Origin of the sequence: Isoptericola jiangsuensis (genome assembly GCF_002563715.1) — a bacterium.
In the GTDB taxonomy this organism is placed as follows: Bacteria; Actinomycetota; Actinomycetes; order Actinomycetales; family Cellulomonadaceae; genus Isoptericola; species Isoptericola jiangsuensis.
The window spans coordinates 1,819,218-1,876,636 of the sequence record NZ_PDJJ01000001.1; the positions used below are offsets into that span (position 1 = coordinate 1,819,218).

Annotated in this window: 47 protein-coding genes, 1 tRNA gene and 3 pseudogenes (2 of these 51 cut by a window edge); 25 read left to right on the forward strand and 26 right to left on the reverse strand. The window is 71.8% G+C overall.

Going from position 1 to position 57,419, the window contains the following annotated elements; genetic code table 11:
* On the forward strand, positions 1-657 hold the 3' portion of the coding sequence (locus tag ATJ88_RS08295; protein ID WP_098463424.1) for an ABC transporter substrate-binding protein. It extends 621 nt beyond the left edge of the window; only the last 657 of its 1,278 coding nucleotides appear in the window; its start codon lies beyond the left edge, outside the window; it ends in the stop codon at positions 655-657.
* A gap of 94 nt (positions 658-751) precedes the next feature.
* On the opposite strand, the gene ATJ88_RS08300 is transcribed toward ATJ88_RS08295, so the two are convergent.
* Both ATJ88_RS08300 and ATJ88_RS08305 read right to left on the reverse strand, forming a co-directional pair.
* Positions 752-1,954 carry an acyl-CoA dehydrogenase family protein gene (locus tag ATJ88_RS08300; protein ID WP_098463425.1) on the reverse strand — a complete coding sequence of 401 codons (1,203 nt, stop codon included), beginning with the start codon at positions 1,952-1,954 and terminating at the stop codon, positions 752-754.
* Position 1,955: 1 nt separating this feature from the next.
* The gene (locus tag ATJ88_RS08305; RefSeq protein WP_098463426.1) at positions 1,956-3,017 is read right to left on the reverse strand and encodes a phosphotransferase family protein; all 1,062 of its coding nucleotides are present in this window, start codon (positions 3,015-3,017) and stop codon (positions 1,956-1,958) included.
* A gap of 127 nt (positions 3,018-3,144) precedes the next feature.
* Between ATJ88_RS08305 and ATJ88_RS08310 the strand changes: the two genes are divergently transcribed.
* Positions 3,145-4,107 carry a squalene cyclase gene (locus tag ATJ88_RS08310; protein ID WP_245852246.1) on the forward strand — a complete coding sequence of 321 codons (963 nt, stop codon included), beginning with the start codon at positions 3,145-3,147 and terminating at the stop codon, positions 4,105-4,107.
* Between the two features lie 7 nt (positions 4,108-4,114).
* Here the strand turns inward: ATJ88_RS08310 and ATJ88_RS08315 are convergent, their stop codons facing one another.
* Positions 4,115-4,531, reverse strand: a complete 417-nt coding sequence (locus ATJ88_RS08315) for an acyl-CoA thioesterase (protein WP_098463427.1) — start codon at positions 4,529-4,531, stop codon at positions 4,115-4,117.
* A 47-nt stretch (positions 4,532-4,578) separates the two neighbouring features.
* On the reverse strand, positions 4,579-5,217 hold the full coding sequence (locus tag ATJ88_RS08320) for a QsdR family transcriptional regulator (protein ID WP_098463428.1): 639 nt from the start codon (positions 5,215-5,217) through the stop codon (positions 4,579-4,581).
* Positions 5,218-5,313: 96 nt separating this feature from the next.
* Between ATJ88_RS08320 and ATJ88_RS08325 the strand changes: the two genes are divergently transcribed.
* Together ATJ88_RS08325 and ATJ88_RS08330 are read left to right on the forward strand one after the other, a co-directional pair.
* A complete protein-coding gene (locus ATJ88_RS08325; RefSeq protein ID WP_098463429.1) occupies positions 5,314-6,537 on the forward strand; it encodes an acyl-CoA dehydrogenase family protein in 1,224 nt (407 codons plus the stop codon).
* Positions 6,538-6,560: 23 nt separating this feature from the next.
* A complete protein-coding gene (locus ATJ88_RS08330; RefSeq protein ID WP_098463430.1) occupies positions 6,561-7,784 on the forward strand; it encodes an acetyl-CoA C-acetyltransferase in 1,224 nt (407 codons plus the stop codon).
* A gap of 90 nt (positions 7,785-7,874) precedes the next feature.
* On the opposite strand, the gene ATJ88_RS08335 is transcribed toward ATJ88_RS08330, so the two are convergent.
* Genes ATJ88_RS08335 through ATJ88_RS08345 form a run of 3 tightly spaced genes read right to left on the reverse strand, consistent with a single transcriptional unit; the run spans position 7,875 to position 10,200 of the window.
* Entirely contained in the window at positions 7,875-8,330 is a 456-nt protein-coding gene (locus ATJ88_RS08335) for a MaoC family dehydratase (RefSeq protein WP_098463431.1), read from the reverse strand.
* Positions 8,327-9,088: a 3-oxoacyl-ACP reductase FabG gene (fabG, locus tag ATJ88_RS08340; RefSeq protein ID WP_098463432.1), complete on the reverse strand. Its 762-nt coding sequence runs from the start codon at positions 9,086-9,088 to the stop codon at positions 8,327-8,329. The genes ATJ88_RS08335 and fabG overlap by 4 nt, the downstream gene beginning before the upstream one ends.
* Positions 9,085-10,200: a zinc-binding dehydrogenase gene (locus ATJ88_RS08345; protein ID WP_098465214.1), complete on the reverse strand. Its 1,116-nt coding sequence runs from the start codon at positions 10,198-10,200 to the stop codon at positions 9,085-9,087. Before ATJ88_RS08345 ends, fabG begins: the two co-directional genes overlap by 4 nt.
* Before the next feature lie 246 nt (positions 10,201-10,446).
* Here ATJ88_RS08345 and ATJ88_RS08350 point away from each other — a divergent pair, with 246 nt between their 5' ends.
* The 3 genes from ATJ88_RS08350 (at position 10,447) to ATJ88_RS08365 (ending at position 16,703) form a co-directional block, all read left to right on the forward strand.
* Positions 10,447-11,199: a hypothetical protein gene (locus ATJ88_RS08350; RefSeq protein WP_245852247.1), complete on the forward strand. Its 753-nt coding sequence runs from the start codon at positions 10,447-10,449 to the stop codon at positions 11,197-11,199.
* A gap of 175 nt (positions 11,200-11,374) precedes the next feature.
* Positions 11,375-12,991: a Y-family DNA polymerase gene (locus ATJ88_RS08360; protein WP_098463434.1), complete on the forward strand. Its 1,617-nt coding sequence runs from the start codon at positions 11,375-11,377 to the stop codon at positions 12,989-12,991.
* Positions 12,984-16,703 (forward strand): PHP domain-containing protein, encoded by a 3,720-nt coding sequence (locus ATJ88_RS08365; protein WP_098463435.1) that lies wholly within the window; start codon positions 12,984-12,986, stop codon positions 16,701-16,703. The genes ATJ88_RS08360 and ATJ88_RS08365 overlap by 8 nt, the downstream gene beginning before the upstream one ends.
* Here the strand turns inward: ATJ88_RS08365 and ATJ88_RS08370 are convergent.
* Both ATJ88_RS08370 and ATJ88_RS08375 read right to left on the reverse strand, forming a co-directional pair.
* Complete coding sequence (locus tag ATJ88_RS08370) at positions 16,633-17,079, reverse strand: ArsR/SmtB family transcription factor (RefSeq protein WP_098463436.1); 447 nt, start codon at positions 17,077-17,079, stop codon at positions 16,633-16,635. The genes ATJ88_RS08365 and ATJ88_RS08370 overlap by 71 nt on opposite strands.
* A gap of 1 nt (position 17,080) precedes the next feature.
* A complete protein-coding gene (locus ATJ88_RS08375; RefSeq protein ID WP_098463437.1) occupies positions 17,081-17,725 on the reverse strand; it encodes an SRPBCC family protein in 645 nt (214 codons plus the stop codon).
* A 90-nt stretch (positions 17,726-17,815) separates the two neighbouring features.
* On the opposite strand from ATJ88_RS08375, the gene ATJ88_RS08380 reads away from it, so the two are divergent.
* A complete protein-coding gene (locus ATJ88_RS08380) occupies positions 17,816-18,262 on the forward strand; it encodes a GNAT family N-acetyltransferase (RefSeq protein ID WP_098465215.1) in 447 nt (148 codons plus the stop codon).
* A 53-nt stretch (positions 18,263-18,315) separates the two neighbouring features.
* On the forward strand, positions 18,316-18,969 hold the full coding sequence (locus ATJ88_RS08385) for a DUF998 domain-containing protein (protein ID WP_098463438.1): 654 nt from the start codon (positions 18,316-18,318) through the stop codon (positions 18,967-18,969).
* Positions 18,970-18,976: 7 nt separating this feature from the next.
* Here ATJ88_RS08385 and ATJ88_RS08390 read toward each other — a convergent pair whose 3' ends face one another.
* Positions 18,977-19,843 (reverse strand): serine protein kinase RIO, encoded by an 867-nt coding sequence (locus tag ATJ88_RS08390; protein ID WP_170023570.1) that lies wholly within the window; start codon positions 19,841-19,843, stop codon positions 18,977-18,979.
* A gap of 265 nt (positions 19,844-20,108) precedes the next feature.
* Here ATJ88_RS08390 and ATJ88_RS08395 point away from each other — a divergent pair, with 265 nt between their 5' ends.
* Positions 20,109-20,930 (forward strand): MBL fold metallo-hydrolase, encoded by an 822-nt coding sequence (locus ATJ88_RS08395; RefSeq protein ID WP_098465216.1) that lies wholly within the window; start codon positions 20,109-20,111, stop codon positions 20,928-20,930.
* 4 nt (positions 20,931-20,934) lie between these two features.
* On the opposite strand, the gene ATJ88_RS08400 is transcribed toward ATJ88_RS08395, so the two are convergent.
* From ATJ88_RS08400 to ATJ88_RS08410, 3 genes are all read right to left on the reverse strand, one after another.
* Positions 20,935-21,759 carry a metal-dependent hydrolase gene (locus tag ATJ88_RS08400; RefSeq protein ID WP_098463439.1) on the reverse strand — a complete coding sequence of 275 codons (825 nt, stop codon included), beginning with the start codon at positions 21,757-21,759 and terminating at the stop codon, positions 20,935-20,937.
* 63 nt (positions 21,760-21,822) lie between these two features.
* A complete protein-coding gene (locus ATJ88_RS08405; protein WP_098463440.1) occupies positions 21,823-22,299 on the reverse strand; it encodes a pyrophosphohydrolase domain-containing protein in 477 nt (158 codons plus the stop codon).
* Between the two features lie 16 nt (positions 22,300-22,315).
* Complete coding sequence (locus ATJ88_RS08410) at positions 22,316-24,163, reverse strand: glycoside hydrolase family 15 protein (protein WP_098463441.1); 1,848 nt, start codon at positions 24,161-24,163, stop codon at positions 22,316-22,318.
* Between the two features lie 125 nt (positions 24,164-24,288).
* On the opposite strand from ATJ88_RS08410, the gene ATJ88_RS08415 reads away from it, so the two are divergent.
* Positions 24,289-24,372, forward strand: a tRNA-Leu gene (locus ATJ88_RS08415).
* Between the two features lie 302 nt (positions 24,373-24,674).
* A pseudogene (locus ATJ88_RS08420) lies at positions 24,675-25,217 on the forward strand (transposase); the annotation flags it as partial.
* 406 nt (positions 25,218-25,623) lie between these two features.
* On the opposite strand, the gene ATJ88_RS08425 reads toward ATJ88_RS08420, so the two are convergent.
* Positions 25,624-27,276 (reverse strand): FAD-binding protein, encoded by a 1,653-nt coding sequence (locus ATJ88_RS08425; protein ID WP_098463442.1) that lies wholly within the window; start codon positions 27,274-27,276, stop codon positions 25,624-25,626.
* A gap of 110 nt (positions 27,277-27,386) precedes the next feature.
* Positions 27,387-28,034 carry a TetR/AcrR family transcriptional regulator gene (locus ATJ88_RS08430; protein WP_098463443.1) on the reverse strand — a complete coding sequence of 216 codons (648 nt, stop codon included), beginning with the start codon at positions 28,032-28,034 and terminating at the stop codon, positions 27,387-27,389.
* A gap of 253 nt (positions 28,035-28,287) precedes the next feature.
* On the opposite strand from ATJ88_RS08430, the gene ATJ88_RS08435 reads away from it, so the two are divergent.
* The 7 genes from ATJ88_RS08435 (at position 28,288) to ATJ88_RS08465 (ending at position 37,667) form a co-directional block, all read left to right on the forward strand.
* Entirely contained in the window at positions 28,288-29,523 is a 1,236-nt protein-coding gene (locus tag ATJ88_RS08435) for an MFS transporter (protein ID WP_245852250.1), read from the forward strand.
* A 25-nt stretch (positions 29,524-29,548) separates the two neighbouring features.
* Positions 29,549-32,206, forward strand: coding sequence for an alpha-L-rhamnosidase (locus tag ATJ88_RS08440; RefSeq protein ID WP_211287486.1), 2,658 nt, complete (start codon positions 29,549-29,551; stop codon positions 32,204-32,206).
* A gap of 34 nt (positions 32,207-32,240) precedes the next feature.
* On the forward strand, positions 32,241-33,488 hold the full coding sequence (locus ATJ88_RS08445) for a glycoside hydrolase family 1 protein (RefSeq protein WP_098463444.1): 1,248 nt from the start codon (positions 32,241-32,243) through the stop codon (positions 33,486-33,488).
* Complete coding sequence (locus ATJ88_RS08450; RefSeq protein ID WP_098463445.1) at positions 33,485-34,318, forward strand: SDR family NAD(P)-dependent oxidoreductase; 834 nt, start codon at positions 33,485-33,487, stop codon at positions 34,316-34,318. The genes ATJ88_RS08445 and ATJ88_RS08450 overlap by 4 nt, the downstream gene beginning before the upstream one ends.
* Before the next feature lie 4 nt (positions 34,319-34,322).
* Positions 34,323-35,195, forward strand: a complete 873-nt coding sequence (locus ATJ88_RS08455; protein WP_098463446.1) for a sugar phosphate isomerase/epimerase family protein — start codon at positions 34,323-34,325, stop codon at positions 35,193-35,195.
* A 12-nt stretch (positions 35,196-35,207) separates the two neighbouring features.
* Positions 35,208-36,008: an SDR family NAD(P)-dependent oxidoreductase gene (locus ATJ88_RS08460; RefSeq protein WP_098463447.1), complete on the forward strand. Its 801-nt coding sequence runs from the start codon at positions 35,208-35,210 to the stop codon at positions 36,006-36,008.
* Positions 36,009-36,212: 204 nt separating this feature from the next.
* Positions 36,213-37,667 (forward strand): MFS transporter, encoded by a 1,455-nt coding sequence (locus tag ATJ88_RS08465; protein ID WP_170023572.1) that lies wholly within the window; start codon positions 36,213-36,215, stop codon positions 37,665-37,667.
* Between the two features lie 82 nt (positions 37,668-37,749).
* Here the strand turns inward: ATJ88_RS08465 and ATJ88_RS08470 are convergent, their stop codons facing one another.
* Positions 37,750-38,979: a helix-turn-helix domain-containing protein gene (locus ATJ88_RS08470; protein ID WP_141538632.1), complete on the reverse strand. Its 1,230-nt coding sequence runs from the start codon at positions 38,977-38,979 to the stop codon at positions 37,750-37,752.
* A 215-nt stretch (positions 38,980-39,194) separates the two neighbouring features.
* Between ATJ88_RS08470 and ATJ88_RS08475 the strand changes: the two genes are divergently transcribed.
* From ATJ88_RS08475 to ATJ88_RS08485, 3 genes are all read left to right on the forward strand, one after another.
* On the forward strand, positions 39,195-41,432 hold the full coding sequence (locus ATJ88_RS08475; protein ID WP_098463450.1) for a glycoside hydrolase family 2 protein: 2,238 nt from the start codon (positions 39,195-39,197) through the stop codon (positions 41,430-41,432).
* Positions 41,433-41,466: 34 nt separating this feature from the next.
* Complete coding sequence (locus ATJ88_RS08480; RefSeq protein ID WP_245852630.1) at positions 41,467-42,585, forward strand: mannonate dehydratase; 1,119 nt, start codon at positions 41,467-41,469, stop codon at positions 42,583-42,585.
* 76 nt (positions 42,586-42,661) lie between these two features.
* Positions 42,662-44,017, forward strand: a complete 1,356-nt coding sequence (locus tag ATJ88_RS08485) for a mannitol dehydrogenase family protein (protein ID WP_245852252.1) — start codon at positions 42,662-42,664, stop codon at positions 44,015-44,017.
* Between the two features lie 495 nt (positions 44,018-44,512).
* Here ATJ88_RS08485 and ATJ88_RS08490 read toward each other — a convergent pair whose 3' ends face one another.
* Positions 44,513-44,920 (reverse strand): hypothetical protein, encoded by a 408-nt coding sequence (locus ATJ88_RS08490; protein ID WP_098463453.1) that lies wholly within the window; start codon positions 44,918-44,920, stop codon positions 44,513-44,515.
* 424 nt (positions 44,921-45,344) lie between these two features.
* Between ATJ88_RS08490 and ATJ88_RS18750 the strand changes: the two genes are divergently transcribed.
* The gene (locus ATJ88_RS18750) at positions 45,345-46,346 is read left to right on the forward strand and encodes a DUF2599 domain-containing protein (RefSeq protein WP_245852255.1); all 1,002 of its coding nucleotides are present in this window, start codon (positions 45,345-45,347) and stop codon (positions 46,344-46,346) included.
* A gap of 553 nt (positions 46,347-46,899) precedes the next feature.
* Here the strand turns inward: ATJ88_RS18750 and ATJ88_RS08500 are convergent.
* Positions 46,900-47,583, reverse strand: coding sequence for a transposase family protein (locus ATJ88_RS08500; protein WP_098463454.1), 684 nt, complete (start codon positions 47,581-47,583; stop codon positions 46,900-46,902).
* Between the two features lie 783 nt (positions 47,584-48,366).
* On the opposite strand from ATJ88_RS08500, the gene ATJ88_RS18055 reads away from it, so the two are divergent.
* Positions 48,367-48,738, forward strand: a complete 372-nt coding sequence (locus ATJ88_RS18055; protein ID WP_141538633.1) for a hypothetical protein — start codon at positions 48,367-48,369, stop codon at positions 48,736-48,738.
* Positions 48,739-48,933: 195 nt separating this feature from the next.
* On the opposite strand, the pseudogene ATJ88_RS08505 reads toward ATJ88_RS18055, so the two are convergent.
* Positions 48,934-49,202: pseudogene (locus ATJ88_RS08505) on the reverse strand (transposase); the annotation flags it as partial.
* A gap of 470 nt (positions 49,203-49,672) precedes the next feature.
* On the opposite strand from ATJ88_RS08505, the gene ATJ88_RS08510 reads away from it, so the two are divergent.
* Positions 49,673-50,851, forward strand: a complete 1,179-nt coding sequence (locus ATJ88_RS08510; protein ID WP_141538634.1) for an IS30 family transposase — start codon at positions 49,673-49,675, stop codon at positions 50,849-50,851.
* A 368-nt stretch (positions 50,852-51,219) separates the two neighbouring features.
* On the opposite strand, the gene ATJ88_RS08515 is transcribed toward ATJ88_RS08510, so the two are convergent.
* The 7 genes and pseudogenes from ATJ88_RS08515 to ATJ88_RS08540 form a co-directional block, all read right to left on the reverse strand.
* Positions 51,220-52,836: an FAD-dependent oxidoreductase gene (locus ATJ88_RS08515; protein WP_098463456.1), complete on the reverse strand. Its 1,617-nt coding sequence runs from the start codon at positions 52,834-52,836 to the stop codon at positions 51,220-51,222.
* The gene (locus tag ATJ88_RS08520; RefSeq protein WP_098463457.1) at positions 52,829-53,617 is read right to left on the reverse strand and encodes an MBL fold metallo-hydrolase; all 789 of its coding nucleotides are present in this window, start codon (positions 53,615-53,617) and stop codon (positions 52,829-52,831) included. Before ATJ88_RS08520 ends, ATJ88_RS08515 begins: the two co-directional genes overlap by 8 nt.
* 62 nt (positions 53,618-53,679) lie before the next feature.
* Positions 53,680-53,994 carry a hypothetical protein gene (locus ATJ88_RS18755; RefSeq protein WP_245852632.1) on the reverse strand — a complete coding sequence of 105 codons (315 nt, stop codon included), beginning with the start codon at positions 53,992-53,994 and terminating at the stop codon, positions 53,680-53,682.
* Positions 53,995-54,190: 196 nt separating this feature from the next.
* Positions 54,191-55,087: pseudogene (locus ATJ88_RS18760) on the reverse strand (FAD-dependent oxidoreductase); the annotation flags it as partial.
* 99 nt (positions 55,088-55,186) lie between these two features.
* Complete coding sequence (locus ATJ88_RS08530) at positions 55,187-56,017, reverse strand: alpha/beta hydrolase (protein WP_098463458.1); 831 nt, start codon at positions 56,015-56,017, stop codon at positions 55,187-55,189.
* Between the two features lie 30 nt (positions 56,018-56,047).
* The gene (locus ATJ88_RS08535; RefSeq protein ID WP_098463459.1) at positions 56,048-56,875 is read right to left on the reverse strand and encodes an alpha/beta fold hydrolase; all 828 of its coding nucleotides are present in this window, start codon (positions 56,873-56,875) and stop codon (positions 56,048-56,050) included.
* 65 nt (positions 56,876-56,940) lie between these two features.
* Positions 56,941-57,419: the 3' portion of a helix-turn-helix transcriptional regulator gene (locus ATJ88_RS08540; protein WP_170023574.1), read on the reverse strand. 223 nt of this gene lie beyond the right edge of the window; only the last 479 of its 702 coding nucleotides appear in the window; its start codon lies off the right edge, out of view; the stop codon is at positions 56,941-56,943.

The following is a 57,419-nucleotide window of genomic DNA, read 5'->3' on the forward strand; positions in this document are numbered from 1 at the left end:
GAGGACGGCGTCGCGGCCCACGAGACCTACGAGACCGCCAACCAGGACGTCACGGCGCAGATCGGCGCGCTCCAGGGCGCCGGGTGCGAGGTCGTGGTGCTGGGCACCGTCAACGGCTTCACCGCGCTCGCCGTGGGCACCGCCGCCCAGATGGGCTTCACCCCCACCTGGATGGCGGCCTCCGCCGGCGGCGACTACCCCACCCTCGTGGGATTCCTCGGCGAGGACCTCGCCCCGGTCCTGCTCCAGGGGTTCGTGTCCGTCAACTACCTGCCCTTCGGTCCCGGCGGCGACTGGGTCGAGCTGTTCTCGGCCGTCAACGACGAGTACAACGCCGGCGCGCCGTTCGACGGCAACACCGTGTTCGGCATGAGCGTCGGCTACACGTTCGTCGAGGCCCTGGCCCGGGCGGGGGAGGACCCGACCCGCGAGTCCCTCGTGGCGGCGCTGGAGTCCGGCGACGTGGTCGGCAACGGCCTCGCGCCCCTCGCCTACTCGGCCGACGACCACGCCGGGTTCACGACCGCGGGGATCACCGTGGTCGACGACGGCGTCCAGGACTTCGTCGGCACCACCTACCGGCTCGACGGCGAGACCGTCACGACGACCGAGCCGCAGGTGCCCGCCGTCGAGGGCGAGGGCGTCCCCACCGAGTGACGGACCTCCGGGCGGGGGCGGCGCCCCCCGCCCGGAGGCGAGATCGACAGGACCCGGCGCGCCCCCCGCGCCGGGTCCCGTCGTCGTGCCGTGCTCAGCGCCCCAGCTGCGCCCGTCCCAGGGAGGCGAGGTGGACCTCGTCGGGGCCGTCGGCGATGCGCAGCGACCGGATGCCGGCGAACATCTCGGCCAGCGGCTGGTCGCCCGAGACGCCCGCGGCGCCGAAGAGCTGCACCACGCGGTCCAGGATGCGCTGCACGGCGCGCGGCACGGCGATCTTGATCGCCTGGATCTCCGTCATCGCCCGCCGGTTGCCGACGGTGTCCATCAACCAGGCGGCCTTGAGCACCAGCAGGCGCAGCGCCTCGATCTCGACGCGCGCCTCGGCGACCCACTCGCGGACCACGCCCTGGTGGGCCAGGGGCACGCCGAACGTCGACCGTTCCTGCGCCCGTCCGACGGCCAGGGCGAGCGCCCGCTCCGCGGTGCCGAGGGCGCGCATGCAGTGGTGGATGCGGCCCGGCCCGAGCCGGGCCTGGGCGATCGCGAACCCGCCGCCCTCGACGCCGAGCAGGTTCGCGGCCGGCACGCGGACGTCGTCGAACACGATCTCGGCGTGCCCGCCGTGGTCGCGGTCGTCGTAGCCGAACACCGTCAGGGGCCGCACGACCCGCACGCCGGGGGTGTCGCGCGGGACGAGGATCATCGACTGCCGGCGGTGCCGCTCGGCGTCGGGGTCGGTCTTGCCCATGACGACCAGGAGCGTGCAGTCGGGGCTCATCGCGCCCGTCGACCACCACTTGCGCCCGGTGACGACGTACTCGTCACCGTCGCGGCGGATGCGGGTGCCGATCTGGGAGGCGTCCGAGGACGCGACGTCCGGCTCGGTCATGCAGAACGCGGAGCGGGCGCGGGCGTCGAGCAGCGGGTCGAGCCAGCGCTCCTGCTGCTCGGGCGTGCCGAACTCGGCGAGCAGCTCCATGTTGCCGGTGTCCGGGGCCGCGCAGTTCATCGCGACGGGGGCCAGGCGCGGGCTCCAGCCCGACAGCTCGGCGAGCGGTGCGTACTGGAGGTTGGTCAGGCCGGCGCCGCGCGCGGACGGCAGGAACAGGTTCCACAGCCCGTCGGCGCGCGCCGTGGCACGCAGGTCGTCGACGACGGGCCGGAACGTCCACACGTCGGGGGTGGCGGCGAGCTGGGCGTCCAGGACGGGCTCGGCCGGCAGGACGTGGTCGTGCACGAAGGCGCGCACCCGCTCGGTGAGGTCGGCGGTGCGCGGGTCGGGGGCGAAGTCCATCTCAGGCGCTCCTGGGTCGGGCGGACGCCCGGGCGAGACCGTCGTCCGCGAGGGGGGCGACGAGGTCGCCGATGGTGTCGAACCCGTCGCCGACGGTCTCCCCGGCGCGGTGGCGGAAGTGGATCCCCTCGAGGATCACGGCGAGCTTGTAGGCCGCGAAGGCGCGGTACCACCACAGGTCGGGCACGGCGGTGCCGGCGCGGGCGGCGTAGGTGTCGACGACCTCGTCGAACGTGGGGTAGCCCGCGTCGGCGACGACGGCGGACACGACGGTCTCGTGCGGCGTGAGGTCGCGGATCTCCCAGTAGAGGCCGAGCAGGCCGAGGTCCACCAGGGGGTCGCCGAGCGTCGCCATCTCCCAGTCGAGGACGGCGGCCACGGTGGGGTGGTCGGGGGTCCCGGCGACCAGCGCGTTGTCGAGGCGGTAGTCGCCGTGCACGATCCCGTGGCGCGACGTCCGCGGGACGTGGGCGCCGAGCCGGTCCTGGAGCGCGTCGAGCGCGGGCAGGTCCCGCGAGCGGGATGCGTCGTACTGGCGTCGCCAGGTGGTGAGCTGTCGGTCGAGGTAGCCGCGGGGGCGGCCGAAGTCATCGAGCCCGACGTCCTCGGGCGCGACGGTGTGGAGGTCGGCGAGCGTCGTCGCCAGGGTGGTGCCGAGCCGGTGCAGCCCGGCAGGGGTGTAGGCGGCGTTCTGCTCGGGGCGGGACAGCACCTCGCCCTCGACGCGCTCCATGACGAGGAACGTCGTGCCGGTGACCTCGCCCGTGGCGGTGTCGTCGACGACGTCGACGGTGGCGGGCACGGGCACCGGGCTCGGTCCGAGCGCGGAGATGACGCGGTGCTCGCGGCGCATGTCGTGGGCGCTGGACAGGACGTGCCCGAGGGGCGGGCGGCGGAGGACCAGGGGGCGGGCGGCGCCGTCGACGCGGTAGGTGAGGTTGCTGCGTCCGCCGGCGATCACCCGGGCGGTGAGACCCACCCCGAGCGCGGGGGCGAGCGACGGGTGCTCGCGGGCGAGCCAGCGGGTCAGGCCGTCGCGGTCCAGTCCGGGCACATCGGTCATCGGCGACCTCGCTCCTTCGCTCAGGGTCGGCGTCGGTGCCGACGCCGTGAGCATACCGCGCGGTCGGTATGTCGTGCGAGACGGCCGACCGCCCCCCGCGGCCCCGACGCGGTCCTACGATGCTGGTGTGACCCGGATCACCGAGTGGCTGCTCGCGACCGACCCCGCCCTGCGCTGGCAGGTCGAGCGCGACCTGCTCGGCCTGGACGACGACGTCTGGCGGGCCACCCGGGCGCGGGTGGCCACCGAGGGGTTCGGCGCCCGCCTCCTCGCCCACCAGGACGCCGACGGCCGCTGGGCGCAGGGCGCGTTCTTCCCCGGGGGCCAGGCCTGGTTCGACGTCCAGGACGAGCGCCCCCAGCCCTGGACGGCGACGACCTGGTCGCTGTCGTCGCTGCGGGAGTGGGGCCTCGACCCGGCCGTCCTGCAGGCCCGCGACACCGCGGGCCTGCTGGCCCGCCACTGCCGCTGGGAGTACGACGACCTGCCCTACTGGGGCGGCGAGGTCGACTGCTGCATCAACGCCTTCACCCTCGCCAACGGCACCTGGCTCGGGGTGGACGTCTCGACCGTGCGCGACCGCCTGGTCGACGGGCGGATGGCGGACGGCGGCTGGAACTGCTGGTGGGTCGACGGCGCCACCGTGTCCTCCTTCCGGTCCACGCTCAACGTGGTCCGGGGCCTGCTCGCGCACGAGCAGCTCGTCGGCGGGGACGAGCGGGTGCGCGCGGCCCGGCACACCGGCGAGGAGTACCTGCTGGCGCGCCGGCTCATGTACCGGCTGTCGACGGGCGAGCTCGTCGGCGAGTGGGTGCACCGGTCCGAGTACCCGTTCCGCGGCGACTACAGCCTGCTGCGGGCCGCCGACCACTTCCGCCGGGCCGCCCTGCACGACGGCGTCGCCCCGGACGAGCGCCTGCGGGACGCGGTCGAGGCGGTCCGGTCCGCACGCCGCGAGGACGGCACCTGGGCGCGCACCCACCGGCACGCCGGTGACGTCTGGTTCGAGGTCGACGTCCCGGTGGGGGAGGCCTCGCCGTGGCTCACGCTCACCGGGACGCTGCTGCTGCGCTGGTGGGACCGGGCCTGAGGCGGCGTCAGGCCTCGGGCGTGCCGAGCTGCTCGACGACGGCGGCCCGGATCGCTGCGGGCACCGGCACCGGGCGCTGCGTGACCGCGTCGACGAAGACGTGCGTGAACCGGCCCACGGCGACCGGGTCGTGCCCGCCCGCGCGCGTGATGGGCAGGTCCCACGTGATGCTCGTCGTGCCGACGCGGGCGACCCCGACCAGGACCTCCAGGTCGTCCGCCGGGTAGGACACCGGGGCCCGGAACTCGCACGACGAGGCGACGCAGTACCCGCGGACGTCGCCGGCCGGGTCGAGCCCGGCCTCGCGGATCATCCAGGTGTTCACAGCGGTGTCCATGGCCTGGTAGTAGACGGTGTTGTTGACGTGCCCGTACTGGTCGTTGTCGTTCCAGCGCAGGGCGAAGGGGTGGCGGGCGCGGGGCATGGGGTCCTCTCGGGCGGGGCGGGGTGCGGCCGGGCGCGCGTCCGCGGTCAGACGCGCAGCAGGTGCCGGAACGCGGACGCGGCGGTGTCCGGGCTCGGCGGCTCGCCGGCGATGAGGTCGGCGTAGGTGAAGGACTCCGACACGCGCACGAGGAGGTAGGCCAGGGCGTGCGCGTCGATGGCGCCGCCGAACGGGGCGCGACCGAGATGGGTGCGCACGAGGTGCTCGACCGTGGCGACGTAGCGGTGCTGGATGGGGCTGGCCGTCGTGGTGAGCAGGCGCAGGGCGCGCGCCGGTTCGCGGGCGAGGAAGTCGCGGAAGTAGTCGGCCCGGATGAGGTCGGTCGCGAAGTGCGTCAGCAGCGTGGCGACGTGCTCGGCGCCGTGGTGCCGGGCGTCGTCGGCGGCGCGGGCAGCCTGGACGAGCGTGGGCACGGCCAGCGACCACAGCACCTCGGCGAGGAGGGCGTCGCGGTTGCCGACCCAGCGGAAGACGGAGGTCCGGTCGACGCCGAGCTCGACGGCCAGCGCGCCCATGTCGATCCGGCGGCCCGAGACGAAGGTCGCCCGGGCGGCCTCGAACGCGCCGAGCGCGTCGGGGTGGACCCCGGGCACCAGGCGGGCGGACAGCCGGGTCGGGGCGGCCCGGAGGCCGACGTCGGCGATCTCGCCGGTCGCGGTGAGCATGGGGGCAGCCTAGCCGGGTCCGGGGTCGGTGGTGCAACATTTCCCAGAATGATGCAACACTGGGTGCACGAGATCGACGACGATCGGAGACGACAGATGACCATCACCGCACCGGCAGGGTCGGCCGCCGACCCCGGGACGCACCCCCTGGAACGCCTGGAGGCCGACTTCTACGGCTTCCAGGACCTCCTCACCCCCGTCGAGCAGGACGCCGTCGCGCGGGTCCGCGACTTCATGGAGCGCGAGGTGCGCCCCGTCGCCGACGACTACTGGGAACGCGCCGAGTGCCCGGTTCACCTGTTCAAGCCCTTCGCGGAGCTCGGCTCGGTCGGCGCCGCCTGGCCCGAGACCGCGCAGTTCGAGAGCTCGGCCGTGTTCCGCGGCTGGGTCGGCATGGAGCTGGCCCGGGTCGACTCGTCGTTCTGCACCTTCATCGGCGTCTCCAGTGGCCTCGCGATGAGCTCCATCGGCCTCGGGGGCTCCCCCGAGCAGCGGGACCGCTGGCTGCCGCCGATGGCCCGCGGCGACCTCATCGGCGCGTTCGGGCTCACCGAACCGCTGTCCGGCTCGGACACGGCTCGCGGCCTGCGCACCACCGCCACCCGTCACGGCGACACCTGGGTGCTCAACGGTGCCAAGCGGTGGATCGGGAACGCGACGTTCGCCGACGTCGTCGTGGTGTGGGCCAAGGACACCGCCGACGACCAGGTCAAGGGCTTCCTCGTGCGCCGGGGCGCGCCGGGCTTCACCGCCACCAAGATCGAGCGCAAGCAGTCGCTGCGGATCGTGCAGAACGCCGACATCACGCTGGTCGACGTCGAGGTCGCCGAGGCCGACCGGCTGCAGCGCATCGACAGCTTCCGCGACCTGGCGAACGTCCTGCGGGTTACCCGCGACGGCGTCTCCTGGCAGGCGCTGGGCACGATGATCGGCGCCTACGAGGCCGCGGTCCGGTACACCAAGGAGCGCGAGCAGTTCGGCCACCCGATCGCCTCCTACCAGCTGGTCCAGGACAAGCTCGCCACCGCGCTCGGCAACATCACCGCCAGCCTGGGCATGTGCGTGCGCGTCGCGCAGATGCAGGACGCCGGCACCCAGCGCGACGAGCACGCCGCGCTCGCCAAGGCCTTCGTCACCACGCGGATGCGCGAGACCGTCGCGCTGGCCCGCGAGGTCTGCGGGGGCAACGGCATCACGCTGGACACCGGCGTGGCCCGCTACTTCGCCGACGCCGAGGCCGTCTACACCTTCGAGGGCACCCGCGACATGAACCACCTCATCGTCGGCCGTTCCGTCACGGGCCACGCGGCCTTCGTCTGAGACCACACCACAGGAGGACTTCCATGACCGAGGCCTACATCGTGGCCATGGCGCGCTCGCCGATCGGGCGCGCGCACAAGGGGTCGCTGCGCGAGGTGCGCGCCGACGACCTCGCCGCGCGGATGGTCCGCGCGGCGCTGGACCAGGTGCCCTCCCTCGACCCGTCGCGCGTCGAGGACCTCGTCCTCGGCTGCGGGCTGCCGGGCGGGGAGCAGGGCATGAACATGGGGCGGGTCGTCGCCGTCGCGCTCGGCCTGGACGGCGTGCCCGGCACCACCGTGACCCGGTACTGCGCGTCCAGCGTGCAGTCGACCCGCATGGCGTTCCACGCGATCAAGGCGGGCGAGGGGGACGTGTTCGTCTCCGCCGGCGCCGAGTCCGTCAGCGGGATGCGCGCGGGGTCGTCGGACCACATCGTCGGTCAGCAGCTGGAGAACCCCCGGTTCGCGGAGGCCGTCGAGCGGACCGCGAAGCGGGCGGTCGGCGGCGCCGCGCCGTGGACGGACCCCCGTGCGGACGGGGCCCTGCCGGACCCGTACATCGCCATGGGGCAGACCGCGGAGAACCTCGCGTCGCTGTGCGGGATCACGCGGCAGGAGCAGGACGAGTTCGCCGCCCGTTCCCAGCAGCGTGCCGAGAAGGCCCTCGCGGACGGGTTCTGGGCGCGGGACATCACGCCGGTCACGCTCGACGACGGCACGGTCGTGGCCGCCGACGACGGACCGCGCGCCGGGACCACCGCGGCGCGGCTCGCGACGCTCGAGCCGGTGTTCCGGCCCGACGGCACCGTGACCGCGGGCAACGCCTGCCCGCTCAACGACGGCGCCGCGGCGCTGGTGATCGTCTCCGGGCGCGTCGTCGACGAGCTCGGGCTGCAGCCGGTCGCCCGGATCGTGTCGACGGGCGTCACCGGGCTGTCGCCGGAGATCATGGGCCTCGGCCCCGTCGAGGCGAGCCGGCAGGCGCTGCGGCGGGCGGGGCTGACGATCGAGGATATCGACCTGGTGGAGATCAACGAGGCGTTCGCCGCCCAGGTGATCCCGTCGGCCCGCGAGCTCGGCGTCGACCCCGACCGGCTCAACGTGCACGGCGGCGCCATCGCCGTCGGGCACCCGTTCGGGATGACCGGGGCGCGCATCACCTCCACGCTCGTGCACGGGCTGGAGGCCACCGGCGGCCGGTTCGGCCTGGAGACCATGTGCGTCGGCGGCGGCCAGGGCATGGCGATGGTGCTCGAGCGCGTCTGACACCGGGCGCGGCAGCACGGCGGCGGGCGGCTCCGGGAGAGCCGCCCGCCGCCGTGCGTCCGGGTCCGTCCGGCGTCCCCGGCGCCGGGCTCAGCCGCCGGGGACGTACAGCGCCAGCGTCTGCGCGACGAGCGCCGGGCGCTCGGCGCCCTCCAGCTCGACCGTGACGGTCGAGGAGAGCCGCACGCCGTGGCCCGCCGGCTCCGCGCCGGTGATCTCGACCGTCGCGCGGACGCGGCCCCCGGCCGGCACCGGGGTGAGGAACCGGACCGTGTCGAGCCCGTAGTTGACGGCCATCGCGGTGCGCCCGACGTCGAGCAGCTCACCGGTGAGCCGCGGCAGGAGCGCCAGGGTGAGGTACCCGTGCGCGATGGTGCCCCCGAACGGGCCGTCGGCGGCCCGCTCCACGTCCAGGTGGATCCACTGGTGGTCCTCCGTGGCGTCCGCGAACGCGGTGATGCGCGGCTGGTCGACGGTGAACCAGTCGCCGGTGGCGCGCTGCCCGACGGCGTCGGCGAGCGCGGCGGGGCTCTCGACGGTGATCACGCCTTCGGCCCACCGGCCACGTAGAGGACCTGGCCGTTGGTGAACCCGGCCTCCTGCGAGCAGAAGAACGACACGGCCGCGGCGATGTCCTCCGGCTGCCCGACCCGGCCGACGGGCACGTCGGCGGCCATGTGCGCGAGGAAGTCCTCCAGGGGCACACCGACCCGTCGCGCGGTCTCCGCGATCATCTCGGTGGCGACGACACCCGGCGCGACGGCGTTCGCCGTGACGCCGAACTTGCCGAGCTCGACGGCGAGCGTCTTGGTGAACCCCTGCATCCCGGCCTTGGCGGCGGCGTAGTTGGCCTGCCCGCGGTTGCCGAGCGCCGAGGTGCTCGACAGGTTGACGACGCGGCCCCAGCCCGCCTCGACCATGCCGCCCTGCACCGCGCGGGTCATGAGGAACGCGCCGCGCAGGTGCACGGAGAGCACCGCGTCCCAGTCGTCGGTGGACATCTTGAACAGCAGGTTGTCGCGCAGGATGCCGGCGTTGTTGACCAGGATCGTCGCGGCACCGAGCTCGGCGGTGACGCGGGCGACGGCGTCGGCGACGGACTGCTCGTCCGCGACGTCCACGCCGACGCCGATCGCCCGGTGGCCGTCGGCGGCGAGCCGGGCCGCCGTCTCGGCCGCGACGTCCTCGAGCAGGTCGAGCACGGCCACGGCGTGCCCGTCCGCGGCGAGGCGGGCGGCGGTGGCGGCACCGATGCCGCGGGCGCCGCCGGTGACGATCGCGACACGTGCGGGGGAGGCTGTCATGCGGGGTTCCTCTCGTCGAAGGTGATGAGCTGGCGCAGCTCCTCGCCGGCGGCGAGGGCGTCCAGCGCTCGGGGGAGCTCGTCGAGCCCGATGCGGGCCGAGACGAGCCGTTCCAGCGGCAGTCGTCCTGCGCGCCAGAGTTCCACGTATCGGGGGATGTCGCGGCCCGGTACCGCGGAGCCCAGGTAGGAGCCGACGACGGTCCGCGCCTCGGCGGTCAGCGTCAACGGGGCCAGCGTGGCCCGGTCGGCGGGACCGGGCAGACCGACCGTCACCGTGGTCCCGCCCGGCGCGGTGAGGGCGTACGCCGTCTCGAACGCCCGGGCCGAGCCGGCAGCCTCGACGACGACGGGTGCCCGGACGCCGGCCGCGACGGCCTCGTCGGGCGTGAGCGCCCGGGCGGCACCGAGCTCGCGGGCCAGGGCCAGCTTGCCGGGCACGGTGTCGACCCCGGTCACCTCGTGCCCGAGGGCGCGGGCCACGAGCAGCGCGGCCATGCCGACCCCGCCGAGCCCGACGACGGTGACGGGGTCGCCGGGCGCGGGCCGCCCGGCGTTGAGGACGGCGCCGCCGCCAGTGAGGACCGCGCAGCCGAGCAGGGCGGCGACGTCGGCCGGGACGTCGTCGGGCACCGCCACGACGGACGTGGCGGAGACCACGGCGTGGGTGGCGAACGCGCTCACGCCCAGGTGGTGGTGGACGTCCTGGCCGGCGCGGTGCAGCCGGCGGACGCCCCCCACGAGCTCCCCGGCCGCGTTCGCGGCGGAGCCGACGCTGCACGGCAGGCGGCCGTCGGTGGCGCAGGCGGCGCACGCCCCGCAGCGGGGGAGGAAGGTCATGACGACGCGGGCGCCCACCGGGACGGCGGTGCCCGGCCCGACGTCCTCGACGATGCCGGCGGCCTCGTGCCCGAGGAGCATCGGGGTGGGACGCACCCGGTTGCCGTCGACGACGGAGAGGTCGGAGTGGCACAGCCCGGCGGCCTCGATCCGGACGGCGACCTCGCCGGGTCCGGGCGGGTCGAGCTCGAGCGGTCCGACGGTGATCGGGCTCGCCCTGCTCCAGGGCGCGGGCGCTCCGCAGCGTTCCAGCACGGCACCGGTGATCTGCACGGTCACGACCTCCTCGTCGTCGACGGTGCGCCCAGCATACCGACCGCGCGGTATGCCGTCGACCAGGGTGTCTCCACCCCGTGCCCCACCCCGCGTCCAGGGCCTCGCGCCGCGCCCGCGAGGCCGTCACCAGCGCGGTTGACACCCGTCCGGGCGAGGCGTGTACTTGATCTGTTCGAACACGCGTTCGAACACGAACGAACTGCTGTGGTCCTGCTGACGGCTCGACCGCCGGAGGGGGGCAGCATGACCGTCGCCGTCGAGGAGCGTCGGACCCGACCGGCGTCGGACACCGCGCGGGCCCGGGCGCTCGCCGCGCTCGCCGCGGGGGAGCAGGGCAGACGTCGTGCCCCGCTCGTGGTGCCCGCGGACCAGCCTCCGCCGCGCGCCACCCTGCCGGTCCACCCGGCCCTGGCCGCGCTGCTGCCCGGCGGCGTGCTGCCCCTCGGGGGCGTCCTCGCCGTCCAGGGGTCCACCAGCCTGCTGCTCGGGCTGCTCGCCGCACCGTCCCACGGCGGCGCCTGGACCGCCCTCGTCGGCGCTCCCGCGGTCGGGCTGCTCGCCGCCGCCGACGCCGGCCTGGACCTGACCCGCACGGCCGTCGTCCCCGCCCCCGGCCCGGACGCCCCCGCCGTGCTCGCCGCGCTCCTCGACGGGATGGACGTCGTCGTCGTCGGGCCGGGCGTCGCGCTCGCGGACACCGACCGGCGCCGGCTCGCCGCCCGGGCCCGTCAGCGTGACGTCGTGCTCGTGGCCACGCAGCGCTGGCCCGGCGCGCACGTCGTCCTCGACGCCCGCGGCGGCACCTGGGCCGGTGCGGACGCGGGCGCCGGCTGGCTGCGGCGCCGCACCCTGCGCGTGCTGCGCACCGGGCGCGGCGCGGTCGCGCGGCCCGTGGAGATCGACGTCGAGGTCCCGCTCGGGGCCGTCGAGAGCCTCCCGCCGTCCCCGCCCGAGGAGGAGCGGGCGCCGGGCGGGCGGCACCTGCGCGCGGCATGAGCGCGAGGAGCCCCCGCGCAGGGGCGCCGAGGGACGAGGTGCACCCGGAGCGGGGCACCGCAGGGCGCGTGCAGGTCCAGCACGGCATGAGCGCGAGGAGCCCCCGCGCAGGGGCGCCGAGGGACGAGGTGCACCCGGAGCGGGGCACCGCAGGGCGCGTGCGGAGGGACACGGCATGAGCGCGACCCGCACGGCGGTGCTGTGGGTGCCGGACTGGCCGGTGGTGGCCGCGCTGACGACGGCGGGGCTGGACGCGCACGTCCCGGCCGCGGTGCTGGGCGCCCGGTCGGGGGGCGGCACGCGGGCGGGGCGCAGCGTGGTGGCGACGTCCGCGGTGGCGCGCACCGCGGGGGTGCGGCGCGGGATGCGTCGGCGGCAGGCGCAGGAGGCGTGCCCGGACCTGGTGCTGCTGGACGCCGACGACGCCCGGGACGCGCGCGCGTTCGAGCCGGTGGCGCTGGCCGCGGAGACGGTGGTGGCGGGCCTCGAGGTCGCGCGGCCGGGGCTGCTGCTCCTGCCGGCGGACGGCGCGGCCCGCTACCACGGGTCGGAGCGGGCGCTCGCGGAGCGGCTGGTCGCGGCGGTGGCGGAGACGGGGCACGAGTGCCAGGTGGGGGTGGCGGACGGTCTGCTCGCCGCGGTGCTGGCGGCGCGGGAGGACGCGGTCGTGCCGCCGGGGGAGTCGGCCGCGGCGCTGGCGGGCCGTGGCGTGGGCGAGCTGGTGCACGCCGTCTGCGACCCGGGCGTCGTGGCGGCGGTGCGGGAGGCGGCGGGGCTGTGGTGGCGGCTGGGGCTGCACACCCTCGGCGACCTGGCGGCGCTGCCCCCGGCGAGCGTCGCCGCGCGGTTCGGGGAGCTGGGCACGTGGGCGCACCGGCTGGCCCGCGGCCTGGACGAGCGTCCGCCCGCACGGCGACGTCCCGAGGCGGACCTCGCCGTGGCGACGGACCTGGACCCGCCCGCCGACCGGGTGGACGTCGCCGCGTTCGCCGCGCGCCGGCTCGCCGAGGAGCTGCACGTCCTGCTGGTGGGCCGCGGCCTGGCGTGCTCGCGGCTGCGCATCACGGCCCGCACCACCGAGGGCGAGCTGGAGCGGCTGTGGCGCACGGAGGCGGTCGCGGGCGGCCTGGACGCGGCGAGGCTCACCGACCGGGTGCGCTGGCAGCTGGAGGGCTGGCTCACCGACGCGGCCCTGCGGCGCACGGGCACCGGCGGCTCGCCGCACGTCGCGCCGCTGGTGCACCTCGCGCTCGCCGCGGAGGACGTCGCGCCCGCGGGGACGCACCAGCCGAGCCTGTGGGGTCCCGACGCGGGCGGGGACACCCGCGCCCGGCAGGCGCTGGACCGGGTGCAAGGGCTGCTCGGCGGGCAGGGCGTGCTGGCCGTGCGGCTCCAGGGCGGGCGGGACGCCCGCAGCCGGGTGGCGCTCGTCCCCTACGGGGAGGAGGCCGAGCCCGCCCGTCCCGCCGACCGGCCGTGGCCCGGCGCGCTGCCCAGCCCGGCGCCCGCCACCGTGCTGCCCGAGCCGCTGCCCGCCCGCGTCCTGGACGCGGCCGGGCGCGACGTCGTCGTCGACGCGCGGCTCGCCGCGAGCGGCGACCCGGCGAGCGTGCGCTGGGAGCACGGCGCGGGCGCCGTCACGGACTGGGCCGGACCCTGGCCGCTGGCCGAGCGCTGGTGGACGGACGGCGGGACGCGACGCGTGCACCTGCAGGTCGTCCTCGACGACGGCCGCGGGCTGCTGCTCGCGCAGACGGCCGGCACCTGGACGGTGGAGGCCTGCTATGACTAGGTTCGCGGAGCTGCACGCGCACTCGGCGTTCAGCTTCCTCGACGGCGCCTGCCACCCGGCGGAGCTCGCCGCGGAGGCGGCACGGCTCGGGCTGGAGGCCCTCGCCCTGACGGACCACGACGGCCTGTACGGGGTGGTGCGGTTCGCGGAGGCCGCGCGCGCGGTGGGGCTGCCCACCGTGTTCGGCGCAGAGCTGCACCTGCCCGCCCCGGTGCCAGGCGGCGCCCCCGTGCTCGACGAGCCCACCGGCGTCCCCGACCCGCGGGCCACGCACCTGCTCGTCCTGGCCCGCGGCGCCGACGGCTACCGGCACCTGTCCCGCGCCATCGCCACCGCCCACCTGGAGGCCGGGGTCAAGGGCAAGGCGCGCTACGACCTGGACCGGCTCGGCCAGGAGGCCGACGGGCAGTGGCTCGTCCTCACCGGCTGCCGCAAGGGGGCCGTGCGGCGCGCCCTGGACGGCGGAGGGCCGGACCCGCTGCGGGCCGCGCGCGCCGAGCTCGACCGGCTGACGGCCGTCTTCGGGCGGGACAACGTCGCCGTGGAGATCACCGCGACCGGCGACCCGCGCGACGCCGACCGGCACACCGCCCTCGCGGGACTCGCCCGCGACACCGGGCTCCCGCTGGTCGCGACCACCGCCGCGCACTACGCCCGCCCGCGCGACGCCGACCTCGCCGCGGCGCTCGCGGCGGTGCGCGCCCGGTCCTCCCTGGACGACCACGACGGCTGGCTGCCGGGCGCCCCGACGGCGCACCTGCGCTCGGCGGCGGAGATGGTGCGGCTGCACCACCGGCACCCGCAGGCGGTGGCCACGGCCGCCGAGCTGGCGGCCGAGTGCACGTTCGACCTCCACCTCGTCGCGCCCCACCTGCCGCCGTACCCGGTGCCGGCGGGGCACGACGAGGCGTCCTGGCTGGCCGAGCTGGTGCGCCGCGGCGCCACGGAGCGCTACGGACCGCGGGACGCGGAACGGGTACCGGGCGCGTGGGCGCAGATCGACCACGAGCTGCGCGTCATCACGGACCTGGGGTTCGCCGGCTACTTCCTCGTCGTCTACGACCTGGTGGAGTTCTGCCGCCGCGAGGGCATCCTTTGCCAGGGGCGGGGCAGCGCCGCCAACTCGGCGGTCTGCTACGCGCTGGGCATCACCGCGGTGGACGCGGTCACGCACGGCCTGCTGTTCGAGCGCTTCCTCGCCCCGGAGCGGGACGGTCCGCCCGACATCGACGTCGACATCGAGTCGGTGCGGCGCGAGGAGGTCATCCAGCACGTGTACGCCCGGTTCGGGCGGACGCACGCCGCGCAGGTCGCGAACGTCATCTCCTACCGGCCGCGCTCGGCGGTGCGCGACGCCGCCCGCGCGCTGGGGTACGACGTCGGGCAGGCGGACGCGTGGAGCAAGTCCATCGAGCGCTGGGGGTCGCTGCGCGGGCCGGACCCGACCAGCCCGGCCGCGGACCGGGCCGCCGGTGCGGCGCGCGCTGCTGCGGGGGCCCCGGGGCGGACGGCCGCGGGCGACGAGGGACCGCGCGCGGGCTACCATCCGGCCGCTCGTTCCTCGCGGCCTCCCGCCAGGCCGGCCACGCCCGCGCGCGACACCCCGCCCCTCACACCCTCGCAAGGTCGTCCCGGTTCCGCGGGCGGCGCCGTCTCCGTCCCGGTCACGCGGCGGGACGTCAAGGCGGCGCACGTCGCACGCCTCTGGGAGGGGCGGCCGACGGCTGAGCCCGTCGTCGACCCGCTGGCCGTCGACGCCGAGGGCTCCGGCGCGCTGCGGCGCGCCGACGACGCGCACGACGTCGTGCCGCGGCACACGCCCGCGCCGGCGGAGCAGGAGGGTGACATCCCCGCCGCGGTGGTGGACCTCGCCGACCGGTTCCTGCGACTGCCGCGCCACCTGGGCATCCACTCGGGCGGGATGGTGATGTGCGACCGGCCCGTCATCGAGGTGTGCCCGGTGGAGTGGGCGCGGATGGAGGGCCGCACGGTCCTGCAGTGGGACAAGGAGGACTGCGCGGACGCCGGGCTGGTGAAGTTCGACCTGCTGGGGCTCGGGATGCTCACCGCCATCCGGTACGCGTTCACGTCCGTGCGGGACACCGGCGGCCCGGAGCTGGCGTTGCACACCCTGCCGGAGGACGACCCGCGCGTGTACGACCTGCTGTGCGCCGCCGACACCGTCGGAGTGTTCCAGGTGGAGTCCCGCGCCCAGATGGCGACCCTGCCGCGGCTGCGGCCCCGCACCTTCTACGACGTCGTCGTGGAGGTCGCGCTCATCCGGCCCGGCCCCATCCAGGGGCAGTCCGTGCACCCGTACATCGAGCGCTCCCGGGGGCGTCAGCCCGTCACCTACCTGCACCCGCTGCTGGAGCCGTCGTTGAAGCGCACCCTCGGGGTGCCGCTGTTCCAGGAGCAGCTCATGCAGATGGCGATCGACGTCGCCGGGTTCACCCCCGCGGAGTCGGACCGGCTGCGCCGCGCCATGGGGTCGAAGCGGTCGGTGGAACGCATGGAGGCGCTGCGCGGGCGCCTGTACGCCGGGATGACGGAGCGCGGCGTCCCGCCCGACGTCCAGGAGCAGATCTACGACAAGCTCAAGGCGTTCGCGGACTTCGGGTTCCCCGAGTCGCACGCCTACTCGTTCGCGTTCCTCGTCTACGCCTCGGCGTGGCTCAAGGTGCACGCCCCCGAGGCGTTCTACGCCGGGCTGCTCGCCGCCCAGCCGATGGGGTTCTACTCCCCGGCGTCGCTGGTGGCCGACGCCCGCCGGCACGGGGTGCGCGTGCTGCGCCCGGACGTCAACGCGTCCACCGCGCTGGCCGGCGTCGAACGGACGGGGGAGGGCGACGGCCCGGCAGGTCCCGCCGCCGACGACGCCCCCACCACCGTCGACCGTGCCGACACGGCCCGTCCGGGGGAGCGGACGGGCCGTGACGACGAGAGCGCCGAGGGGAGCGACGGCCCGGGCGGGGTCGGCCTCGTCGCCCTGGACGTCGACCCGCACCTGGCCGTCCGGCTCGGGCTCGCCTCGGTGCGCGGGCTCGGCGACGACGTCGCCGAGCGGATGGCCGCCGCCCGGGCGGCCGACGGGCCGTTCCGTGACCTGCACGACCTCGTCCGCCGGGTCAACCTGACCACCGCCCGCCTGGAGGCGCTCGCCACCGCCGGCGCGCTGGCCTCGCTCGGCGTCACCCGCCGGGAAGGCCTGTGGGCCGCCGGCGCGCTCGGCCAGGAAGGGCCGGACACCCTGGCCGGGGTCAGCGTCGGGGTCGCCGCGCCACCCCTGCCGGACATGGACCCCCTGGAGGTGGACGTCGCCGACGCGTGGGCCACCGGCGTCACCCCCGGTTCGACCTCCCCGGTGGAGCACGTGCGCCCCGGCCTGGACCGCCAGGGCGTCCTCACGGTGGACGCCGCGACCCGCGTGGAGGAGGGCCGCCGCGTCGCCGTCGGCGGGGTCGTCACCCACCGCCAGCGCCCCGGCACCGCGGGCGGGGTGACGTTCCTGTCCCTGGAGGACGAGACGGGGCTCCTCAACGTCATCTGCTCGCCCGGCCTGTGGCGGCGCTACCGCACGGTGGCGCGCGGCGCCCCCGCCCTCGTGGTGCGGGGCCGGGTGGAGCGGGCCGACGGGTCGGTCAACCTGCTCGCCGAGCACCTCGCCGTGCTGCGTCTGCCGGTGACGACCCGCTCGCGGGACTTCCACTGACCCCGCCCGTCCGGCGGCGCTCGCGGCGACCGCGCGCGACCTCGGTCCCCAGGGCGTCGAGCGGCTGGGCGAACGGGTCGGTGAACGTCGCCAGCCAGGTGCGGGCGGCGTCGATCCCGGCGGGTTCGACGGCGTACAGCCGGCGGGTGCCGTCGGGGCGGACCCGCACCAGGCCGGCCTCGCGGAGCACCCGCAGGTGCTGGGACACGGCGGGCTGCGAGATGGCGGTGGCGGCCCGGACGGCGGCGACGAGGCTGCCCACGGTCGCCTCTCCCGCGTCGTGCAGCAGCAGGAGCAGGCGGCGGCGGACCGGGTCGCCCAGCGCGGCGAACACCGCGTCGGGCGACCCGGGCGCCGTCGTCGTCCGGGTGGTCACGTCACGCCTCGGGGACGGTCGTGTAGAAGGCGACGGTGCGCTCGGCCGCGGCGTGCGCGTCGGCGGGGTCGTCACCGTCGCCCACGGCGGCCTCGGCCCACCCGAGCGCGGACGCGCCGACGAAGGCCTTGCCCTCATCCGACACGGTCCAGGCCTGGGCGGCGGCCGGGTCGACGGCGTCCCCGGAGGCGAGGTGCAGGCCGAGGCCCATGAGCCCCAGGTCCCACCCGACGCCGACGGCGCCGGGACCGAACTGCTCCCAGAACTCCGGCTCGACCGGCGACTCGTGGACGAGCTCGAGCACGGTGCCGCCGTCGTGCGGGTGCAGGGTGACGGTCACCCAGGACACGCCGCCGCCCATCTCCCACGTGACGGCGAACGCCTCGGGCGCCTGGCAGCGCAGCACGGTGCCGCCGGCGTTGCCCTCGAGCTGGTACCGGCCGCCCTCGACGAGGTCGCCGCTGACGGGCAGGAACCAGCGGGGGATGCGGTCGGGGTCGGTCAGGGCGTCCCAGACGTCGCCGCGCGCGGCCGTGTAGTCGCGGCGGGCGACGGCGATCTTCGTCGGGCTGCCGTCGCGCTCGCCGCTGCGGACCTCACGGGTGACCAGCCCGGCGACGGCGACGGGGTCGATGTCGATGCTCATGGCGACTCCTTAAGTAGATACTTATAGACAACCATCGTCGGCCCGACCGTGCAAGGGGTGCGTGTCGCCGGCCCGGCCTACCCTGCACGCATGGCCTACCGGATCGAGCCGGCCACCACGGAGCGGTTCGACGACGTCGTCACCCTGCTCGACCCACACGGCCGCGTGGAGGCGTGCTGGTGCCTGCACCGGCGCCAGGCGCCCGGCCCGCCCGTCGGCGGGCCGGCCGACTGGCCGACCACCTGGGTCGTGCGCTGCTTCGTCGTGCGGGTCGGGTACCGACGCCGCGGCGTCGCCCGTGCCCTGCTGCGCGGCGCCGTCGAGCACGCCCGCGCCCGCGGCGGGCACGTCGTCGAGGGGTTCCCCGTCGAGCCGGAGCCGGGTGGCCGGGTGCCCGTCGGCGCCGCGTTCGTCGGCACGGTCCCGCTGTTCGAGGCCGAGGGCTTCGAGAACGTCGGCCTGACCCTCGCCACCAGCGGCCGGCTGCCACGCACGCACCTGCGCCGCGACCTGCGATCCCGCGGCGCCGGCCGATGAATCCCACCACCGAACCCGGTCGGAACGACCGACAGCACGAACCGGAGGGCACCATGGACGAGACATCCCGGGACGCCGCGCAGGCACCGACGTTCGACACCGCCGCCGCCGTGACCCGCTCCCTGCTCGGCTGGGGCGTCGTCGCGGGGCCGCTCTACCTCGGCGTCGGGCTCGCGCTCGCACTGACCCGCGACGGGTTCGACCTCGCCGAGCACCAGCTCAGCCTGCTGATGCTCGGCGACGGCGGCTGGATGCAGCGCGCCAACCTCGCCCTGTCCGGGGTGCTCGTCCTCGTCGCCGCCGTCGGGGTCCGACGGGCGGCCGACGCCCGCCGGACCCGCGCCGCCGCCTGGATGGTCGGCGTCATGGCGGTCGGCCTCCTCGGCAGCGCCGCCTTCCCGCCCGACCCGATGGCCGGGTTCCCGCCCGGAGCCGCCGAGACGACCACGGTGGGCGGCACGCTGCACCTCGTCCTCGGCCTCGTCACGTTCGGGGCGGCCGGCGCCGCCGCGCTGACGTTCCCCGCGCGGTGGTCCACACTCGTCGGCGTGGTGATCCTGGCGGGGTTCCTCGGCGGGGCCGTGCTCGCGACGTCCGCCGCGGGCGTCGCCCTGCTGTGGGTCGCCGTCGTCGCGTCGTACGCCTGGCTCGCTGCCGCCTCCGTCGTCCTGTACCGCCGGGTGCCGCACCCCGACGGCACCCGCTGACGACCGGTCACCAGGCCTGCGCGAACACCTCCGCGAACAGGGCGTCCACGTCGACCTCCAGCCCGCGCGCCGCGAACCACGCGCCCATGTTCCGGCAGTCGCGGTGCAGCAGCTCCGCGCCGAACGGGTTCGCCACGAGGTCCACGACCTGCGGCAGGTCGATGACGACCAGCCGCTCGCCGTCGGCGAGCACGTTGTACGGCGACAGGTCGCCGTGCGCCCAGCCGAGGCGGGCCAGGACACCCATCGCGGACCGGACCTGCTCGAACCAGTCGGCCAGCAGGTCGGTGTCGGGCCGCGTCTGCGCCAGACGGGGTGCGGCGACGGCCGCCCCGGCGTCGTCGACGTGTCCGACGAACTCCAGCAGCAGCTCGGTGCCGTCGATCTGCACCGGGTAGGGGACCGGCGCGCCGGCCTCCCACAGGGCGCACAGGGTGGCGAACTCGGCGTCCGCCCACTGCGTGGCCCGCACCGACCGGCCCCACGCCGAGTGGCGGTCCTGGGTGGCGCGCTGGTCGCGGCTGCGACGCTCGCGACGACCCTCGGTGTACGTGCCGGCGCGGTGGAACTGGCGGTGGTCGGTGTCGCGGTAGCGCTTGGCCGCCAGGAGGACGGCACGGTCGGGGTCGTCGGGGACGGCGCGCTCGACGAGGAAGACGTCCGCCTCCTTGCCGGTCTTGAGGACGCCCAGCTCGGTGTCGAGGGCGGCGGCCGCCGTGACGACCCAGTCGGGGTGCGGGTGCGGGCCGCGCTGGCCCTTGGCGATGCTCGGCCAGGTGGACCACCGCTGGTCGGGTCCGGGCTCGACGGCGTCGACGCCGGTGTCCAGGGTGAGGATCTGGCGGGTGGGGTGGTCGGGGGTGTGCTGAGGCACGGTGGGGCTCCAAGGAAGGGGGAGGAGCCTCGGTGGCTCCTCAGTGGTGAGGGTCCGTCGCCCGTCCCGTGGGGAGGGCGTGCACGGCGAAGACGTCCATCTCCTCGCCCTCCTTCCTCGTGCCGACGCGCCCGGCGCGCGTCTCCGGGGTCGATCCTGCGTCCGGACCCGCGGCCGCGTCCAGCGAATTACCGGACGTGCCGCGGCGGGCTTCCCGGGGCGGTCCGTCGTGTCCGGGCGGGCGGCGTCCGGCTACGGTGTCGACGTGAGCCTCCAGGTGGTCGCCGACGGCGTGCTGGTCGCCGTGAGCCGTCGCCTCGCGACCACGACGACCCTCGTGGTGGGGTCCACGGGCCCGGCCGGACGGGCCGGTCTGCTGGTCGACCCGGCCTGGGAGCCGGACGAGCTCGCCGCCCTCGCGCGTCAGGCGCGGGACGACGGCGTCGACGTCGTGGCGGGGTTCGCGACGCACGCGCACCACGACCACGTGCTGTGGCACCCGGCGCTGGGGGACGTGCCGCGCTGGGCGAGCGCGACGGCCGCGGGCGTCGCGCAGCGGGAGCGGACGCGGCTGCTGGCCGAGGCGCGCCTCGACGCCGCGCGCTACGGCGGGGCGGACCACACGCCGGAGGTGCTGGCGCTCCTGGGGCGGGTGCGGCCGCTGCCGGCGGGGGAGCGCCAGGTCCCGGACGCCGACGGGGCGCTGCCCGTGGTCGAGGTGGTCGAGCACGCGGCCCACGCGCCGGGGCACGCCGCCCTCTGGCTTCCCGGACCGCGGGTCCTGCTGGCGGGCGACCTGCTCAGCGACGTCGAGGTCCCGCTGCCGTTCGACGAGATCACGGGCGCGGGCGACCTCGCCGGCTACCGCGCCGGGCTGGAGCGCCTCGCGCCGTACGTCGCGCGGGCGGCGGTGCTGGTGCCGGGGCACGGCACGCCGACGCGGCGTCCCGCCGACCGGCTCGACGCCGACCTGCGCTACCTCGACGCCGTCGCCGCCGGACGTGCGCCCGCCGACCCGCGCCTGGCCGACCCGGACGTCGCGGCCGAGCACGCCCGCACCGTGCGCCGCGTCCGGGCCGGGCGCTGAGGCGTCAGCCGAGGGCGCCGGCGAGGAGCGTCGTCGCGTCCTGCCACACGCCCAGGGTGTCGAACCCCATCTGGTCGAGCATCGCCCAGGCGACGCCGGCGAGCGCGTAGAGGCTGACCGGGGTCATGAGCACCCACTCCCGCCACGACCCGGCGTCGCCGAGGATCGGCAGCGACAGGTTGCCCTTCGGGCTCCACATGTCGTCGAACGGCAGCCAGCGGTGCCGCCGCACCCAGCGCGGCGAGCGGAACCGCAGCGGCCACAGCAGCGGCACGCCCCGGGTGGTGAGGAAGTCACCGAGGATGTGGACGGCGCAGCCGAGGCCGACGCAGAACGGCATCCAGTACCACTCCTCGGGGGCGAACACCGCGACGAACGCCGCCAGCGCGATGGACAGGGTCCACGTCCACCAGCGCTGCTGCCCGGTGAGCTTGAGGGCGCGGACCGCGAACGCGATGAGCAGCACCGCCATGATGCCGGGGCCGACGAGCACGTCCCCGAACGTCTCCGTGTGGAACGACAGCTTGCCCACCAGCCACGCGATCACGGTGAACGCGGCGATGCCGAGCAGCGAGTGCGTGCCGTTGCGGTGCCCGCCCGACAGGCTCGACACGAGCTTGGTGACGGCCTCCGACACCGGCGGCAGGGAGTGCGAGATGGTGCCGTTGTGGTGGTCGGCGTCGGGCAGCAGCGCGGCGCCCGCGCACACCAGCGCCCCCGTCATCACCCCCACCTCGGACACGGGGTACCAGCCGAACGCGATCGGGGTCGTGGAGGTGACCGCCACCCAGGCGGCCGCCCCGGAGGCGGCGTGGTGCCCACCCATCATGGCGTGCGTGCTCCTTCGTCCGGTCTGCGACGCCGTGACCGATTGGTCCGGGTCGCCAGCACGCTACACGCCGCCGCCGACGCTCCGTGAACCTGCCCGCGCCAGCACCCCCGCGACGTCCGGGGGACGCCACCCGGCGGGCTTGAGCACCTTGCCGTCGGCGCGGCGCACGGCGGTGCCGTCGGGGCCGAGCTTGGCCAGGTTCGAGGCGTGCACCTCGGTGAACACCTCGTCGCCCGGGATGCCGCACTCCAGCTCCAGGCCGTGCAGGACGTAGCGCAGGTCGACGGTCGCGTCCGCCGTCGCGACGAGGTCCGCGCCGTCGGTCGGGCCGGCGACGACCTCCTCGACCGCACGCTCGACGACGGAGCGCGCGGCCGGCCCCAGGATCGCGCCGGTGAGCTCGGCGAACTCCTCGGCGACCAGCCGGTAGCGCATCCGCAGCCGGTCGTCGGGCAGGGTCAGGTCCGGCGGGCCGGTCGACACCGGCACGTCGAACGCCTCGTGGAACTCCCGCACCAGCTCTCGTTCGTCGACCATGCCCGTACTGTCGCACTCACCGGGGCGGTTGCCCGCGCATCCCCGCCAGGAGCGTCGCGGGCCCGTGGTCGCCGGACAGGATGCGGGCGGAGTTCACCAGCCCGACGTGGCTGAACGCCTGCGGCACGTTCCCCAGCTGGCGGCCCGCGACGACGTCGTACTCCTCGGCGAGCAGACCCAGGTCGTTGCGCAGCCCGAGCAGCCGCTCGAACAGCGCCCGGGCCTCGGCGACGCGGCCCACCCCGTGCAGCGCGTCCACCAGCCAGAAGCTGCACACGAGGAACGTGCCCTCGTCGCCGGGCAGCCCGTCCACGCCGTCGTCGGCGGGCGTCCGGTAGCGCAGCAGCAGGCCGTCGTGGCTCAGCTCGCGCTGCACCGCGTCCACCGTGCCGACGATGCGGTGGTCGGTCCACGGCAGGAACCCGACCCGGGGCAGGAGCAGCAGCGACGCGTCGAGCCCGTCCGACCCGTAGAACTGGGTGAACGTGTTCCGCTCGGCGTCGTAGCCGTGCCGCAGCACGTCCGTGCGGATGTCGTCGCGCAGCGCCCGCCAGCGGTCCACCGGACCGTCCAGCCCGGCCGTCTCGTGCGCGCGCACCATCGCCGCGACGCCCGCCCACGCCATCACCCGGGAGTGGACGAACGCCCGCCGGGGCCCGCGCACCTCCCACAGGCCGTTGTCGACGTCGTCCCAGTGGCCCTCGAGGAAGTCCAGGAGGGCCTTCTGCAGCGTCCAGGTGTCGGCGTCGTCCTCGACACCGTCCGAGCGGGCGAGGTGCAGGGACACCAGGACCTCGCCCCACACGTCGAGCTGGAGCTGCTCGGCCGCGGCGTTGCCGACCCGTACCGGCGCGCTGCCCTCGTAGCCGGGCAGCCAGTCGAGCGTCGCCTCCGGGATGCGGCGGCGACCGTCGAGCCCGTACACGATGCGCAGCCGCGCCGGGTCGCCCGCGACGGCGCGCAGCAGCCACTCCCGCCATGCGCGGGCCTCGGACGTGTGCCCGGTGCTCAGCAGCGCGAGGAGCGTGAACGACGCGTCCCGCAGCCAGCAGTAGCGGTAGTCCCAGTTGCGGACCCCGCCGACCTGCTCGGGCAGCGACGTCGTGGCCGCCGCGGCGATGCCCCCGGTGGGGTCGTAGACCAGGGACTTCAGGGTGATGAGCGAACGCCGCACGGCGTCGGGCCACTCGCCGTCGTACCGCGTCCCGCCGATCCAGTCCTCCCAGAACGCGAGGGTGTCGGCGAGCGCCTGGTCGGCGTCGCACGGCTCCGGGCCGAGGTCGTGCGACCGGTGATGGGTGAGGACGAACGCCACCCGGTCTCCCGCGGCGACGTCGAAGCGCGAGCGCACGGCCCCGTCGGCCAGGGAGATCTCCTGCGGGACCGGAGCGGTGAGGGTGAGGGTGTCCGGGCCGGCCACCGCCGCGACCGTGCCCGCGCCCAGGTGGCCCAGCAGCGTGCCCTCCCGGTCCGTCAGCCAGGGCACCACGTTCCCGTGGTCGAAACGCGGCACGGTCTCGCTGACCACGGTGACCCGCCCCGACAGCCCCTCCACGATCCGCACGAGCGTCGGGTTGCCCCGCCGCGGCGGCATGAGGTCGGTCACCCGGACGTGCCCGTCCGGGGTCTCCCACTCCGTCTCCAGCACCAGCGACTCGCCCCGGTACCGGCGGCGGGTGCACAGGCCCTCCGTCGCCGGCGCCAGACGCCAGAAGCCGTGACGGTCGTCCCCCAGCAGTGCCGCGAAGCAGGCCGGGTCGTCCAGGTCCGGCAGGCACAACCAGTCCACCGACCCGTCCCGCCCCACGAGCGCGGTGGTCCGCAGGTCGCCCACGACCCCGTAGTCCTCGATGCGCAGCGCCATCGGGCTCACGCTAGGTCAGGGCCGTGACCTGCGCCACCGTCCGGTGATTTGTAGTTCGGGGTCCGTGCCGTGCTATGTTTTTCCAGCACCAAGACGAGGCGGGAACGCCTCGCCGAGGTCCACCTGTCCGGGTGGCGGAATGGCAGACGCGCTAGCTTGAGGTGCTAGTGCCCGTTAAGGGCGTGGGGGTTCAAGTCCCCCTCCGGACACTCGTTGAGACAGCGACGACGAAGGCCTCCTGGGTCCACAACCAGGGGGTCTTCTGTCGTATCCGGCCTCTTCCTCGGCAGGGGAGGTTCCCGAGAGTGTTCCCACGGGAGGGGCTCTGTGTTCCCGTGGGTGTTCCCAGGTGCCTCGGCGGGCGGCGTTGGCCCAGGTGGGGGCGGTGTCCGGAGGGGGACGGGCGCCCCACCCGGGACGAGGTTCAGCGCCCGCGTCCTCAGGTCGGCGCGCCGCTGCGAGGCGAGGAGGTCTCGCCGACTGTGTCCGCGCGGCTCGGTCCCGCCGGCAGCACGCCGGTCTCGTCGAGGCCGTGGCCGCGAACCTGCCCGGCGCCACGTGGCAGCGATGCCGCACGCACTACGCCGCCGACCTGATGAGCATCTGCCCCAAGAGCATGTGGCCCGCCGTGAAGGCGATGCTGCACTCGGTCTACGACCAGCCCGACGCCAAGGCGGTGCAGGCCCAGTTCGACCGGCTGCTCGACTACGTCGGCGGCAAGCTGCTCGAGGTCGCCGAGCACCTGGACGCCGCCCGCGCCGACATCCTGGCGTTCACCGACTTCCCGAAGGACGTGTGGACCCAGATCTGGTCGAACAACCCGACCGAACGGCTCAACCGCGAGATCCGCCGCCGCACCGACGCCGTGGGCATCTTCCCCAACCGAAGCGCGGTGGTGCGCCTGGTCGGGGCCGTGCTGGCCGAACAGACCGACGAATGGGCCGAAGGCCGCCGCTACCTCGGCCTCGAAGTCCTCGCCCGATGCCGCCTGAGCCCGGTCACCAACACGTCGACGGAGGTGAACACCGACCCCATGCTCGAACTCAGCGCGTAACCCAAGAAGGATCACCGAGCGCTACACCACTCCCAGGGGCTTGACCCCCGGACGGGACGGTGCGCGGGGTGTCGCTCAACCACGACGCCTCGGTTGCGTCGACGACTGGCTCTACTGACGAATTGCCGGTCTCTGGCCGACAACGTCCGGGTGACGCCGCGTGCGGGTCGAGCCGGACAGCCACGCGAGGGTGGCCCGCCGCACACGTCGGCCCCCCCGCGGACCGCCTCGCGGTCGAATGGCGCCGTGACGGCGCGGTCGCCATTGTCGGCGTGCTCCATGGGATCGCCGTCGAGTTCGTCGCGGACGACAGCCCGCTCGCGCCGATCGCGGGGGTGGGTTCGCTGACGGGGGCGGCCACCAGTGCGCTTCGGTGCACCAGCAGTGCAACAGAGGCGCTTGGAGATCAGTGTGCGGACCGGCCCATCAGCCGCGCGGCGCGGAGGCCGAACACGGCGGCGGGTCCGATGGTCGCGCCGGGACCGGGGTAGGTGCGGCCCATCACCGAGGCGGAGTTGTTTCCGGAGGCGAACAGGCCCTCGATGACGGTCCCGTCCTCCCGGAGCGCCCTCCCGTCGGCGTCCGTGACCACGCCACCCTTGGTCCCGAGGTCGCCGACGACCAGGCGGTACGCGGTGAACGGTCCGTGCTCGAGCGGGGCAAGGGTGGGGTTGGGGCGGACGGTGGGATCGGCGTAGTACCGGTCGTAGGCGGAGTTGCCGCGACCGAAGTCGCCGTCGACACCGCCGCGGGCGAAGCCGTTGAAGCGTCGGACGGTGTCGTGCAGGGTCCGGTGGTCGATGCCCATGGCTCCCGCGAGCTCGGCGAGGGTCCGGCCCCGGACCTGGATGCCTGCGTCCTTGATCGCCCGGACGAACCGGGGGTCCATGGAGAAGGTGCGGAAGTAGCGCCACGGGTACCGGCCGTCCACGATCATCCAGTAGGGTCCCTTGCCGCCGTCGTGGGCGAGCATGTGGTGGCCGAGGTCGACGTACGACTCGGACTCGTTGGCGAACCGGTGGCCGTGGGAGTCCACGATGAGGGAGTGCGGCATCGACCGTTCCCCGACGACGAAGGTGCCGCTCCTGGTGCCAGGTAGGGGCGCGATGGAGGCGCCCCACCAGGCGTCGTCCATGAGCTCGAGGGCCGCTCCCACCTCCTGCGCGGCCGCGATCGGGGTGCCCAGGTTGCCGGGGTTCCCGGACGGCGCCCCGTCGATCCCGTGGTACTTCTGGCGCCACTCGGGGTTCGACTCGAACCCGCCGCCTGCCAGCATCACGCCCTGGCGGGCGCGCACCGTCACGGTCTCCTGGCCGCGCTCCACACGGACGCCGACGACCCGACCCTCCTCGACCACGAGGCTCTCCAGAGGTGAGCTCAACCACAGCGGGACGCCGCCGTCGACGAAGACCGCTTTGCCGAAGGCGGTCGCCCACGCGGTGCCGATGCCGACGAGACGCTTGCCCCGCACGAGACCGCCTGCGATCCGTCCGACGACCTGGGCGCCGCGCACCATCCCCGAGAGCGTCGACCACGCACGATTGAGCAGCCAGACGTCGTTGGTCATCGCGGGGAGCGCGACGGTCACCCGCAGGGTGTCCCAGAGGTCCCCGAGAACCTTCGAGTCCAAGGGTTTGACCTCGATGGCGCGCCCGATCTTGCCTCCGGGGAGCTCCGGGTAGTAGTCGGGGGTGTCGGTGGCGCGAGCGAAGACGACGCCGTACTTCTCGGCGGTCGCGACGAAGTCGTCGATGCCGTCGACGAACGCCTCCTTGCGCGTCCGGTCGGACGCGCGCCCCACGCTCCCCACGCTGGCCTCGAGGTAGTCGAGCGCCTCGGCCCGGGAGTCGGCCACGCCGTCACGCTGCATGAGCGCGTTGTTCGGGAACCACATGCCGCCACCCGACATCGCGGTGCTGCCGCCCCACTTGTCCGTCGACTCGAGTACGAGCACGGACAAGCCTTCGTCGATGGCTCCGAGCGCTGTGGCGAGGGCGGCGCCCCCCGAACCCACCACGACGACGTCGAAGGTCTGTTCCGTAGCGTGGCCGGTCTGCATGGGAGCTCCTTCTGCCTCCAGTACCGGACATCAGTGTCCGGCAATGGCGTTCAGGATGCCCTCGGGCGGTGGCGGTGTCAACTGGTCCTCGCCTGCGGAACGAGGGTCGCTCAGCCGTCCGACTGCTGGTCGACCGCCGGCGTCGCGATCAGACGCATGAACACCTCGAGGAGCGGCAGCACGTCACGGTCGGGGTCCATGAGCGCCTGGATGCGGAGGCCGTCGATCATCGCCTGGAGCATCGTGACCTTGTCGTCGGCGCTGAGCTCGTCGCCGTCGTCGGCGGTGCCGAACCGCCTGCTCGACAGGTAGCCCCGCATCCGTTCTCGCCGGGCGGCGAAGAAGTCGTGGGCAGGGTGTTCGGGGTTCGTCGCGGCGACGGAGACGGCCAACCAGTTGCGTCCCTGCTCGGGACGCGAGAAGTCGTCGGCCAGGACGCCGGAGAGCACGCGTTCCGGCGGCACCTGGGCCTCGATGATGTGACGCGCGAACTCCTCGTCGTCGGCGTCCCTCTGTGCCAGGGCTGCCACCAGCAGGTCGTCCTTGCTCGCGAAGTGCCGGAGCAGCGCGGCGTGGGTGACGTCCGCACGAGCGGCGATGTCGCGCAGGGAGGACCGTTCGTAGCCGTGCTCGGCGATGCTCGCCAGGGCCGCGCGCACGATCTGGGCCCGGCGCGCCGGTGTTGACGCGTTCGGGCCGCGCCGACGCGCGCGGGGTGCGGCGGGGGTCTGCGCCGCTGCTGGATCCGAGCTCTTCATGTCCACCTGTCCGAGTCTGGCACCACCTGGAAGCGGCTTGCCAAATAGTAACCACCATGGTTACTATCTGTCACTGTAACCACGGTGGTTACTTTTATCGGCCGGTCGGTGTCCTCGGGCAGCGTGGTCGTGACGGGCAGTGGAGGAGTCGATGGTGACCAGGGGGACGCCGGCCGCGGACGGAACGGCGTACGGCTCGGGCGTCGCGTGTTCCGAGGCCGCCACGGAGGAACGATCCTCGTCCGCGCCGGTCGTGACGCCGCCTCTGACGTCCGGCGACATCTGCTGGCTCATGCTCGCCACGTTCGGCGCATCGATGGCCGTGATGGTGCCGCTCTCGTACGGCGTCGCCGTGCGTGTCACCGAGCTCGCCCCCGGGCGTGACGAGATGCTCGGCTTCGTCATCGGCGCGGCGCAGCTCGTCTACCTCCTGGCCAGCCCTCTCGTCGGGATCTGGAGCGACGGCACACGTTCCCGCTGGGGGCGTCGGACGCCGTTCCTGTACCTCGGCGCCGCCGTCGGTCTCGTTGGTGTGGTGATCGTGGGTGCCGCCCCGAGCCTCCTGGTCCTCGGTTTCGGCTGGGTGCTCGGCATGTCGGGCTGGTCGATCGTCGGCGCCGCGCTGCAGAACCTCCAGGCCGACAAGCTTCCCGAGGCGCAGCGGGGCAAGGTCTCGGCGCTCACCGGACTCATGTCCCAGGTCGGGCCGGTGATCGGCATCGGCATCGCGTACGCCGTGTCGTCGAGCACGATGCTCGTCCTTGTCGTCCCGGGCGTGATCGGAGCGCTCCTGATCGCCGCCTTCCCGCTGGTCAAGGCGGAAGGCAGCTCCCTGGAGCTCCCCCGGCGTGCCCCCGCCACCGTGAGGTCGATCGTCCTCAGCTACGGCTTCAGCGTGCGCAGGTACCCTGACTTCGCCTGGGTCTGGGTCGGACGGTTCGTCTTCTTCGTCGGCCTGTACTTCAACACCACGTTCGGCACCTTCTTCTACGCCCAACGCCTGGGGTTGACGGTGCGCGACGTCGCGGGCGTCGTGGCCGCCATCGGCCTGGTCGGCGTGGTCGCCGCTGCCACGGGCTCCCTCGCCGGCGGCTTCCTCTCCGACCGGCTGCGGCGGCGTCGGCCCTTCGTGCTGGTCGCAGCGCTCCTGTTCGCCGGTGGCTCGGTGGTCCTGGCGACCGCGTGGTCGCTGCCCCACATCGTCGCCGGGTCCATGCTCGTGCAGCTCGCGATCGCCATGTACGCCACGGTCGACCAGGCGATCGCCTACGCGGTGCTCCCCGAACGGGACCAGGCAGGCCGGTACATGGCCGTCCTGCAGTTCGCGCAGCGGATCCCGAGCGCGGTGGCGCCTGTCGTCGCGGGTGTCGTGATCACCGTCGGTTCTGCGGGCGACGTCAAGAACTTCACGCTCCTCTACCTGACCGGCGCCGTCTTCGCGCTGCTGGGCGGACTGATCGTCCTGCTCAAGGTCAAGGCCGCCCGCTGATCCGTCCACCGGAGGAAACCTCACCATGGTGCGCAACGCCCCCTGCTCCCTCGCCGTCGACGGCGGCGGCGACGAATTCACCGTCACCGGGGCCCGGCCCCGCCTGTCGTTCACGAGCGACGACTCATCCCCACACGTCCTCGAGGCGAGCATCGACGGCGCAGCGCCCGAGACCGCCGAGCTCACTGGGCACCGTTTCGTCGAGTGGCCCTTCGCCCCGTTGCGTAGCACGAGCCGCGTGACGTGGCGCGTCCGACGGTCTGGGCCGGACACCGAGTGGTCCGAGCCCTCGACGTTCGAGGTGGGACTCCTCGACACCGACTGGTCGGCCGACTGGATCTCGCCCGCGGAGGCCGCGGATCCCGGGTACGGGGAACGACCTGCGCACGTGCTGACCGGTAGCTTCACGCTGTCCGAGGAGATCGTCTCGGCCCGCCTGTACGCGACGGCGCTCGGCCTCTACACGGCGACCGTCAACGGACACCGTGCGGGCGGCGACGAGCTCGCCCCCGGGTCGACCTCCTACGACCGCACCCTCTACGCCCAGGCGCACGACGTCACCACGCTGCTCGAGGTCGGGGCGAACAGGCTGGAGCTCGAGCTCTCCGACGGCTGGTACCGCGGCCAGGTCGGCGCCTTCCGGCTGCCTGCCGGGTGGGGCACGACCCTGGGTGTGCGGGCCGAGCTGCACGTGCGCCTCGCCGACGGGTCGGAGCGGGTGATCGGCAGCGACGCGAGCTGGACGAGCGCGCCGTCGACGACCACCCGGGCTGACCTCATGGCCGGCCAGACCGTCGACCTCACGGCGGCCGCAGCCACCTCGAAGCCGGTGCGCGTCGGCGTGGTCGTCGACGCACCCCCGATCGACTGGTCCCCGGCTCCGCCGGTCCGCGTCGTCGAGTCGCGCGCGCCGGTCTCGGCGACCGAGCTCGGGGGCGGCGTGACGGTCGTCGACTTCGGCCAGAACGCCTCCGGATGGGTGCGCCTCACGGATCTTGGCGCCCCCGGTACTCGAACTGTGATCGAGTACGGCGAGTTCGTGGACTCCTCCGGCGACCTGTCGACCTCGCACCTGGACTCCGAGCGGCCCGAGGGGCGCAAGGCCTTCGTGCAGCGTGACGAGGTGGTCGCAGGTGCCCACGGCGAGGTGTTCGAGCCGCGCCACACGGTGCACGGGTTCCAGTACGCCCGCATCACCCGCGCCGGTGCGCCGCTGGACGTCGGAGCCGTCACCATGCAGGTCGTGCACAGCGACCTGACGCGCACGGGGACGTTCGAGAGCAGCGACACCGACCTCAACCGGTTGCACGAGATCGCCGAGTGGAGCTTCCGCGGCAACGCCGTCGACGTGCCGACGGACTGCCCGACCCGCGAGCGCCTGGCGTGGACCGGCGACTACCAGGTGTTCGCGCCCACGGCCACGCGCCTCTACGACGTGCTGGGCTTCACCCGCAAGTGGTTGCGCGCGGTGCGCGACGACCAGCTCGACGACGGCCGCATCGCGAACTTCTCGCCCGACGGCCGCCGCATCAAGCACCATCTCGACGACCAGTTCGCGATGATGACCGGCTCGGCGGGCTGGGGCGACGCCATCGTCGCCGTCCCGTGGGAGATGTACCTCTCGTACGGGGACCGCCTCGTGCTCGAGGAGAACTACGACGCGATGGTGCGGTGGGTCGAGTGGGCGCTCGAGAAGGCCCGCACCTCCCGGCATCACGCTCGCATGCAGTCCTCGCCCGAGCCCGAGGCCTTCGAGGAGTACCTGTGGGACGGCACGTTCCACTGGGGCGAGTGGACCGAGCCGAAGGAGCGCGACGCCGACGGCCGGCCGATCGACCCGATCAAGCACAACCCGATGGCCTGGTTCATGGCCGACAAGGGCGAGGTCGGTACCGCCTACCTGCATCGTTCGACGGCGACGCTGGCGCGTATCGCCGGCATCCTGGGGCGGGCCTCGGATGCCGAGACCTACGCATCGATCGCGGAGCGCGTCGCCGACGCCTGGCGGCAGGCGTACCTGAACGAGGACGGCACGACCTCGACGGACAGCCAGGCGGCGTACGTGCGCGCCCTGTCGTTCGGTCTCGTCCCCGACGCGCTGCGCCCGGCCGCGGCCGAGCGTCTGGTCACACTGATCCGCGAGGCGGGGACGCACCTGGGCACGGGGTTCCTCGCCACCGGGGATCTGCTGCCCGTCCTCACCGACACCGGCCACGCCGATGTCGCCCATGAGCTGCTCGCGCAGCGCACGGCGCCGTCGTGGCTGTACATGGTCGACCGTGGCGCGACGACCATCTGGGAGGACTGGGAGGGCATCGACGAGCACGGTGTCGCCCACGAGTCTCTCAACCACTACAGCAAGGGCGCTGCCATCCGCTTCCTGCACACCCACACGTTGGGGCTGCGGCAGGACGTCGACTCGGTCGCCTGGGAGAAGGTCGTCATCGCCCCCGTCCCGGCGCCAGGCATGACCTGGGCGCGGGGCTCGCACACCGGCCCGCAGGGCGAGATCACCGTCGAGTGGCGCATCGAGGACGACCGCTTCCGCATCACCGCCGACATCCCGGCCGGAACCCGCGCACGCGTGGTCTTCCCCGATGGCGCCGTCCGCGACGCCTACCCCGGCCGGTTCGACCAGGCCGCAGCTCTGGCGGCTTCCGACCACACCGTGCCCGCACGGTGACGATCCACTGCACCAACTGAAAGAGGAGACAGCAATGACCAGCTTTCCCGACGGATTCCTCTGGGGCGCGGCGACCGCCGGCCACCAGATCGAGGGCAACAACGTCAACAGCGACTGGTGGGCCCGTGAGCAGATGATGCCCGGGATGGAGTCCTCTGGCGACGCCGTCGACAGCTACCACCGCTACCGCGAGGACATCCAGCTGCTCGCCGACGCAGGGCTCACCTCGTACCGCTTCAGCCTGGAGTGGTCGCGCATCGAGCCCATCCGTGGTCAGTTCTCCAAGGCCGAGCTCGCGCACTACCGTCGCATGATCGACTTCTGCCTGGAGCTGGGCGTGACACCGGTCGTCACCCTGCAGCACTTCACCACGCCGCAGTGGTTCGCGGGCCTCGGCGGGTGGGACGCGCCGGAGGCTCAGGAGCTCTTCTGCGCGTTCGTGGAGCAGGCCTGCACGATCCTCGACGGCGTCGAGTGGGTGGCCACCATGAACGAACCCAACATGCAGGCCGCCATCATGACGGCGATGCGCCAGCTCGCTGCGTCCGGCGGAGACTGGACCAGCCCCACGGTGGAGAGCACGGGCGAGAGCGCCGGCGACGACCTGAAGGACAAGCAGCACGGCCAGTTCCTCACTTACGCCGACCCCGAGATCGGCCGGAAGTTCGTGCGCATCCACCATGCCGCGCGTGAGATCGTGCGCGCCCGCACGAAGGCGAAGGTCGGGTGGACCATCGCCGCCGGCGCGCTCACCGCGGCTCCCGGCGGGGAACAGAAGCTCCTCGAGATCCGTCACGGCAAGGAGGACGTCTACTGGGAGGGAAGCCGCGGCGACGACTTCGTCGGCGTGCAGGCCTACTCCAGCCAGGAGGTCGATGCGAACGGCCTCGTGCCGCACCCGCCGCACCCCGACAACACCCTGGTCGGCACGGCGTACCGCCCCGACTCGCTCGCGATGGCCGTGCGCCACGCGTGGGAGGTCAGCGAGCATACGCCGATCGTCATCACCGAGAACGGCATCGCGACCGCCGACGACGCGCAGCGCATCCGCTACACCGACGAGGCGCTGCAGGGACTGCTCGGCACCGTCGCGGAGGGCATCGACGTGCGCGGCTATCTGCACTGGTCCCTGCTCGACAACTTCGAGTGGGGCCACTGGGAGCCGACCTTCGGCCTCATCGCCGTCGACCGCGACACCTTCGAGCGCACACCCAAGCCGAGCCTCGGCTGGCTCGGGGAGGTCGCCCGGCGCAACGCCCTCGGAGCGGGGGCTCTCGCATGAGTTTCCCGTTCGCCGATGTCTCCGAGCGGTCGCTGATCGATCTGCTGTCTCTTGCCGGTCGTCGTGCGGTGGTCACGGGCGCCGCCCAAGGGCTCGGCAAGGCGATCGCCGCACGACTCGCGGAAGCCGGCGCGAATCTGCTCCTCGTCGACCTCAACGAGGAGGGCGCGCGCGCTGCGGCAGCGGAGCTGGGCGAGCGGCACGGGGTCCGTGCGCTGAGCACGCGAGCCGATGTCACCGAGACGTCGTCGGTCGCTGCGGCGGCCGACCACGCGGTGGCGGAGCTCGGTGGCATCGACATCTGGGTCAACAACGCCGGGATCTTCCCCAACGCTCCCGTGACGACAATGCCCGACGAGATGTGGGACACGACCTTCGCGGTGAACGCGCGCGGCGTGTTCCTGGGTTCGCGCGAGGCCGCACGCCGCATGTCGCCGGACGGCCCGGGCGCCGTGATCGTCAACGTCATCTCGACCGCGGGCGTGCAGGTGGCCTTCCCGGGGATGGCCGCCTATGTCGGTTCGAAGCACGCCGCCCTCGGCATGACGAAGTCCCTCGCTGTGGATCTCGCACCGCTCGGCATCCGCGTGCTCGGTGTGGCGCCGAGCTTCGTCCCCACGGAGGGCAACATCGCCGCCGCGAAGGCGGGGGCCGAGGCGGCTGCCGCCGCCGGCGTCGAGATGCCGCCGCTCGACGTCATGAGCAGCAGCAGGATCGGTCGCCTCGGTACCCCGGACGACATCGCTCGCGTCGTCCTGTTCGCCGCGAGCGACCTGTCGATGGTCATGACAGGGAGCACCCTGCTCGCCGACGCGGGTGAGACGGTCTGACGACATGTCCACGACGCCTCAGCGGCCTCTGCGTGCCATCCAGCAGATCCAGATCGGCCGTCTGACGTCCACGGATGACCAGGCGCGCGAGGTCCTCGCGCGCCTGGTCTCTGCCGGGTTCGAAGCCATCGAGCTCAACGGCTTCATGACGCGCCCGACGCCGATGCTCGTCCGCGCACTCACGAAGGCGGCGGGTATGCCGGTCGGCAGCGGTGGACGCCTGGACTGGGCACGCCTCGTGGCCGAGTCGGGCCTGGCCGTCGCGGCGTTCCACGAAGACCTGGGCACGATCGAGTCCCGTCCGGCGGAGGTCGCGGCACGCGCCCGCCAGTTCGGCGCCCGAAACGTCGTGGTCACCGGCATGTACCGGTTCGACTACGGCGACGACACCGCCGTCGCCGGACTGGCAGAGCGCCTGGATGCGGCGGCTCGTGCGCTGGCGGGGGAGGGGATGCGCCTGCTGTACCACAACCACACCGCCGAGTTCCGGCGCCTCCGGTCCGGTGCCACCGCGTTCGACGTGCTGGTGGAGCGGACGGATCCTGACGCGCTCGACTTCGAACTTGACTGCTTCTGGGCCGCCACCGCCGGCGTCGACCCCCTGGGCGTGATGGACAGGCTCGGCGAACGTCTGCGTCTCCTCCATCTCACCGACCGCGGCTCCCGCATCTCGGGCAGCACGATGACGCCCGTCGTGAAGGTCGACAGCGTCGAGCTGGGCGCAGGGAACATGGCCGTCGACGCCATCGTCGCGCGCGCCGCGGCGCTGGGCGTGGAGGCGGTCATCCTCGAGACGCACAAGAACTGGATCGACAACTCGCCGCTGCGCAGCGCCGAAGTGAGCGCGGACGTGCTGCGGCGCCTACTTCCCGACTGACAAGGAACCCTGATGAACATCTCCGACAAGACCTTCGTCGTCACCGGCGCCGGCAACGGCATCGGTCGTGAGGTGAGCCTTCACCTGCTCGACGCCGGGGCGCGCGTCGCCGGCGTGGACCTCGATGCATCCGGTCTGGCTGCGACCGCCGAACGTGCCGCCGCCGGCGAGCGATTCTCCGTGCACGTCGTGAACATCACCGACCGAGAAGCCGTGGAGGCCCTGCCGGCCGAGGTGACCGCAGCCCACGGCGGCGTCGACGGCGTCATCAACGTCGCCGGGGTCATCCAGAAGTTCGTCCGCGTGAACGACCTGCCCTACTCGGAGATCGAGAAGGTCATGAACGTCAACTTCTGGGGAACCCTGAACATGTGCAAGACGTTCCTGCCGGAGCTGCTGACCCGCCCGGCAGCAGCACTGGTGAACGTCGCGAGCATGGGTGCGTACGCGCCGGTGCCCGGGCAAGCCGTCTACGGAGCGTCGAAGGCTGCCGTGAAGGTGCTCACGGAAGCGCTGTACGCGGAACTCCTCGGCACGAAGGTCGCCGTCACCGTCGTGTTCCCCGGCGCGATCGGGACGGACATCGCCGCGAACTCCGGTGTCGCCCTCGCCGGTGAGTCCTCGGCACAGGCCCCTGCCTACAAGACCTCGACCCCGTCCGCCGCCGCTCGCGTGATCGTCGAGGCGCTGCGCAAGGGCAAGTACCGGGCCACCATCGGCCACGACGCCGCAGTGATGGACAGGCTCTCGCGGCTGAGCCCGAAGCGTGCCACGACCGTGATCGCGCGGCAGATGCGCGGCTTGCTCGGCTGAGCGAGTCCACGGATGGACTCGTGCTCAGTGTCTTCTAGTCATGGCTCTCCTCTTCTAGTCGGCGGGATGTCGCCCGGCTTACCTTTGCGGTCGTCTAGGGCAGTGTCCGGCGGAACGACCCGCTGAGAGCCGTAGATTTGATCCCGAAGGAGTGATGACGCGATGGCGCGTTTGCCCAAGCTGACAGCGAGCGAAGTCGATGGCGTGAACTACCGCCGCGCCCGCACGTGGGAGATCGCGTTCTCCCAGCTGAACAACGGCTCGGCGATGATCTTCTACGTCCTGGTCGGCCTGATGAGCTACCTGCAGAACGCCGGCTACGGCATCGCGGTTGCGGTCGCGGGAGTCATCCTGACCCTCACTCGCGTGCTGGACGGTGTGATCGACCCGCTGCTCGCGCTGGTGATCGAGAAGGTCCGCTTCCGCTTCGGCAAGCTCCGCCTGTTCATGCTCACCGGCTGGGCGATCCGTTCGGTCGCGGTCGTCATGCTGTTCGTGTGGGGATCCGACAAGGGTCTCGGCGCCGGGTTCTTCGTCGGCATGTACGTCGTGTACGTCATCGGCTCGTCGATGAACGATATCGCCGGGCAGATGACGGCGCCGATCCTCACCAACGACCCCCGCCAGCGGCCCACCGTCCAGGTCTGGGCGACGGTCTACGCCTACTTCTTCCCCGCGCTCTTCTCGATCGTCTCGACCGTCCTGATCCTTCCTCGGCACGGGAACGAGTTCACCGTGGAGATGCTCAGCGAGACCGCGGTCGTCTTCGTCGCCTGCTCCTTCGTCTTCCAGGTCCTCGCCTGCCTCGGAGTGGCACGCATCGACAAGCCGGAGAACTTCACCCACATCGACGTCTCGAAGGAGAAGGCCGAGGTCACGGTGCGTGACATGTGGAACCTGGTCGCCGACAACGGTCCGTTCAAGCGCTACCTGATCAGCGGCGCCTCCGACAAGCTCGCCCAGGTGGTGAAGTCGCAGGCCGTGATCGGGACGCTGATGTGGGGGATCCTGCTCGGCAACATGCAGCTCGGCACCACCCTCGGGATGATGGCCATCCTGCCGGGCATCGTGTTCGCGATCTTCGGTGCCCGCTACACGGGCAAGCACGGTTCGAAGGGCGCGACCGTCACCTGGACGTGGATCTGCCTGGGCCTCGCCGTCCTGCTCGCTGCTTTCTGCCTGTCGGTCGACCTGCAGTCCGTGCTCGGCAGCGTGCCGCTGACCGTCGTGTTCTTCCTCGTCTACCTGCTGCTCAACGGTTCGGCGATGGTGGTCACCGTGGCCTCCGGGGCGATGCGCGCCGACATCGTCGACTACGAGCTCGACCGTTCGGGCAAGTTCCTCCCGGCGACCGTCACGGCCGCCTACAACCTCGTCGACCAGATCATCTCGTCGCTCGGCTCCACCCTCGCACTGGGTGCGGTCGCACTGATCGGGTTCACCGCCGTCATGCCGCAGCCGACCGACAGCCCGACCACGTCGATCCTCTTCATGACGTTGGCGCTGTTCTTCGGCCTGCCGATCCTGGGCTGGATCTGCACTCTGGTCGCGATGCGAGGCTACAAGCTGGATCGCCACGAGATGATCGAGGTCCAGAAGCGGGTGGCGGGACGCAAGGCAGAGCTGGAGCCGGTGCAGCCCGAGGCGGCCCTCACCTGACCGGGCCCGGGTCGAACGACCCGAACCGCCGCCGATGACCGGGCCGCGGACGCGCGCAGGTGTGGGCGCGTCCGCGGCCCGGTCATCGTGCGTGGAGGTCGCGGTACGCCGTCGGCGTCGTGCCGTACTGGGCGCGGAAGACCTTGACGAAGTAGTTGGCGTCGTCGTACCCGACGTACAACGCGATGTCGCGGACGCTCTGGGACGTCGTCGAGAGCAGCCGCGCAGCGCGTTCGGCGCGTCGGCGAGCGACGTAGCCGGCGATGGTGGTGCTCGTCGCCTCCTTGAACTGCCGCGCCAAGGTGGAGGCGGACACCCCCATCTCCTCGGCCAGAGCCGGCGTCGAGATGTCCTGGCTGAGATGCAGGTCGATCTGATCGGTCACCCGTCGCACGAGCATCGGGTAGTCGTGCTGTCGGTGCCGCCTGACGGCCGTGCAGAAGTCGGAGACCATCTGCGACGTGAACCCGAGCATGCGTCGGGGGTCGGAGGTGTGGCCCACCCGATGCAAGCGCTGTGCGTACTCCTGCGAGATCGCGTCGATCGTCGCGGGGGGCAGGCCGCCCTGCTGGGCGGCGACGCGCGCCATGATCCGCAGGATCGTCGCTCCGAGGAACGGCGTGGACAGGTACCCGATGGTGCGCGGCATCCCGGAGAGCCTCTGCAGAGCCTCCAGCGCATCATCGGCGGAACCGTCGGCGACAGCATCCATGAAGTCCTGCTCGTGACGGTATCGATCCTCGATGACGGTGAACGAGGCCGACTGCGGTGCTTCGCCCTGGCCTGGTGCGATCGTTCCGCCCTCTGCCTTGATGTGCTGCAGGGTGCCGAGCGAGTCCTCGCTCCCGGCAGCGCGCAACAGAGCCGCCGCGCTGCGGTGCACGTACTCCGCGTCCACGATCGCATACCGGGTGCGGTAGAGCTTGTACGGCGAAAGGAATGCGGTCGGGACGGAGAGCCGGCTCAGCACCTCTTCCGCGACGCCCGGGTACATCGGCGCGTGCGTGTACGGCCCGATCAGGAGCAGCCGGTCGTCCCAGCGCGCCAGCGTCACCGCCATGCCGAGCGGCTCCTCCACCTCGTGGATCACCTGGGGAGGCATCGAGTGGACGAACTCTCGCAGACTCCGGGCGGTGAAGGCGGGCTGGATCCCGACGTCGAAGCAGTGCATCTCCTGGAACACCGCCAACGTCGTGCCGGGATCGTCGGTGATCGTCACGGGGCAGCTCAGCACCCCGGCGAGAGCTTCGACGACGGCGACGAGCGGGTCGTCGACGGCAGGCATGGTTCCCGATCGGTCGAGGGAGGGCACCGACTCTCCCTCCGTACCTCCGACGGGGTCGGCGTGGGTGCGCGCCCGCCCAGTCGTTCCGCTCATTGTTGCCGCCTCATCCGCTTCCCGTCGACGATCGGTACGAGAAAAGTACTACTCGCGCCCTACCGGTTCTAACCGGAGGCTGTGACCTGCTCCTAGGGTCAGGGCACCGGCAACCGCCGGCCTGCCGTGCGCCGAAGGAGACCACCACCATGCCGCAGCCTGTCGTCCCCGTCGTCCGCCGAGTGACCCCGATCCTCGACGGGTGGGCGTTCGCGCCGTCGGCACTTCCGGCGGCGACCTGGGACCAGGTCGCCGCCGAAGGCTCGACCGTGACGCTGCCGCACACATGGAACGCCGTCGACGGACAGGCCGGTGGCGGGTACCGGCGTGGTCGCTCCACGTACGCCCGACGCGTGGTCGCCGACGCGGGTGCCGCGGAGACCTGGGTCGAGTTCGCCGGCGTGAACTCCTCCGCCGAGGTGTTCGTGGACGGACAGCTCCTCGCTCGGCACGACGGTGGGTACTCGACGTTCCGCGTGAACCTCACGGAACGTCTCGACGAGGGTGTGGCGACCGTCGTGGTCGTGGTGGACAACTCTGCGAACGAGACCGTCTACCCGCAGCAGGCGGACTTCACCTTCTACGGCGGCATCTACCGTGACGTGACCCAGATCAGCGTCGGCGCGACCCACTTCGCGCTCGATGGGCACGGTGGCCCGGGGCTGACCGTGACGCCGCACCTCGACGGAGACCGTGCCGACGTCGCGATGAGCGCGAGCGTTACCGGCGTCGATGCGACATCCGTCCGGTTCCTCGTCGACGGCGTGACCTCGGCGACCGTTCCGGTCGTCGAGGGCGGTGCGAGCGCCGACCTGCAGATCGAGCAGGTGCGTCGGTGGCGCGGTCTGCGAGACCCCCACCTGTACGTCGCTCGGGCCGAGCTGCTCGACGGCGAACAGGTCGTCGACGTGGTCGAGTTGCGTTTCGGGTGCCGCGAGTTCGCCGTCGACCCGCAGCGCGGCTTCTTGCTCAACGGTGAGGAGTACCCGCTGCGAGGGGTCTCGCGTCACCAGGACCACGAGGGTGTGGGCAACGCGATCACCGAGGAGATGAAGCAGACGGACCTCGCGCTGCTGCACGAGATCGGCGCCACCACCGTGCGCCTCGCGCACTACCAGCACGACCAGCGGTTCTACGACCTGTGCGACGAGGCAGGGTTCGTCGTGTGGGCCGAGGTCCCTCAGATCACGGTGTTCCTGCCGGGCGCCGTCGACAACGCCCGCGACCAGCTCACCGAGCTGATCGTGCAGAACCGTCACCACGCGAGCATCGTCTGCTGGGGCCTGTCGAACGAGATCACCCTGGCGGGTGCCGGCGAGGAGGTGGTCGCCGCGCACCGCGAGCTGAACGACCTGGCGCACCGACTCGACCCGGAGCGTCTGACGGCGATGGCTAACCTGTTCCTGCTCGAGACGGATCACGCCCTCGTGACCGTGCCCGACGTGATGTCGTACAACCTGTACTTCGGTTGGTACGTGGGGGAGTCGGCCGACAACGACACCTGGCTCGACGACTTCCACGCCGCCTACCCCGAGATCGCGATCGGGCTGTCGGAGTACGGTGCGGACGCGAACCCGCAGTACCAGTCGGCCGACCCCGCCAAGGGTGACTACACCGAGAGCTACCAGGCGCTCTACCACGAGCACATGGTCACCATGATCGAGGAGCGGCCGTGGCTGTGGGCCACCCATGTCTGGAACCTCGCCGACTTTGGCTCCGCCGGGCGTGACGAGGGCGGCGTGGCGGGACGCAACCAGAAGGGGCTGGTGACCTTCGACCGCGGCCTGAAGAAGGACGCGTTCTACGTCTACAAGGCGGCGTGGGCGACGGAGCCGTTCGTCCACGTGGCGGGTCGCCGCCGCGCGGAGCGGTTCGAGGACGTGACCGAGGTCGTCGTGTACTCCAACCAGCCGGAGGTGACCCTGTCGGTCGACGGGGCCGTGGTCGGCAAGGTGGCCGGCGGTCGCGTGTTCCGCTTCGAGGTCCCGTTGACCGGTGAGCACGAGGTCACCGCGCAGGCGGGTGACGTCGTCGACACGATCAGCCTCCGCAAGGTCGACGAGGTGGCTGCGGCGACCGTGATGCCGACGACCACGATCTCGAACTGGTTCGACGAGGCGCCGCTCCCGACCCCCGCGGGCTTCTTCTCGATCGAGGACTCCCTCGGCGACATCAAGCAGTCCGAGGAGGGCGCACGCCTGATCGCCTCGGTCTTGGACGCCGTCTCGACGAGCCGCGGCGAGGTGGGCCGCGGGGTCGAGATCCCCCCGGCGATGCAGGCCATCGTCGACCGCATGAGTGTGGCGAAGCTGATCAAGCAGGCTGGGGGAGTGCCGGCGGAACAGGTCGCAGCCCTGAACGCCCAGCTCAACCTCATCGCCAAGTGACCCGAGGGTCCGGGGACAGGAGACTGCAGTGAAGATGGGCTTCCGCTGGTACGGCGAGGGCAACGACACGGTCACGCTCGACCACGTCCGGCAGGTGCCGGGCGTCGAGACCATCGTGTGGAGCCTGCACCACAAGCAGGCCGGCGAGGTCTGGGAGCAGGCCGAGATCGACGCGGAGGTCGCGCACATCACCGGGCTGACGGACGAGGCGCGGGCGCGCGGGATCACGCGCACCTTCGACGCCGACGTCGTGGAGTCGGTCAACGTGCACGAGTCGATCAAGCTCGGCCGCACGGTGCTCGGGATGAGCAGGGACGAGGCGATCGAGAACTACCGCACCACGATCCGGCGTCTCGGCCGGGCCGGGGTGAAGGTGGTCTGCTACAACTTCATGCCCGTCTTCGACTGGCTGCGCACGGACCTGTGGCACCCCCTGCCCGACGGGTCGACGGCCCTGTACTTCGAGAAGGCCGTCGTGGACCGCATGACCCCCGAGTCCCTGATCGCGGACATGGCCGCCGGTTCGCACGGCCTCACCCTGCCCGGCTGGGAGCCCGAGCGGCTCGCCGGGTTCACCGAGCTGAACGCCGCCTACGCCGGCGTCACGCACGAGGACATGTACGCCAGCTACCGGTACTTCCTGGACGCGGTGATCCCGGTGTGCGAGGAGTCGGGCGTCAAGCTGGGTGTGCACCCCGACGACCCGCCCTTCGACGTGTTCGGCTGGCCGCGGGTGGTGTCCTCCCACGACGACCTGGCGCGCGTGCTGGACCTGCACCCGAGCCCGTACCACGGCCTGACGCTGTGCCTGGGGAGCTTCTCGGCGAACCCGCAGGCCGACGCGGTGGCCGCGGTCGAGGCGTACATGGACCGCATCCACTTCTCGCACGTGCGCAACATCAAGCACTTCCCGAACGGCGACTTCACCGAGGTCGCGCACCGGGCGTGCGAGGGCGACGTCGACACCGTCGGCATCATGAAGGCGTACGCCCAGGCCGGGTACACCGGCTACCTCAGGCCCGACCACGGCCGTCACCTGTGGGACGAGAACACCACGAACAAGCCGCGCCCCGGCTACGGCCTGTACGACCGTGCGCTGGGCATCCAGTACCTGCTCGGCGTCTGGGACGCCGTGCACCACACCGGGCGCTGACGTCATGACACCCGTCGCGGCTCCCGCTCGGCTCTCGCGGTCCGCCCTCGGTCTCCCGATGCCACCGGAACGCATCGTGCACTTCGGGCTCGGTGCCTTCCACCGCGCCCACCAGGCCTGGTACACCGCGCGCGCCTCCGACGCCGCGGAGTGGGGCATCGTGGCGTTCACCGGCCGCAGCCGCGATCTCGTCGACCGGTTGCGGCCCCAGGACGGCCTCTACACGCTCGTCGAGCGGGGCGTCGACGGCGACCGCTGCGAGGTGGTGCCGTCGATCGTCCGCATCGAGTCCGGCGACGACGTGCCCGCGTTCGTCGCGGCCGTCGCCGACCCAGCCGTCGTGATCCTCACGCTCACCATGACCGAGTCCGGCTACCGGCTCGGCGCCGACGGCACCCCGGACCTGAGCGACCCGGTCGTCGCGGCGGACGTCGCACTGTTGTCCGAGGCGTTCACGACCGGGAGCGCCGACGCCGCCCGGCCCGGAACCGCGATGGCACGCATTCTGCTCGGCCTCGACGCCCGCCGTCGTGCCGGTGCAGGGTCGATTGCCGTCGTCCCCTGTGACAACCTGCCCGACAACGGTGGCAAGTTCCGGCGTGCGCTCGTCGATCTCGCCGAGAGGACGTCGCGCGAGCTGCCGGCCTGGCTCGCGACGAAGGTCTCGGTCGTCTCGACGTCGATCGATCGCATCACGCCTGCCATCGACGGCACCGTCGAGTCCCTCGCCGTCGCCGAGGCAGCCCGCTGGACCGATGCGGCGCCCGTGGTCACCGAACCCTTCTCCGACTGGGTGCTCGAGGGCGCCTTCCCCGCCGGGAGGCCGGACTGGGAGTCCGCCGGGGCCCGGTTCGTCGACGAGCTCGCGCCGTGGGAGAACCGCAAGCTCTGGATGCTCAACGGCGCCCACACCGTGCTCGCCGCGCTCGGGCAGGTCCGCGGGCACGCGAACGTGAACAGTGCGATCGTCGACCCTGTCTGCCGCGACGCCGTGGAAGCGCTCTGGGACGACGACGCGCGGCAGCTGCCGGAGTTCGATCTCGCGGACTACCGCGCGGCCCTGCTCGAGCGTTTCGGCAATCCGCGGATCGAGCACCGGCTGGCCCAGATCGCCCAGGACTCGACGACGAAGATGCGACTGCGTATCGTCCCGGTCGCCCTCGCAGAGCTCGCCGACGGCCGGACCGCGCACGGGTGTGCGACCGCGGTCGCAGCGTGGGTGCTCGGCGTCCGCGCAGGGTTGGTCCCTTCGCCTGACGGCGTCGGCGAACACGCGGACGCAGGCGACGATCCGCCGTCGTCGGCCACCCTGCTCGACCTGCTCGATCCGCGTCTTGCGGCCCACACGACGTTCGCTGGACTCGTACTCGCTGCCTGTGCGGATCTTTCCGCGCCCTGGGATTTCGAGCGTCGGTTGCGTCACGTCCCGTAGGGAACGCCGGGGACCACTCAGGACCGGGGGGGGGACCCGGACGTGCTCTGACGTCTCAGCGGGGGGCGGCCACTCTCACTCCGGGAGGGAGGCTGTGGTGTTCCCGTCGGGAACGGTGGCGTACCGATCAGGGCCGGCGGAGAACCAGCCGGTACGAGGTTTGTGCAGGTCAGTGGCTGTTCGTGCTGGTCGCGGGGAGGTCGGGGCGGGTTTCAAGTCCCCCTCCGGACACTCGTTGAGACAGCGACGACGAAGGCCTCCTGAGTCCACAACCAGGGGGTCTTCTGTCGTATCCGGCCACGGCACGGGTCCGGGATGTTCCCGTGGGTGTTCCCACGGGAGGGGATGGGCGTTCCCATGGGTGTTCCCAGCTGCCCTCGGCGGCGGCGTTCGCCCAGGTGGGAGCCGTGCTCGGAGGGGGACAGGCACCCCGCGGGCAGCATCGCTGGTTTGTCGGCGCTGCTGCCGGCGGGGCAGCGGTGTAATTTCCGAGCGTCAGGCGGGCGGAAGTTCAGGTCGCCCGTGGGCGACCCATTCCCGAGCCTGAGCCGTGGCCCGGTCGTGACCGGCCTGCGCGCCATCGAGGGTGTAGTACCGCTCGCGGGACATCCAGAGGCGGGAGGCAGGTTCGTCGTCGTCGACGGGGTCGATGTAGACCTCGGTTTCGAAGATGAGGGGTCGGCCCTTCGCCCTGAAGTTGTAGTCCAAGCCCAACCATGCAGTCACGACGTCGTACGGTCCGATCTTGTCCCTGCCGACGATGGAGTACTCGGGGGTCCGCAGCTCGACCCATCGGCGCATGGTGATCGGGGTCCCGTCCTTGTCGTGGTACCGGATCTTGATGTCCAGGTACCTGCGCATCCACCGGGCGGCGGCGTCGCCGGTGTCGTCCTCGTCAGTCACGTCGTATCCCCTCCGAGGGTGTTCGGGGTCCGAGTGTCCAGCGAGCGGTGGGTGCGAGCAAGGGGCTGCGCGAGTGCTTTCCAGAAGGGCACCGACCTCGCCGTCCACTTACGAGCCGTCGAAGACGAGATCAACTGCCGCCCACGACGCGTCCTCGACGGCGCAGTCCCTGCCGACCTGTTCGCCGCGCTACTAGCCTCCCAGAACCGCCCGCCGTTGCGACGCTTGCTGGAAACCAACCCGTCGCTCAGGGGTCAATCTTCACGCGTCGTCGACATGAACCTCAAATCTCGCTCAATCTTCCCTGCCAGAGCCCTGGCTACCGCTATGTTTGGTGACGTCTTTTGTGACCGACCCGCAATGATGCATTCTGGACGTCAGTTGCCGAACTAACCGGCACCCGAACCGGAGGAGTCGACCCATTTTGAGAAAGAAGTTCGGCGTTATCTTGGGCGCCACCACTCTTGGCCTTGGCCTGAGTGTCGCCCCAGCCAGCGCCACAGGCCAGGACGACGCGGCTAACGCAATCGAAGCGATCGAGAGCGTCGCCCCGGAATCCCTCGCCGCAGTCGCGACAGCTGACGGCGTTGTCTTGTCGGACCCGGCCGACGCGGAAGTAGATGAGTTTGGCCGATCAGCCGCGAAGGCCGCAATGATCGACCCAACCAACCCGGAAAGTCCTATCAGAGTAGAAATCCCCGAGGATCCTGCCGACGGAATTCTGTTGGAGCAAGCGGGATTCGCGAGCATCAATATTGGTCTGCCAAATAGCGCGCAGGCCGACGACGTGGAGTACGGCGATCTAGACATCGCGACATACGACAACAATGACGGTTCAAAGACCGTGCCCATCGTCAATCCTGACGGAGCGGTGCAGATCACAACCGTTATTTCTGGGCCTGAGGCCCCGGCGAGGTACGTGTACCCGATCACCATGCCAGCGGGTGCCGAGCTCGTTGATGCTGGCGATGGGTACTTTGCTGTTGTGCAGGCGGACTCGACCCCCCTTGCGATGATCGAGCCTGCATGGGCACTCGATGCAAACGGAAATGACGTGGCGACCCGCTACGAGGTCGAAGGACATTCGCTCGTTCAGGTAGTAGAGCACGGGGATGGAACCGCCTATCCTGTCGTCGCTGATCCCGCGGTTGCGGGAAAGTACATCAAGAAGTTCACCATCACCAAGAAGACAAATGGGTTCACATTCGGAATCTATCCAGTCAACGCCTGGAATGTGACCGTGAGTGCGAGCGAGTACTACGCTGAGTACAAGCTATACGTCAATTCCCAGTACGAGGGGCAAAAGTACTACGACCAAATCAGGTGTCATTGGGACTTCGCGCCCTTCAAGACGCCTTGGAACATCGATTCGTGGCGCCCCAACGTCGGCTACGCTGCGACGGTTGCGGCTCTGTGCAACCCATGACGACGAAATCAAGCGCACGTCGGAAATGGAAGCTGCTGATGATTCTCGGCGGTCTTCTCCTAGTCGCAGCGGCAGCGGCTGCGATTCTTGAGGGTTATGCATCAGACGCGCAGGAGCGTGTTGGCAACCCGACTCTCGCATTCACTCTCGCTGTACTGGCTATCCTTGCTCTTGTCATCGGTGTGGCGGGATATGCGAGATCGCAACGATCGGCCGGAGGGGTGGGCAGGAAAGAAGCTCTCGACGCCGAGCCAAGCTCTGAGTAGCGGGGTCCAACATGGTCACACCGTGCTGCACTCGCTAATGTCGCTCGTTTGCGACACCAGGGTGTGATGGACTCAACTTCTCCGCCGATTTTCGCGATAGACAGCCGCGACCGGCACCAACTGATTCGGTGTCGGTCGCGGTGCGGGTCCCCGGCAAAGTTCATTGATCGGCGTTGTGCGGCTCATGGGACATCCGGTAGGGGCGGAGGCTCGCCGGTGAGCGCGCTGCTGGTGGTGGGGGTCCAGGTCCCCGAGGATCAGAGGCGACCAAGCTCTCTGAGGTGTTCTCACCAGCGTGATCGTCGGGCTCCTCGTTGAAGGTGGAGCAAGACGAGGGCAGCGGCGGTGATCTTGGTGAGGCGATGCGGGTCGAGGGTGACCATCTGCAGGGCGGGCCAGGTCTTCTTCAGCAGGGCGTTGCCGCGTTCGGCCACGGACCGCAGACCGGTCAGGAGCTTGTTGCGGGTTCTGGCGGCGGTGATGTCGTGGGTGGAGCCCGGACTGACCGGGGAGACCCACACGGGGTAGCCCGTGGGGTCGCACAGGACCTGGATGTTGCCGCCGTGGCGGTGATGCTTGCCGGAGTACCAGGACTCCGCCCCGGAGGGGTTCTTCGGGCCGTGCAGCTGCATCGTCGCGACCAGGGTGCCGTCGAGGCACACGTACGGCCAGTCCTCTTGGCGGGCGGTAGCCAGCACGTCGTGCAGGTCGGGAGCCCGCAGGGCGATGACGTCGACGGCCTCGTGCAGGTACCGGTAGGCCGTCGCGATCGAGATCTCCGCGTCCCGCGCCAGCAGGTGGACCCGCGTGGAGTCCTTGAACCAGCGCAGCACCAGCAGCGCCTGCGTGCGCGCGGTCGCCACGCGTTGCCACGGGCGGATGTCTCGAACCCGGCGGTGCGCCGCGATCCAGCGCGTCACGGTGCGCAGGGTGTCAGGAGGCACGTCGAGGGTGGCACGATAGGTGATCAAGCAGGGTCCCAGTCGTCCGGTATGTGTGTTTGGCGACTGCATCCTGGTCCTGGGACCCTGCTGCTGCCAAACCCGCCACCCGGACGAACCTGCAGGTCAACGCGCCGTCGCGCCGATCAACTCGCGCAGCCTGGTGAGAACACCTCTCAGGGTGTTTCGGAAATTCCGTCTCGGCGTGCTTGTGCCAGTAATTGCGCTAATTGCTTCGACAGTGGCAACGCCTGCGCTTGCGGATTCTGGCTCCGCTAATGAATCTGCCGAGCAGAGCGGTACGATTTCAAACGAACAAGCTGATTGGGTTGCAGAACCAGTCGGATCCTCTCCCTATGTCGCAGCGGATTCTCCCGAGCAGGCGATACAGACTTTGGAAAAACTTGAGTCTCCCGACCTTGCAGTAGCAGAGTCTGCCGCCGCGGCAGTAGTGGTGTCACCTTGCACGTTGTACCCAACGCGAGTCTACTTCCGGACGTCTTCTAATAAGGGTGCCGTCGGCTTCAAGCCGTATTCCAAATGCTCAACCTCTGTAACTTCTATTCGCCACCAAAGCGATCCCACGTACGAGTACTTCGGCCTGTAGATATCGATTGTTTCGAAGCCCGGCGGAAACAGTGGTGAGTCGAGCTATACCCAGAAGAATATTGAATATCCCTGTGTGGCTGATCTTGACACGGAATTCCGCGGAACCACTCTCGGCATGATTGTGTGCAAGGGGAAGACGTTTTACGCACGGGTCTACACCACCCGTGCAGAACTGGGGTCCAAGGTAGGTTAAGGGGAACGATTGTGAGAGTCAAGGACGACAGTAGTTCCCTTTCCCTGAGGCTCTTGTATGCTCGCTACGGCGACGAGGGAGACGAACCCAGGGTCGGTTGCGCTTCAAGCGATGCCGCACTTGACATGATGATCGCCGAGATAGGCCAGAGATTCTCGGCGGTCAGTCTTCGATGGGAGATTGTGCCGCTTCGTAATCCACTTCCATCGACGAGGGTCGTGGCGTTGGTGAGTGTCGGTTCGGCTGACAACCTGATTGGCGTCGAGGCGTTCGATAGTGTCGAGTCGGCCCTGGCCAGCGTTGCTTCTAGTGCGGACGCCACCGTGGAGAGTGTTGCGCTGGATCTCGTGGATATGGGCGCGATACATCGACTCACTCAATGAACTGACCACCCGCGTCGAGTTCTGACCGAACGTCACCGGCGATGACGCGGCGGAAGCTTGCTGACGACGTCGCGTTCCCCGTCGGGACGCTGGTCGGACGCAAGAACGATGCTGCAATTGGCGGCTCTTCGTAGATGAGGGGGGTCACGGGGTGATTTTGCCGGCGACGAGGAGCATGCGGAGGCGGTAGTTGTCGGCAGCGATCGCCCTGCCGAGGCGGTTGCGCTGCCGGTCGGGGAGTCGTTCGGGTGCGGTGCGCAGGATGTTGCGGATGCCGTAGAGCGGGTCGCCGGCCCGGACTCGGTGGCCGAGGGTGGCCGGTTGGACACGGCGGCGGACTTGTCGATGGCCTGACTGGTGAGCTTTACGACGTGGAACGCGTCCAAGACCGCGACGGCGTGGTCGAGATGGTCGTCGATGGCGTTCTCGTAGCCGTGGAATGGGTCAAGGGTCGCGATCTGAATCGGCTTGGGTTCTGTCCCTGTCGAATAGCTGAGTCGGCGGGGTGTTCCCGTCGGGAACGATGGCGCACCCCTGAGGACCTCCCAGGAACCGGCGTGCAAGAGGTTTGCGCAGGTCAGCGGGGTGTTCCTGCTGATCAGAGAGAGGGCGGCGCGGGTTTCAAGTCCCCCTCCGGACACTCGTTGAGACAGCGACGACGAAGGCCTCCTGGGTCCACGGCCGGTTCTAGCGATCCCCGCAACACCCTGGATTTCAGGGGGTTGCGGGGATCGTGGTTTCACCAGAGCTCAGGGCGCGGTTCTTCGAGGTCTTCGACGAGGTAGCGAGTGCGACGATCGCGGCGCGCGTGGTCGGGGTGAACAGGCATACGGCTGCCGGGTGGGTGCGCAAGGCTGGTCGGCGTTCTGAGGGGCAGGGTGGGCGTGGCCCGCATCCGCGCAGGGTCGAGTACGAACAGCTTCGCCGCACGGGTATGTCCCGGCGGCGGGCCGCGCAGCAGGTCGGGGTCAACGTGCGTACCGCGCTGGACTGGGACGCCGGGGTACGGAAGGCTCGCGGGGCTCGCATCTACCCGGATGGTCGCCGGGTGGACTACACCACGGGCGTGACGACTCATGTGGAAGTGGCCATCACGCCCTCGCTCGCTGCGCTGGAGGCCGAGCTGGATCCACGGTTCTTGACGTTGGCGGAGCGGGAGCAGATCGCTGACCTGCGCCGTGAGGGCGCCTCGTTGCGGGCGATCGGGCGGGCGTTGGGGCGCCCGGCCTCGACGATCAAGCGTGAGATCGACGCCCGGTCGGCCGGCGGGGTCTACCGACCCCATGCGGCCCAGCGGTCCTGGGTGGCGTCTCGGGCGCGCCCCAAGCGGGCCAAGCTCGCCGTGAATGGTCCGCTGCGCCAGTACGTGACCGCCAAGCTCGCGGTGCGGTGGTCGCCCGAACAGATCTGTCACGCTCTGGTCAAGGAGTATCCGAACGACGAGAGCATGCGGGTGAGTACCGAGACGATCTACCAGGCGCTCTACGTCCAGGCCCGCGGCGGGCTGCGTCGTGAGGTCGCGGCCGCGCTGCGCACCGGACGCACCCGCCGCAAGCCGCGCCGTAGCGCGGAGCAGCGCACGCCCCGGTTCGCCGACGAGATGGTGATGATCTCCGAACGACCGGCCCAGGTCGCCGACCGGGCCGTGCCCGGCCACTGGGAAGGTGACCTGATCGTGGGTACCGCCTCGCAGTCCGCGATCGTGACCCTGGTGGAACGCACCACCCGCTACGTGCTCCTGGGACACCTGCCCGGTGGACACACCGCCGAGGAGGTCCGCGACGTTCTGGTCCCGCTGATCGGGACCCTGCCCGCGCACCTGCGTGGCTCGCTGACCTGGGACCAGGGCAGCGAGATGGCCGCCCATCGCCAGTTCACGATGGCCACGAACGTGCCGGTCTACTTCTGCGACCCGCACTCGCCCTGGCAGCGCGGATCGAACGAGAACACCAACGGTCTGCTGCGTCAGTACTTCCCCAAGGGCACCGACCTGCGGGCCTACGGGCCCGAAGACCTCGAACACGTCGCCCAGGAACTCAACGGCCGACCACGCAAGACGCTCGACTGGGATACCCCAGCCGAGCGTCTGCGTGGTCTACTGACGGCCACATAACCATCAGGTGTTGCGAGGACCCCTGGAAACCGCCCACAACCAGGGGGTCTTCTGTCGTATCCGGCCACTTCCTCTGTTCGGGATGTTCCCGAGAGTGTTCCCACGGGAGGGGCTCCGTGTTCCCCTGGGTGTCCCCGCGTGCCCTCGGCGGGCGGCGTTCTCCTAGGTGGGAGCGGTGTTCGGAGGGGGACGGGCACCCCGATCAGGGGTCTTCCGTAGATGCTCGGCACCCCCGGCACGCCATGACGTCGAGCAGCTCGGTCGTCGGTGAGTGCTCAGGCGAGCGCCAGTCGCGGGTCGAATGGGCCCGGGTCCTACGACGCCGCTTCGTCCGGTCCTCACGCCGTCGAGCGGATCCCTGAGGGTGGTCAGGCGGGCTGGTGTGCGCGCCGGAGCGCTTCGTGGAGGGATGCGACGACGCTCGCTCCTTCGCCGGCGGCCGCGGCGACCCGTCGGAGCGAGCCGGCGCGGACGTCCCCGACGGCGAAGACGTTGCGCTGGCTGGTCTCGTACATCAGTGCTCCTGGCCGCGGGGCTGCGACGTGTGGGTGAGTGAGGACGTATCCGGTGGCGTCGCGTTCGCCGTCGAACATGTCGGCGTGGGGCGTGCCGCCGATCAGGCTGAAGACGCCAGCCGCGGCCAGAGGTCCGGTCGAGCCTGGCCGGTCGAGGTGGACCTCGAGCCCGTCGATGCTCCCGGTCAGTGCGGTGACCGTCGCGCCGGGCAGGACGTCGATGGACTCCGAGGCCGTGATGCGGTCCACGAGGTACTGCGACATGCCGGCGCGCAGGTCGCCGGAGCGCAGCACGACGGTGACGTGGCATCCGTGTTGCGCGAGGAAGACGGCGGCTTGCCCGGCGGAGTTGGCGCCGCCGACCACGACGCACGGGCGTCCGGCGACCAGGCCGGCTTCGACCGCTGTGGCGGCATGGTGCAGCCCTGCGCCGAGGAACTCTTCCTCGTCGGGTACTCCGAGTCGGCGGTAAGTGACGCCGGTGGCGAGCACGACGGTGCGTGCGGTCAGACGCGCACCGGAGCTGAGGTCGACGCGTTGGTGGCCGTCGGCGGTCGGTTCCACCGCGGTCACCCGGGCCGGTGCGAGGAGGTGGGCGCCGAACTTGAGTGCTTGGAGGGCTGCGCGGGTCGCGAGGTCTGCTCCTGACAGGCCCGCGGGGAATCCGAGGTAGTTCTCGATCCGGCTGGAGGTGCCGGCCTGCCCTCCCGGACCGGTGGCGTCCACCACGACGGTGCTCAACCCCTCCGAGGCACATCCGACAGCAGCGGCCATACCCGCAGGTCCCGCCCCGACGACGGCCACGTCGAGGACGGGTGACCCGGAGCCGGGGACGTCGGCCAGGCCCCACCAGGCGGCGACGAACTCGGGCGTGACCTGTGTGGTGACGCCTTGGGCGCGGAACGCGGCCGGCAGGTCGGCCGCGGTCAGGCCGGCGTGGTCGCAGGCGGTCCGGCCTTGGGGCGATGTCGGTTCGTGCCACCGGTGGGGCACGCTCATCCGGGTGAGGAAGGAACGCAGCGCGAGTCCTCGCGCCGTGTCCACGCTGCCGACGATCTCGAGGCACTCCGCCGCGTGGTCCAGCAGGTGCTCCCGGCGCCGGGTGAACGTCATCAGCAGCAGCCGGGCCAGGGCGTCCTCGTGCGCCATGAGTCGCCTCAGGGCGTCGCGCTCGATGTGGATCACCTGCCCGGGCCGGGTCACCCGCACGGTGAGGAAGGCACGGTGACCCATCAGGAGGTTCACCTCCCCCAGCGGGCTGCGGGGCGCGAACGAGGCCACCACTGCCTCGGCGCGCAGCACGGTGGCCTCGCGAACCGCGTCGGCGCTGGCCGACTCGAGCACGAAGAGGGTCCCGGTCCGGTCCCCGGCTCGGCGGAGCACCTCGCCGCTTTCGACGGTGCGGGACTCGCCGTAGCGGGCAAGGGTCCGCATCTCGGCGTCGGTGAAGGGACGAGGCGCCTCAGACACGGGTGGGCACTCCCGGGGTCAACCACACGACGCGTTCACGGAGCTGCTGGTCGGCGGCGTCCAGGACGTGCTGCAGGTCCGCGGCGGGTTCGCTGAAGTGACTCCATCCCTCGTAGTGCACCGGCACCGCACGGCGGGGCCGGACCGTGCGGACCAGCTCCAGGGCGTCGCGGCCGTCCATGCTGTAACGCAGGGGTCCGGTCAGGGGGAACCGGACACGACCCAGGTGCATGATCATCGTGTCGATCGTGAAGCGTCGGGGCACCTCGGCCAGTGCGGGGATCTTGACGGTGTCGCCGGTGATCCAGATCGCGCCGGTGCCGGCGGTCGGCTCGACGACGAAGCCGACGACGTCCCCGACGATCGGGCGGCTCCCGGCCGGTCCGTGGCGGCACGGGGTGGCCGTCACGCGCAGCGTCGGCCGGTCGGGGTCGCAGATCTCGGTCGTCGACCAGGGGTCGAGGCCGGTCACGTTCGGCATCCGCAGCCGGCGGGCCGCCGCCCTGGTGGACACCACGCGCGGGACTTCGGGCAGCAGCCGACGCCCGGCGTCGTCGAGGTTGTCCGCGTGGTGGTCGTGGCTGAGCAGGACCACGTCGATCGGGGGCAGGTCGTCCACGCCGATGGCCGGACCGGTGAGCTTGACCGACGAGGTGCCGAACCCGAAGCCGTAGCGGCGCCCGGGCGGGTCGAACGTCGGGTCCACCAGTAGACGCCAGCCGTCGACCTCGATGAGCAGGGTAGGCCCGCCGATGTGGACGAGTCGCAGTTCTCCGGTCATGGCTCTCTCCATGGATGCGCGGCGTGCTGGCGAGACAGGGCAGATGTCGGTGGGCGGCTTCGTCACAGCTGGGCTCGGGCGGCCTCCAGCAGTCGCAGCCACACCTCCGACACGGTAGGGAAGGGCGGCACGACGCTCCACAGGTGCCGCAGGTCCACGGCCGTGGTGATCGCGAGGGTGGCGGCGTAGAGCAGCTCGCTCGCTCCCGGGCCGACGAAGGTCGCGCCCCGAAGCCGCCGGCTGGACGGCTCGACGACGAGCTGCGCCCAGCCCCGGTAGGTGGGATCGAGCAGGGTTGCTCCAGCCAGGTTCGCCGGGTCGTACTCGACGGCCACGACGTCGCGATGCCCGCGAGCCTGCGCGAGCGTCTCTCCCACGGTGGCGACCTCCGGATCGGTGAAGACGACCTGCGGCACCGCGGGCTGGTGGACGGGGTGGGCCCGGTGCCCACGGGTCCTCGTGGCGGCGGCGCCCGAAGCGGCGTGCGATGTCCTCACCGGCGATACGGCCCTGATGCTTGCCCATGTGGGTGAGCATGCCCGGGCCGCCGTTGATGTCGCCGACGGCGTACAGCCAGTCCTGGGCACCTCCGACGCGCATGGCGTCGTCGACGGTCATCGTGTCCGGGTCGATCTGGACCGCCGCGAGCCCGGCGTCGTGGCGGCGCGGGATGCGCCCGGTGGCGACCATGACCTCGTCGGCCCACACCGCGTGCCCGTCGTCGAGGATCACCTCGACGGCCGTGCCGTGGCTGACCGTGCGCGCCACCGACGAGCACCGCACGTCGACGCCGGCCCCGACCAGCGCGTCCAGGACCAGCTGGGAGGCGCGCGGCTCAAGCTTCGACAGAAGGCGGTCGCCGGGTTCGAGCAGCGTGACCTCCGAGCCGAGGCCGGACAGCCAGGTCGCGGCCTCGCAGCCCACCACGCCGCCGCCGATGATGACGATCGACCGGGGCGCGCTGGTCATGGCCGTCGCCTCGTCGGAGGTCCACGGTTCGGACTCGGCCAGTCCCGGGATGTCGGGGATGTGGGGAGTGCTGCCCGTGGCCAGGACGACTGCGTGGCGGGCCGTGACGTCGACGGCAGTGCCCGAGGTCTGGGTCACACGCACCTGCCGGGTGCCTTGGAGCGTGCCGTGACCACGCAGCACGACCAGGCCCTCGCCCGTGGCCCAGGCGACCTGGGCGTCGTCGACGTGGCGGTGCACGACGGCGTCCCGGTGGCGCAGCACCGCCGCGATGTCGTGCACCTCGGCTCTCACGCCGGGCACCCGGCGGGCCTGAGCCGCGGCGGCCACCGGGCGCAGCAACGCCTTGCTGGGCATGCACGCCCAGTAGGAGCATGCACCGCCCACCAGGGCGCCCTCCACGACGGCGACCGTCAGTCCCGTGTGCTGCGCGGCGTACTGCGCTGCGGTCTCACCTGCTGATCCGCCGCCCAGCACCACCACGTCGTACTCCTCACTCATGGCCCACCTCCTGGTGCGTCGGGCTAGCGGGGTGCCGCGGTGACCGGCAGCACCTCCGGGTCGTCGAAGGGCCGCCGGCCGCCGCGCAGGTTGGCCTTCTCAGGCTGGAGTGAGCCAGGGTCGGCCCGTCTTGGCGTGCTCGAGGCCCCAGGTCAGGGCGTGGTCGGCCACCGCCTCCCAGCCAGGGGCTCCGCAGGTCCAGTGGTCGCGTCCCTCGAACTCGTGGTAGTCGGTCAGGGCCGGCGAGTGCTTGTAGTGCGACGCGTTGGCCTTGTTCACCGACGGCGGCATGATGTGGTCCTTCTCGCCGGCGATGAACAGCAGCGGGGCCCGGTCAGCCTTGTAGTCGACCCACGTGTCCTGGTGACCAGGCTTGAAGTTGGCGATCCGACCGCACTCCCACACCCAGAAGCCCGGGGCCGCGATGGCGTAGCGGTCCCAGATCTCCTTCGACTGCTGCGCGGTGAGTGTGTTGGTGAACGCGTAGTGGAACTCCTCGGGGGTGAAGCCCACGGCCTTGCGCCGGTTGGAGGGGTTCTTCAGAGCGGGGAAGAGTGACCTTGCCTGGGACACCGGGTTGACGCGCACTCCCTCGGTCGGCGCGGAGTCGATGACCACGCCTGCTGAGCCGAGCCCGCGGGCAAGGAGCAGCTGGGTCAGGGTGCCACCGAAGGAGTGACCCATGATGATCGGCGGGGTCTCGACGGATTCGACGACCTTCGTGAGGTGGTCGACGGTCGCCTCGACCGTGAGGTTCGCGATGATCTCCGGTCGCCGACGGAGCTCCTCGACCTCGACCTCGAACCCCGGGTAGGCGGGGGCGAGGACTCGCATGCCCTTGGCCTGGTAGTAGCTGATCCAGTCCTCCCAGCTGCGCGGGGTGACCCAGAGTCCGTGGACGAGGACGACGGTGTCGGGTGCGGTGTTCATGACGACTCTCCCTTCTGGTGGTTCGATCGGTCAGGAGCTGATGAAGTCGAGCAGGTCGGCGTGGAGCCGGTCCCGGTCGGTGTCGGGCAGCGTGTGCCCGCTGCCCTCGTAGACCTTCAGCACGGCGCCGTCGACGAGCTCTGCCGAGCGCTTCCCGCCGACCTCGAAGGGCACGATCTGGTCGTCGTCGCCGTGGATGACGAGGACGGGGACGTCGAGCTTGTCCAGGTCGGGGCGGAAGTCCGTCTCGGAGAACGCGGCGATGCACTCGTAGGCGGCGCGGTGCCCGCTGGCCATGCCCTGCAGCCAGAACGCGTCACGGAAGCCCTGGTCGATGTCACCGTTGCGGTTGTGGCCGAAGAAGGGTCCGTCGGCCAAGTCGCGGTACAGCTGGGACCGGTTGGCGGCCTCGCCGGCGCGGATCGCGTCGAACACGCTGATGTCCAGGCCCTCGGGGTTGTCGTCGCGCTTGAGCATCAGCGGTGGGACGGCCGAGACCAGGACGACCTTGGCGACGCGGGCACTGGAGTGCCGTCCGACGTAGTGCACGATCTCCCCGCCGCCGGTGGAGTGCCCGACGAGGGTGATGTCGTGCAGGTCGAGGGAGTCGATGAGGCAGGCGAGGTCGTCGGCGTAGGTGTCCATCTCGTTGCCCTGCCATGTCTGGGTCGAGCGGCCGTGCCCGCGGCGGTCGTGCGTGATGGCGCGGTATCCGTTTTCGGCCAGGAAGCGGGCGGTTGCTTCCCACGCGTCGGCGTTGAGGGGCCAGCCGTGGCTGAGCAGCACGGGCTTGGCGTCGGTGTCGCCGTAGTCCTTGTAGAAGATCAGGGCTCCGTCGTCGGTGATCACGGTAGGCATGGCGCTCTCCTTCGAAAGTGGTCCATCGTGGATCTTCAGCGTGGCCCGACGTTCCGGGGCATGAATCACGCGTACTGCGTAGTGGCGACCCTTCTGCTCGCCCCTGCGGTGGGCTCGGCGGCGCGCGCGGGTGGCAGTGCGGACAGGTGGTGGCGGAGCTCTCGTCGGCCGGTGACCTGCAGCTTCTGGTAGATCTTTCGCAGGTGGTAGTCGACCGTGTGCGGACTGATGTGCAGCTCGCTGGCGATCTCGAGGTTGGTCGCGCCGGCAGCTGCTCGTGCGGCGACCCTCGCCTCCTGCTCCGTGAGCTCGCGGCCGTAGCGTGAGGTCCGTTCCTGGGTGCAGATGCTGAGCTCGAGTTCGGCGCGGCGGCGCAGGTCGCAGGTGAGGGTGTCCCGGGCCCTGGTGAGCTGTTCCACGGCTTCGGCACGACGCCGCTGACGGCGCAGCCACTCCCCGTAGTGCAGCCGTGTCTTACCTATTTCCTCGTCAGCCACGACGATCGCGAACAGGGTCAGTGCCGTGACGAAGAGCGCTTCAGAGC

Excerpts from the sequence above, each read along its gene's own strand:
- ATJ88_RS08300 (WP_098463425.1), bottom strand. The coding sequence starts at position 1,954 with ATGGACTTCGCCCCCGACCCGCGCACCGCCGACCTCACCGAGCGGGTG.
- ATJ88_RS08305 (WP_098463426.1), bottom strand. The coding sequence starts at position 3,017 with ATGACCGATGTGCCCGGACTGGACCGCGACGGCCTGACCCGCTGGCTC.
- ATJ88_RS08315 (WP_098463427.1), bottom strand. The coding sequence starts at position 4,531 with ATGCCCCGCGCCCGCCACCCCTTCGCCCTGCGCTGGAACGACAACGAC.
- ATJ88_RS08320 (WP_098463428.1), bottom strand. The coding sequence starts at position 5,217 with ATGCTCACCGCGACCGGCGAGATCGCCGACGTCGGCCTCCGGGCCGCC.
- ATJ88_RS08325 (WP_098463429.1), top strand. The coding sequence starts at position 5,314 with ATGACCATCACCGCACCGGCAGGGTCGGCCGCCGACCCCGGGACGCAC.
- ATJ88_RS08330 (WP_098463430.1), top strand. The coding sequence starts at position 6,561 with ATGACCGAGGCCTACATCGTGGCCATGGCGCGCTCGCCGATCGGGCGC.
- fabG (WP_098463432.1), bottom strand. The coding sequence starts at position 9,088 with ATGACAGCCTCCCCCGCACGTGTCGCGATCGTCACCGGCGGCGCCCGC.
- ATJ88_RS08350 (WP_245852247.1), top strand. The coding sequence starts at position 10,447 with ATGACCGTCGCCGTCGAGGAGCGTCGGACCCGACCGGCGTCGGACACC.
- ATJ88_RS08360 (WP_098463434.1), top strand. The coding sequence starts at position 11,375 with ATGAGCGCGACCCGCACGGCGGTGCTGTGGGTGCCGGACTGGCCGGTG.
- ATJ88_RS08365 (WP_098463435.1), top strand. The coding sequence starts at position 12,984 with ATGACTAGGTTCGCGGAGCTGCACGCGCACTCGGCGTTCAGCTTCCTC.
- ATJ88_RS08375 (WP_098463437.1), bottom strand. The coding sequence starts at position 17,725 with ATGAGCATCGACATCGACCCCGTCGCCGTCGCCGGGCTGGTCACCCGT.
- ATJ88_RS08380 (WP_098465215.1), top strand. The coding sequence starts at position 17,816 with ATGGCCTACCGGATCGAGCCGGCCACCACGGAGCGGTTCGACGACGTC.
- ATJ88_RS08385 (WP_098463438.1), top strand. The coding sequence starts at position 18,316 with ATGGACGAGACATCCCGGGACGCCGCGCAGGCACCGACGTTCGACACC.
- ATJ88_RS08400 (WP_098463439.1), bottom strand. The coding sequence starts at position 21,759 with ATGATGGGTGGGCACCACGCCGCCTCCGGGGCGGCCGCCTGGGTGGCG.
- ATJ88_RS08405 (WP_098463440.1), bottom strand. The coding sequence starts at position 22,299 with ATGGTCGACGAACGAGAGCTGGTGCGGGAGTTCCACGAGGCGTTCGAC.
- ATJ88_RS08410 (WP_098463441.1), bottom strand. The coding sequence starts at position 24,163 with ATGGCGCTGCGCATCGAGGACTACGGGGTCGTGGGCGACCTGCGGACC.
- ATJ88_RS08425 (WP_098463442.1), bottom strand. The coding sequence starts at position 27,276 with ATGCAGACCGGCCACGCTACGGAACAGACCTTCGACGTCGTCGTGGTG.
- ATJ88_RS08430 (WP_098463443.1), bottom strand. The coding sequence starts at position 28,034 with ATGAAGAGCTCGGATCCAGCAGCGGCGCAGACCCCCGCCGCACCCCGC.
- ATJ88_RS08440 (WP_211287486.1), top strand. The coding sequence starts at position 29,549 with ATGGTGCGCAACGCCCCCTGCTCCCTCGCCGTCGACGGCGGCGGCGAC.
- ATJ88_RS08445 (WP_098463444.1), top strand. The coding sequence starts at position 32,241 with ATGACCAGCTTTCCCGACGGATTCCTCTGGGGCGCGGCGACCGCCGGC.
- ATJ88_RS08450 (WP_098463445.1), top strand. The coding sequence starts at position 33,485 with ATGAGTTTCCCGTTCGCCGATGTCTCCGAGCGGTCGCTGATCGATCTG.
- ATJ88_RS08455 (WP_098463446.1), top strand. The coding sequence starts at position 34,323 with ATGTCCACGACGCCTCAGCGGCCTCTGCGTGCCATCCAGCAGATCCAG.
- ATJ88_RS08460 (WP_098463447.1), top strand. The coding sequence starts at position 35,208 with ATGAACATCTCCGACAAGACCTTCGTCGTCACCGGCGCCGGCAACGGC.
- ATJ88_RS08475 (WP_098463450.1), top strand. The coding sequence starts at position 39,195 with ATGCCGCAGCCTGTCGTCCCCGTCGTCCGCCGAGTGACCCCGATCCTC.
- ATJ88_RS08480 (WP_245852630.1), top strand. The coding sequence starts at position 41,467 with ATGGGCTTCCGCTGGTACGGCGAGGGCAACGACACGGTCACGCTCGAC.
- ATJ88_RS08510 (WP_141538634.1), top strand. The coding sequence starts at position 49,673 with ATGTCCCGGCGGCGGGCCGCGCAGCAGGTCGGGGTCAACGTGCGTACC.
- ATJ88_RS08520 (WP_098463457.1), bottom strand. The coding sequence starts at position 53,617 with ATGACCGGAGAACTGCGACTCGTCCACATCGGCGGGCCTACCCTGCTC.
- ATJ88_RS08530 (WP_098463458.1), bottom strand. The coding sequence starts at position 56,017 with ATGAACACCGCACCCGACACCGTCGTCCTCGTCCACGGACTCTGGGTC.
- ATJ88_RS08535 (WP_098463459.1), bottom strand. The coding sequence starts at position 56,875 with ATGCCTACCGTGATCACCGACGACGGAGCCCTGATCTTCTACAAGGAC.